40 protein-coding genes are annotated in these 46,571 nt (G+C 72.0%); 24 read left to right on the forward strand and 16 right to left on the reverse strand.

What is annotated here, in order from left to right:
- The first annotated feature begins 139 nt into the window (after positions 1 to 139).
- The 4 genes from AB0K60_RS35770 (at position 140) to AB0K60_RS35785 (ending at position 4,781) form a co-directional block, all read left to right on the forward strand.
- Positions 140 to 1,090 carry an ABC transporter substrate-binding protein gene (locus tag AB0K60_RS35770; protein WP_364065672.1) on the forward strand — a complete coding sequence of 317 codons (951 nt, stop codon included), beginning with the start codon at positions 140 to 142 and terminating at the stop codon, positions 1,088 to 1,090.
- Between the two features lie 98 nt (positions 1,091 to 1,188).
- A complete protein-coding gene (locus AB0K60_RS35775; RefSeq protein ID WP_364065675.1) occupies positions 1,189 to 2,196 on the forward strand; it encodes a pirin family protein in 1,008 nt (335 codons plus the stop codon).
- A gap of 187 nt (positions 2,197 to 2,383) precedes the next feature.
- Entirely contained in the window at positions 2,384 to 3,433 is a 1,050-nt protein-coding gene (locus tag AB0K60_RS35780; RefSeq protein ID WP_364065678.1) for an aldo/keto reductase, read from the forward strand.
- Between the two features lie 82 nt (positions 3,434 to 3,515).
- Positions 3,516 to 4,781: an acetate kinase gene (locus AB0K60_RS35785; protein WP_364065681.1), complete on the forward strand. Its 1,266-nt coding sequence runs from the start codon at positions 3,516 to 3,518 to the stop codon at positions 4,779 to 4,781.
- 326 nt (positions 4,782 to 5,107) lie between these two features.
- On the opposite strand, the gene AB0K60_RS35790 is transcribed toward AB0K60_RS35785, so the two are convergent.
- The 5 genes from AB0K60_RS35790 to AB0K60_RS35810 all read right to left on the reverse strand — a co-directional run bounded on the left by AB0K60_RS35790 (position 5,108) and on the right by AB0K60_RS35810 (position 13,260).
- Positions 5,108 to 5,380 carry a DUF6343 family protein gene (locus AB0K60_RS35790; RefSeq protein ID WP_364065684.1) on the reverse strand — a complete coding sequence of 91 codons (273 nt, stop codon included), beginning with the start codon at positions 5,378 to 5,380 and terminating at the stop codon, positions 5,108 to 5,110.
- Between the two features lie 104 nt (positions 5,381 to 5,484).
- Positions 5,485 to 8,040 (reverse strand): protein kinase, encoded by a 2,556-nt coding sequence (locus AB0K60_RS35795; RefSeq protein WP_364065687.1) that lies wholly within the window; start codon positions 8,038 to 8,040, stop codon positions 5,485 to 5,487.
- A 94-nt stretch (positions 8,041 to 8,134) separates the two neighbouring features.
- Positions 8,135 to 8,629 carry an NUDIX hydrolase gene (locus AB0K60_RS35800; RefSeq protein WP_364065690.1) on the reverse strand — a complete coding sequence of 165 codons (495 nt, stop codon included), beginning with the start codon at positions 8,627 to 8,629 and terminating at the stop codon, positions 8,135 to 8,137.
- A 437-nt stretch (positions 8,630 to 9,066) separates the two neighbouring features.
- Positions 9,067 to 11,616, reverse strand: a complete 2,550-nt coding sequence (locus AB0K60_RS35805; protein WP_364065693.1) for a UvrD-helicase domain-containing protein — start codon at positions 11,614 to 11,616, stop codon at positions 9,067 to 9,069.
- Between the two features lie 594 nt (positions 11,617 to 12,210).
- On the reverse strand, positions 12,211 to 13,260 hold the full coding sequence (locus AB0K60_RS35810) for a hypothetical protein (RefSeq protein ID WP_364065696.1): 1,050 nt from the start codon (positions 13,258 to 13,260) through the stop codon (positions 12,211 to 12,213).
- Between the two features lie 540 nt (positions 13,261 to 13,800).
- Here AB0K60_RS35810 and pabB point away from each other — a divergent pair.
- Positions 13,801 to 16,146: an aminodeoxychorismate synthase component I gene (gene pabB, locus AB0K60_RS35815; RefSeq protein WP_364065699.1), complete on the forward strand. Its 2,346-nt coding sequence runs from the start codon at positions 13,801 to 13,803 to the stop codon at positions 16,144 to 16,146.
- Between the two features lie 152 nt (positions 16,147 to 16,298).
- Here pabB and AB0K60_RS35820 read toward each other — a convergent pair whose 3' ends face one another.
- The 3 genes from AB0K60_RS35820 to AB0K60_RS35830 form a co-directional block, all read right to left on the reverse strand.
- Complete coding sequence (locus tag AB0K60_RS35820) at positions 16,299 to 17,195, reverse strand: sulfotransferase (protein WP_364065702.1); 897 nt, start codon at positions 17,193 to 17,195, stop codon at positions 16,299 to 16,301.
- A 190-nt stretch (positions 17,196 to 17,385) separates the two neighbouring features.
- A complete protein-coding gene (locus AB0K60_RS35825) occupies positions 17,386 to 18,045 on the reverse strand; it encodes a response regulator transcription factor (protein WP_364065705.1) in 660 nt (219 codons plus the stop codon).
- Positions 18,042 to 19,184, reverse strand: a complete 1,143-nt coding sequence (locus tag AB0K60_RS35830) for a sensor histidine kinase (RefSeq protein ID WP_364065708.1) — start codon at positions 19,182 to 19,184, stop codon at positions 18,042 to 18,044. Before AB0K60_RS35830 ends, AB0K60_RS35825 begins: the two co-directional genes overlap by 4 nt.
- 126 nt (positions 19,185 to 19,310) lie before the next feature.
- Here AB0K60_RS35830 and AB0K60_RS35835 point away from each other — a divergent pair, with 126 nt between their 5' ends.
- The 4 genes from AB0K60_RS35835 to AB0K60_RS35850 all read left to right on the forward strand — a co-directional run bounded on the left by AB0K60_RS35835 (position 19,311) and on the right by AB0K60_RS35850 (position 22,334).
- On the forward strand, positions 19,311 to 19,484 hold the full coding sequence (locus AB0K60_RS35835) for a hypothetical protein (protein ID WP_364065711.1): 174 nt from the start codon (positions 19,311 to 19,313) through the stop codon (positions 19,482 to 19,484).
- Positions 19,481 to 20,977 carry an MFS transporter gene (locus AB0K60_RS35840; RefSeq protein ID WP_364065714.1) on the forward strand — a complete coding sequence of 499 codons (1,497 nt, stop codon included), beginning with the start codon at positions 19,481 to 19,483 and terminating at the stop codon, positions 20,975 to 20,977. Before AB0K60_RS35835 ends, AB0K60_RS35840 begins: the two co-directional genes overlap by 4 nt.
- Before the next feature lie 91 nt (positions 20,978 to 21,068).
- Positions 21,069 to 21,296, forward strand: coding sequence for a hypothetical protein (locus tag AB0K60_RS35845; RefSeq protein ID WP_364065717.1), 228 nt, complete (start codon positions 21,069 to 21,071; stop codon positions 21,294 to 21,296).
- 36 nt (positions 21,297 to 21,332) lie between these two features.
- Entirely contained in the window at positions 21,333 to 22,334 is a 1,002-nt protein-coding gene (locus AB0K60_RS35850; RefSeq protein WP_364065720.1) for a pyridoxamine 5'-phosphate oxidase family protein, read from the forward strand.
- 112 nt (positions 22,335 to 22,446) lie between these two features.
- On the opposite strand, the gene AB0K60_RS35855 is transcribed toward AB0K60_RS35850, so the two are convergent.
- Positions 22,447 to 23,406, reverse strand: a complete 960-nt coding sequence (locus tag AB0K60_RS35855; RefSeq protein WP_364065723.1) for a serine/threonine-protein kinase — start codon at positions 23,404 to 23,406, stop codon at positions 22,447 to 22,449.
- 242 nt (positions 23,407 to 23,648) lie between these two features.
- Between AB0K60_RS35855 and AB0K60_RS35860 the strand changes: the two genes are divergently transcribed.
- Positions 23,649 to 24,332 carry a DUF4352 domain-containing protein gene (locus tag AB0K60_RS35860; protein ID WP_364065726.1) on the forward strand — a complete coding sequence of 228 codons (684 nt, stop codon included), beginning with the start codon at positions 23,649 to 23,651 and terminating at the stop codon, positions 24,330 to 24,332.
- Between the two features lie 73 nt (positions 24,333 to 24,405).
- On the opposite strand, the gene AB0K60_RS35865 is transcribed toward AB0K60_RS35860, so the two are convergent.
- Positions 24,406 to 24,921, reverse strand: a complete 516-nt coding sequence (locus tag AB0K60_RS35865; RefSeq protein ID WP_364065729.1) for a DUF1992 domain-containing protein — start codon at positions 24,919 to 24,921, stop codon at positions 24,406 to 24,408.
- A gap of 147 nt (positions 24,922 to 25,068) precedes the next feature.
- Here AB0K60_RS35865 and AB0K60_RS35870 point away from each other — a divergent pair, with 147 nt between their 5' ends.
- The gene (locus AB0K60_RS35870) at positions 25,069 to 26,061 is read left to right on the forward strand and encodes an aldo/keto reductase (RefSeq protein ID WP_364065732.1); all 993 of its coding nucleotides are present in this window, start codon (positions 25,069 to 25,071) and stop codon (positions 26,059 to 26,061) included.
- A 111-nt stretch (positions 26,062 to 26,172) separates the two neighbouring features.
- The gene (locus AB0K60_RS35875; protein ID WP_364065735.1) at positions 26,173 to 27,114 is read left to right on the forward strand and encodes a DUF5996 family protein; all 942 of its coding nucleotides are present in this window, start codon (positions 26,173 to 26,175) and stop codon (positions 27,112 to 27,114) included.
- A 123-nt stretch (positions 27,115 to 27,237) separates the two neighbouring features.
- Here the strand turns inward: AB0K60_RS35875 and AB0K60_RS35880 are convergent, their stop codons facing one another.
- The gene (locus AB0K60_RS35880; protein ID WP_364065738.1) at positions 27,238 to 28,527 is read right to left on the reverse strand and encodes a helix-turn-helix transcriptional regulator; all 1,290 of its coding nucleotides are present in this window, start codon (positions 28,525 to 28,527) and stop codon (positions 27,238 to 27,240) included.
- An 815-nt stretch (positions 28,528 to 29,342) separates the two neighbouring features.
- Here AB0K60_RS35880 and AB0K60_RS35885 point away from each other — a divergent pair.
- Together AB0K60_RS35885 and AB0K60_RS35890 are read left to right on the forward strand one after the other, a co-directional pair.
- Positions 29,343 to 29,852 (forward strand): hypothetical protein, encoded by a 510-nt coding sequence (locus AB0K60_RS35885; protein ID WP_364065741.1) that lies wholly within the window; start codon positions 29,343 to 29,345, stop codon positions 29,850 to 29,852.
- The gene (locus tag AB0K60_RS35890; protein ID WP_364065744.1) at positions 29,842 to 30,708 is read left to right on the forward strand and encodes a hypothetical protein; all 867 of its coding nucleotides are present in this window, start codon (positions 29,842 to 29,844) and stop codon (positions 30,706 to 30,708) included. Before AB0K60_RS35885 ends, AB0K60_RS35890 begins: the two co-directional genes overlap by 11 nt.
- A gap of 103 nt (positions 30,709 to 30,811) precedes the next feature.
- Here AB0K60_RS35890 and AB0K60_RS35895 read toward each other — a convergent pair whose 3' ends face one another.
- Positions 30,812 to 31,546, reverse strand: coding sequence for a hypothetical protein (locus AB0K60_RS35895; protein ID WP_364065747.1), 735 nt, complete (start codon positions 31,544 to 31,546; stop codon positions 30,812 to 30,814).
- Between the two features lie 484 nt (positions 31,547 to 32,030).
- Here AB0K60_RS35895 and AB0K60_RS35900 point away from each other — a divergent pair, with 484 nt between their 5' ends.
- Positions 32,031 to 32,825 (forward strand): SAM-dependent methyltransferase, encoded by a 795-nt coding sequence (locus AB0K60_RS35900; protein WP_364065749.1) that lies wholly within the window; start codon positions 32,031 to 32,033, stop codon positions 32,823 to 32,825.
- Positions 32,826 to 32,894: 69 nt separating this feature from the next.
- Here AB0K60_RS35900 and mftF read toward each other — a convergent pair whose 3' ends face one another.
- A complete protein-coding gene (gene mftF / locus AB0K60_RS35905; RefSeq protein WP_364065752.1) occupies positions 32,895 to 34,304 on the reverse strand; it encodes a mycofactocin biosynthesis glycosyltransferase MftF in 1,410 nt (469 codons plus the stop codon).
- Positions 34,305 to 35,003: 699 nt separating this feature from the next.
- Here mftF and AB0K60_RS35910 point away from each other — a divergent pair.
- Positions 35,004 to 35,792: an SDR family oxidoreductase gene (locus tag AB0K60_RS35910; protein ID WP_364065755.1), complete on the forward strand. Its 789-nt coding sequence runs from the start codon at positions 35,004 to 35,006 to the stop codon at positions 35,790 to 35,792.
- Positions 35,793 to 36,073: 281 nt separating this feature from the next.
- On the opposite strand, the gene AB0K60_RS35915 is transcribed toward AB0K60_RS35910, so the two are convergent.
- From AB0K60_RS35915 to mftR, 3 genes are read right to left on the reverse strand one after another with little or no spacing between them, the layout of a single operon-like run.
- The gene (locus AB0K60_RS35915) at positions 36,074 to 36,268 is read right to left on the reverse strand and encodes a hypothetical protein (protein ID WP_364065758.1); all 195 of its coding nucleotides are present in this window, start codon (positions 36,266 to 36,268) and stop codon (positions 36,074 to 36,076) included.
- Positions 36,265 to 36,459 carry a hypothetical protein gene (locus AB0K60_RS35920; RefSeq protein WP_364065761.1) on the reverse strand — a complete coding sequence of 65 codons (195 nt, stop codon included), beginning with the start codon at positions 36,457 to 36,459 and terminating at the stop codon, positions 36,265 to 36,267. The genes AB0K60_RS35915 and AB0K60_RS35920 overlap by 4 nt, the downstream gene beginning before the upstream one ends.
- Positions 36,456 to 37,085: a mycofactocin system transcriptional regulator gene (gene mftR, locus AB0K60_RS35925; protein ID WP_364065764.1), complete on the reverse strand. Its 630-nt coding sequence runs from the start codon at positions 37,083 to 37,085 to the stop codon at positions 36,456 to 36,458. The genes AB0K60_RS35920 and mftR overlap by 4 nt, the downstream gene beginning before the upstream one ends.
- A 105-nt stretch (positions 37,086 to 37,190) precedes the next feature.
- Here mftR and mftA point away from each other — a divergent pair, with 105 nt between their 5' ends.
- From mftA to AB0K60_RS35965, 8 genes are all read left to right on the forward strand, one after another.
- The gene (gene mftA, locus AB0K60_RS35930) at positions 37,191 to 37,301 is read left to right on the forward strand and encodes a mycofactocin precursor MftA (RefSeq protein WP_364065767.1); all 111 of its coding nucleotides are present in this window, start codon (positions 37,191 to 37,193) and stop codon (positions 37,299 to 37,301) included.
- Positions 37,302 to 37,327: 26 nt separating this feature from the next.
- Positions 37,328 to 37,627 (forward strand): mycofactocin biosynthesis chaperone MftB, encoded by a 300-nt coding sequence (gene mftB, locus AB0K60_RS35935; RefSeq protein WP_364065771.1) that lies wholly within the window; start codon positions 37,328 to 37,330, stop codon positions 37,625 to 37,627.
- Positions 37,624 to 38,871, forward strand: coding sequence for a mycofactocin radical SAM maturase (gene mftC, locus AB0K60_RS35940; protein ID WP_364065774.1), 1,248 nt, complete (start codon positions 37,624 to 37,626; stop codon positions 38,869 to 38,871). Before mftB ends, mftC begins: the two co-directional genes overlap by 4 nt.
- A gap of 214 nt (positions 38,872 to 39,085) precedes the next feature.
- Positions 39,086 to 41,140 carry an FAD-dependent oxidoreductase gene (locus tag AB0K60_RS35945; protein WP_364065777.1) on the forward strand — a complete coding sequence of 685 codons (2,055 nt, stop codon included), beginning with the start codon at positions 39,086 to 39,088 and terminating at the stop codon, positions 41,138 to 41,140.
- Entirely contained in the window at positions 41,137 to 43,101 is a 1,965-nt protein-coding gene (locus AB0K60_RS35950; protein ID WP_364065780.1) for a mycofactocin system FadH/OYE family oxidoreductase 2, read from the forward strand. The genes AB0K60_RS35945 and AB0K60_RS35950 overlap by 4 nt, the downstream gene beginning before the upstream one ends.
- A 34-nt stretch (positions 43,102 to 43,135) precedes the next feature.
- Positions 43,136 to 44,191 carry a mycofactocin-associated electron transfer flavoprotein alpha subunit gene (locus AB0K60_RS35955; RefSeq protein WP_364065782.1) on the forward strand — a complete coding sequence of 352 codons (1,056 nt, stop codon included), beginning with the start codon at positions 43,136 to 43,138 and terminating at the stop codon, positions 44,189 to 44,191.
- A gap of 177 nt (positions 44,192 to 44,368) precedes the next feature.
- Entirely contained in the window at positions 44,369 to 45,700 is a 1,332-nt protein-coding gene (locus AB0K60_RS35960; RefSeq protein ID WP_364065784.1) for an FAD-dependent oxidoreductase, read from the forward strand.
- Positions 45,697 to 46,053 (forward strand): 4Fe-4S dicluster domain-containing protein, encoded by a 357-nt coding sequence (locus tag AB0K60_RS35965; protein ID WP_364065787.1) that lies wholly within the window; start codon positions 45,697 to 45,699, stop codon positions 46,051 to 46,053. Before AB0K60_RS35960 ends, AB0K60_RS35965 begins: the two co-directional genes overlap by 4 nt.
- Positions 46,054 to 46,571 lie beyond the last annotated feature (518 nt).

The raw sequence follows: 46,571 nt of genomic DNA on the forward strand, positions 1-46,571 counted from the left end.
ACGCGGTGGCCAACGACATCACCAACAACGGGATGTCGGCGGAGGACGCGGCGAAGAAGTGGGTTGAGGCCAACCCCGACAAGTGGAAGGCGTGGATTCCGGCATGATTCTCGGCGCTGGCCGACGTACCGGCCGCAAAATGCTCTCCCTGATCGCGGCGATCGCGGTCGTCCTGCCCCTGAGCGCCTGCAGCGGCGGCGAGACGGCGGACTCCGATGCGACCAGCGCCGCCGCCGAGTCCAACGCCCGCCCGGTGCGGATCGCGATCAATCCGTGGGTGGGGTACGAGGCCAGCGCCGCCGTCGTGTCGTACCTGCTCAAGACCCAGCTCGGCCGCAAGGTCGAGACCAAGAAGATGACGGAGGAGGAGGCCTGGAAGGGCTTCGAGGAGGGCACCGTCGACGTCATCATCGAGAACTGGGGCCGTGAGGCGGAGAAGAAGGAGTACATCGACCAAAAGAAGGTGGCCGTCAGCGCCGGCACCAACGGCAACGTGGGTGTCATCGGCTGGTACGTGCCCCAGTGGATGGTCGAGAAGTACCCCGACATCACCGACTACCGGAACCTGAACAAGTACGCGAACCTCTTCAAGACCTCCAAGTCCGGCGATCAGGGCCAGGTCCTCGACGGCGACCCGTCCTTCGTCACCAACGACCAGGCGCTGGTGAAGAACCTGAACCTGAACTACAAGGTGGTCTACTCCGGCAGCGAGGACGCCCTCATCGCGGCGGCCAAGCGCGCCACCCGGAACAAGACGCCGCTGCTGATGTACTTCTACGAGCCGCAGTGGCTGTTCACCCAGCTCAAGCTGGTGAAGGTCAACCTGCCGCCGTACGCGATCGGCTGCGACGCCAGCCCCCAGAAGGTCAAGTGCGACTACCCGCCGTACCTGCTGGACAAGATCGTCTCAGCCGACTTCGCGAAGAACGGCGGGGCCGCGTACGAGTTCATCCGCAACTTCTCCTGGTCGAACGACAACCAGAACGCCGTCGCCAACGACATGGTCAACAACCGGCTCACCGGCGAGCAGGCGGCCAAGAAGTGGGTCGAGGCGAACAAGATCGTCTGGCAGGACTGGATCCCCAGGTGACATGAATTTCGGACCGGCCGGTTCCCTGTGGGCCGGCCGGTTCGTCTTTTCCATACCTGTATGTGTCGGTCTGCACGCCGGAGCATACATTCGTCAGGGTGAGCAACCTTGAGAGCGAGCCGCGTGAGGCGGTGTGCGGCGGCCGGGCGGAGGCCGCCGTGGAGCCGGTGCTGGAGTTGATGCCCGGCCGCGAGGTGGTCCTCGGCGGGACCCGCGGCATGAAGGTCACCCGTACGCTGCCGACCCGGGGGCGGCGCATGGTCGGGGCGTGGTGCTTCGCCGACCACTACGGGCCCGAGCGGGTCGAGATGCGGGTGCCGCCGCATCCGCACACCGGGCTGCAGACGGTGAGCTGGCTGGTGGAGGGCGCGGTGCTGCACCGCGACAGCCTCGGCAGCGAGCAGCTCATCCGCCCCGGCCGGCTCAATTTGATGACCGCCGGACGGGGCATCGCGCACTCGGAGGAGTCACCGCGGGCGACGGCGGACGGCGCGACGGGGGCAGGCGGGACGGGGGACGCCGGAGGGACGCTCGGCGTCCTGCACGGGGTGCAGCTCTGGGTGGCGCTGCCGGGACCCGATCGGGACGTGGCCCCGCACTTCGAGCACCACGGCGACCTGCCGGTCCTCGCCGAGCCCGGCGCGACCGTGAAGGTGATCATGGGTGAGCTGGGCGGGGCCGTCTCCCCCGCGCGCGTCTACACCCCGATCGTCGGCGCGGAGGCGGCGCTCGACGCGGGCGCCCGGCTCCGGCTCCCGGCGCGGCCCGACTTCGAGTACGCCCTGCTCGGCCTGTCCGGGGAGGTCGAGGCCGAGGGGGCCGACCTGGCTCCGGGCCCGCTGCTCTATCTCGGCGCCGGACGTACCTCGATCTCGCTGACCGCGCGTTACGCGTCCCGGGTGCTGCTGCTCGGCGGGGAGCCGTTCGACGAGCAGATCGTGATGTGGTGGAACTTCGTCGGGCGCAGCCACGACGATATCGTCCGCTATCGAAAGGAATGGGCGTCTGGAGAGGGGTTCGGCACCGTCCACGGCTTCGACGGCGACCCCCTGCCCGCGCCCGACCTTCCCTCGACCCCGCTGAAAGCCCGCGGACGCGTGCGCTGAAAGCCTCCGGACGCGTGCGTTGAACGGTCGGATCCGTGCGGCGAACGGTTTCGGCCGCGCACCGAACGGTGAAATCGCCGCACCGAATGACGCCGTTTTCACGCGAGCCGCAGCGGGACCGACGCGGGGGACGCGCCGCCAACGCCGTCGGCTGGGGATCTCAGGAAGATCGAGATAGGGTGGGATCGTGGAATATCGGACGTTGGGACGGTCAGGGCTGCGCGTCTCCGTGCTCACCATGGGGACGATGACCTTCGGCGGCAGAGGACACTTCGCACGGGTCGGCGCCACCGGCGTCGACGAGGCGCGGCGGCAGGTGGACATGTGCCTGGACGCCGGGGTGAACCTCATCGACACCGCCGACGTGTACTCCGAGGGCATGTCCGAGGAGATCGTCGGCGAGGTCCTGAAGGGGCGCCGCGACCAGATGCTGGTCGCCACCAAGGTGCGCATGGCGATGGACTCCGGGCCCAACGACGCGGGCCTGTCGCGCCATCACATCATCTCCGGGTGCGAGGCGAGCCTGCGGCGGCTCGGCATGGACCACATCGACCTCTACCAGGTGCACGAGTGGGACGGCGTCACCCCGCTCGAGGAGACCCTGGAGGCGCTGGACATCCTCGTCCGCTCCGGCAAGGTGCGGTACGTGGGCTGCTCGAACTACGCCGGATGGCAGCTTCTCAAGGCCCTCGGCATCGCCGAGCGCGACCGCCTGCCCCGGTTCGTCAGCCAGCAGATCTACTACTCCCTGCAGGCGCGCGACGCCGAGTACGAGCTGATCCCGGCGGGCCTCGACCAGGGGCTCGGCGTGCTGGTGTGGAGCCCGCTCGCGGGCGGCCTGCTGACCGGCAAGTTCCGCCGGGGGCACGAGGCCCCCGCCGGGTCGCGGCAGCTCACCGACTGGAACGAGCCACCGATCCACGACCAGGAGAACCTGTACGACATCGTGGAGCTGCTCATCGAGATCGGCGAGGCGCACGGCGTCTCGGCGGCGCAGGTGGCGCTGGCGTACCTGCTGGGCAAGCCCGGCGTGACCAGCCTGGTGATCGGCGCGAAGACGAGCGAGCAACTCGCCGACAACCTCGCCGCCGCCGACCTGGTGCTCGACGACGCCGAGCGCGAGCGGCTGGACCGGGCGAGCCAGCCCCGGCTGCTGTATCCGCACTGGCACCAAGCCAAGACCGCCAAGGATCGGCTGTCGGAGGCCGATCTGGCCCTCCTCGCGCCGTACCTTTAGCCGTGCCTTTAGCCGTACCCGTAGCCGTATGCGTAGACGGTATGTGTAGGCGGTATCCGTAGGAGCCGTGGGGACGCCCCCGATGGGAGACCAGGTGGAGGACGAGGACGCGCACGTCCTGGTGCTGAACATCGGCTCATCGTCGATCAAGTACGAGCTGTTCGACATGGCCGGCGGTCATCGACCGGCCGTCGGCCTGGTCGAGCGCATCGGCGAGGACGAGGGCATGCTCACCCACCGGCCCGCCGATGCGGAGCCGTACGAGCGGCGGGAGCCGTACCCGGACCACGAGGCCGGGATGAAGGCGGTGGCGCGGGCCTTCGCCGAGACCGGGCGGGCGCTGGAGGACCTCAGCCTCAAGGCGGTCGGGCATCGGGTGGTGCACGGCGGCGCGCGCTTCCGCGACCCGGTGCTCATCGACGACGACGTGCTGCGCACCATCGAGGAACTGGCCGTCCTCGCGCCGCTGCACAATCCCGGCAACCTGGTCGGGATCCGCGCCGCGCGCCGCCTGTTCCCCGACATCCCACAGGTGGCGGTGTTCGACACCGCCTTCCATCAGACGCTCGCGCCCGCCGCCTACACCTACGCGGTGCCCCCGGAATGGGCCGAGCGGTACGGCGTGCGCCGCTACGGCTTCCACGGCACCTCCTTCGCCTACGTCTCCCGGCGCGCCGCCGAGCTGCTCGGCCGGGACCCGTCGGAGGTGAACCTGATCGTCCTGCACCTGGGCAACGGCGCGAGCGCGGCGGCGATCGAGGGCGGGCGCAGCGTGGACACCTCCATGGGGCTGACGCCGCTGGAGGGCCTGGTGATGGGCACCCGCTCAGGCGACGTGGACCCCTCCCTCCCCGCCCACCTCGCCCGCACGGCCGGCCTCACCCTCGAGGAGGTCACCGACGCCCTGACACGCCGCAGCGGCCTGCTCGCCCTCGCGGGCGCGGGCGACATGCGCCGGGTCCGCGCCAAGGCGGACTCCGGCGACGCCGCCGCCCGCCTCGCCCTGGATGTCTACTGCCGCCGCATCCGCAAGTACGTCGGCGCCTACTACGCGGTCCTCGGCCGCGTCGACGCCCTCGTCTTCACCGCCGGAGTGGGCGAGCACGATCCCCGTACCCGCGCCGAATCCCTCTCCGGCCTCGACCGCCTCGGCATCGTCGTCGATCCCGCCCGCAACGAGGCGTCCTCCCCCGCCGAACGCCTGATCTCCCCGCCGGACGCCGAGGTGGCCGTCCTGGTCGTCCCCACCGACGAGGAGTTGGAGATCGCCACCCAGTCCCTGGCCGTCGCGACCGGCCGCGGCACCGCGACGCGAACGGATCCGGTGTCGCAGGCGGGCGGCCCCTGAGCACGCGCGCCGCTCCCCGGCGGACGACCGGTCATCACCGCCGGCCCCGATCGGGGTTCACCGAGGCGGCACGCCGCATGCCCAACTCACCGGCATCGGGCGCATCAGGTCCCCTACCCGCGCGGCCCTCACCTGCGAACGCCTGGCACCGCCCTTGGCTCATGGTGTGCAGGGGGACGTCCTCATCGCCCCTACGAGGGGTCGCAACGCAGCAGGCTCTACGCGCCCGCGATCGGGCGGAGGCCGACAGCGGGATCCACCGAGGCGGCACGCCGCATACCCGACTCACCGCATGGGACGCATCAGGTTCCGAACGCGTGCCGCCCTCATCTGCGGACGGTTTCACGTTTCCGGCGCGCCCGTACGCGCTTGCGGATCACGGCCAGGTCGACCGCCGCGATGACCGCCACCACGGCCGCGATCGCCGCCTCGGCCCACCAGACGGCCTCGCCGGTGCGTACCGCCGTCACGACGAGGAGAACGGTGGCGATCAGGGCGAGCGGCAACGCCACTCCTGACAGGATCGCCCGCACTCCGAGCGCGCTCCGCGCCGTGACCGGCTCGCTTCCGCTCGGCTCCCGCCTCATCCACATCGCCATCGTCTCCTCGCTCCCGGGGCCCGCCGCCGTTCGACGTCCCCTTCCCCCATCGCCGGGGGACATCCGTACGAAAGCGGCCAGACGCCCGCGAGGGGCGGCCCGGGTCAGGAGCCGTTGATGGTCCAGAGTTGGATGTCGTTGCCGGAGGCGACGACCAAGGTGCGGCCGTCGGGGGTGAACAGGATCTGTTTGATCTGGCCGGAGGTGTTGAGGGGCTCGCCGAGGCGACGGCGGGTCGTGGCGTTCCACATCCAGACGAGGCCGTTGTCCTCGCCGCAGGCGAGGATGCCGCCCTGCGGGGTGTGGGCGACGGTGTTGATCAGGGTGGTGGGGCCTTTGAGCGGGGACCCGACGGCCTTCCTCGTGGTGACGTCCCAGATGCGGACGACCTTGTCGTAGCCGGCGCTGGCGAGCAGGCGGGGGCCGAGGAAGGTCACCACGTTCACCTCGTCCTTGTGGCCGGTCAGGCGGCCGAGGGAGGAGGCGTTCGCGGCGTTCCACAGGCGGACGGTGTTGTCCCAGGAGGCGACGGCCAGGACGCGGCCGTCGGGGCTGAAGGCCGCTCCCTTGGCGAGGATGCCGTGGCGCATGGCGGCGCCGATCTGACCGCGGTCGGACGTGCGCCACAGGCGGGCCCATTCGTAGCCGCTGCCGGTCACGAACTCGGCGCCGTCGGGGCTGAACTCGGCGAAGACCGAGCCGATCACCGTCTTCCCGGTGGTTTTGCGCTGCGCCAGGTTCCACACCTTGCCCTTGGTGTCGCGCACGCCGCCGACGCTGATCAGCAGGCGGCCGTCGGGGCTGACGGACAGCCCTTCGATGTAATCCTTGCGGTCGTTGAACTGGGCGGTCAGCTTGCCGGTGGCGACGTCCCACACCCTGATCTTGCCGTCCCACGCGCCGCTGACCACCTGGCGGCCGTCGGGCGTGACCGCCACGCACATCACCGAGGTGCCGTGCGGCATCACGGTGGGGCCGGTGAGGACGAGCGCCCCCGTCGGGCCGCCCGAGGAGGACGGCGCGGGCGAACCGGTTGGTCCGGTGGTGGTGACGGGGGCGCCGGTTCCGCTGACGCCCGTTGCGGTCGGGCCGGGCGTGCCGCCCGCCGACGCGGTCGTGGAGACGCCCGGCGTGGGCGACGGGGGCAGGCTGCCCGGGAGCGCCGCCGGTGAGGAGCCGCCCGTCGGCGTGGTCGTGGTGCCCGAGTTCAGCAGGCGCGTGCCGAGGGCGGTCGCTCCCACGCCCGCCGCCGGGACGAGCACGAGTCCGGCGGCGATGAGGAGGCTCCGGCGCGACGGGGTGGAACGCGGCGCGGAGGGAGCGGTGGCCGGACCCGAGTAGCCGGGCGGCGTGGTATCCGGCGAGGCGGCGTTCGGGAGGGCCGCGTTCGGTGGCGTAGTGGTCGGTGGCGCGGGGTTCGGAAGTACAGCGTTCGGCGGCGCGGTGGTCGGTGGCGCGGGGTTCGGAAGTGCCGCGTTCGGCGGACCGCCGTACGGCCCCGGCTGCCCCGGCTGCGGCGCGACACCGCCCGCGTACGGCGACGCCCCCGCCGCGAAGCCGGGAGCCCCATACGGCTGTGGGGCCTGACCGGGCACAGGTCCCTGGGGAAACGGCGGCGCCTCCGCCGATGACGCGGCGGACCGCTCGCCGGGAAACGTCTCCGGCCGACCCGCGTCCGCGGGCGCGCCGGCCGGCGCGAAGCCGGGAGCGCCCGAGGCGGCCACCGGCCGGACCTCGGGCGGAGTGTGCGGCCCCCACCCTGATTCGCCGCCGGACGGCTGCGAGGGCACCTCGCGCACGCGGGCGGTGGCGTTCTGCAGAAGCTCTCCCTCGGAGACCGGCCCGGGACTCTCGGGCGCCTGCCCGGTGACCAGGTAAAGCAGGGTGTCCCGGGCGGAGGGACGCTGCCCGGGGTCCTTGGCCATGCAGCGCCCGACGATGGGCCGCAGGCTCTCCGGCAGGCCGGACAGGTCGGGCTCGTGGTGCAGGACCCGGTTGACGACGGCCGCGATGGCGTCCTGTCCGAAGGGCGTCTCCCCGGTCGCCGCGAAGATCATGGTCCCGGCCCAGCTGAACATGTCCGACGCCGTGCCGACCCTGTCCCCGGAGAACTGCTCGGGCGACATGTACGGCGGCGTGCCCATGACCGAGATCGACGAGGTGATCAGGTCGAGCGCGCGGGCGATGCCGAAGTCGACCACGCGCGGCCCGTCCGAGGCGAGCAGCACGTTGGCGGGCTTGAAGTCGCGATGCACGATCCCGGCGTTGTGGATCGCGACGAGCGCGGTTGCCGTGCCGATGGCGAGCCGTTCCAGCGCGCGCGGGTCGAGCGGCCCGCGGTTCTTGACGCGATGTTCCAGCGACTCGCCGTCGATGAACTCGCTGACGACGTACGGCCGCTCCCCCATGAGGCCGACGTCGAGCACCTTTGCCGTGCAGAACGGCGGCACCTGGCGCGTGGCCTCCACCTCGCGCAGCAGCCGCTCCCGGGCCTTGGCGTCGGCGTCGTGCCTGTCGTGCAGGATTTTGATCGCGACCTGCTCGGATCCCGACTCGCCCAGATAGACGACGCCCTGGCCGCCCTCCCCCAGCCGCCCGGTCAGACGGTAGTCACCGACTGCTACGGGATCCCCCGGCCGCAGCGGCCGAACTTCTGGCACGATCGTCCCCCTCCGGTCGCCGGACCCGGCCACGTCGCCGACCGGCAATGCCAAACAAGCCCCACACCACCGTACAGAAAGTACGGCAACCTTCTCAGCCCACAACCAGGCGGGAACGGCCGTCCGCGGGACGCGTCCGATGAAGATCCAGGGCGACGTCCACCAGGTCGACGTGATCGAGCTCGGCCACCCGGTCGAGCGCCACCCAGGCGGCCATGTCCGTGGATCCGCCCACCTCGTCGCGCAACTCTCCCCCGACCACCCGGCCCTCGTACACGACCCGCACGCCGTGAAAGGTGTCCCGGCTCCCGTCGCGGACGGGCACGACGATGGTGTGGATGCCGAGCAGCCGCTCGATCTCCACCTGGTAGCCGGTCTCCTCGGCCACCTCGCGGATCGCCGCGTCGTACGGGTCCTCCCCGTGATCGACGCCCCCGCCGGGCAGCGTCCACCTCGGGCCTTCGGCGCCGACCCAGCGCGCGAGCAGCATCTCGTCCTCCCGCACGCACACGGCGTACGCCGCGAGCCTGAGCGGCCTGCCCGCCCCGCGCCACAACCGCATTCCCGCACCGCCCTTCCCGATCGTCACAGTCTGCCGCGCTCCCCGCGAAGCCGGGAAGGGCCCCCTCGGGCCCCGATCGGGGCCACGGCCCGGCTACCAAGCGGGGTCGGCGGCAGTGCGCCGGCCCCATCCGGGGGCCGCGTGTGTAGAACGTGATCGGCCGGATGTCTGCAGACACCGCGTCGGACGACGGCCGGAACCCGTCCGGAAAAGCCGGTCAGATCCCGGCAACGGCCCACCCGGGGACCGCGACGGCCGGAACCCGTCCGGGAAGACCGGTCAGGTCCCGGCAACGGCCCGCCCAGGGACCACGACGGCCGGAACCCGTCCGGGAAGGCCAGTCAAATCCCTGCTACGGCCTGATCGAAACCGCGACGGCCGGAACCTGTCTGGAAAAGCCGGTCAGATCCCGGCAACGGCCCGCCCGAGGACCGCGACGGCTGGTACCCGTCGGGGCAGGCCGGTCAGGTCGTCGTGGCAGCCCGTTCGGGGATGGCGATGGCGATCGCCGCGGGCGGCGGGCCGGGGTGGATGATGCCGAGGCGCTGGGTGGCGCGGGTCATGGCGACGTACAGGTCGTTGCGGCCTCGGGGGGAGGCGTCGAGGATGGCGGCGGGGTCGGCGATGAGCACCGCGTCGAACTCCAGGCCCTTGGCCTGGCGTACGCCCAGGACCACGGCGCCGCTCTCCAGATCCGGGTCGGGGCCGTACGCGGCGCCGGGGATCGCGGCGGCGACGGCCTCGCCCAGTTCGGCGAGCCGCGCGTCCGGCACGATCACCGCGAGCCGTCCCTCGTCCAGGGCCGTCAGTTCGCGGGCGGCGTGCTCGGCCAGCGTCGTCGGCAGGTCCTCGGGCGTGGTGGCCAGCCGCCACGGGGGCACGCCCGTCTCGCGTACGGATCGGGGGGCCTGCGCGGCGTCCGGCTCTTCGGCGGGGCCGTCGGCGAGCAGGGCGAGCACGCCGGTGGCCGCGTCCATGATCTCCGCCGGGGTGCGGTAGTTGACGGTGAGGCGGGCCAGCCGCCAGCGGTCGCCGACGTGCGGGCGCAGCACGCGGGCCCAGGAGGAGGTACCGGCCGCGTCCCCGGTCTGCGCCACGTCGCCGACGATCGTCATCGAGCGGGTGGGGCAGCGCCGCATCAGCACCCGCCAGGCCATCTGCGACAGCTCCTGCGCCTCGTCCACGATGATGTGCCCGAAGGTCCAGGAGCGGTCGGCGGCGGCGCGTTCGGCGAGCGTGCGGGCGTCGCCGGTCTCGTGCCGCTCGGCCAGCTCCCGGGCGTCGATCACGTCGGCGGCGGTGAGGATCTCGCCCTCCTCGCCCTCCTCCAAGTCGCTCGACCGCGAGCCGATGGTGATGTCGAGCACGCCCTGCGCGTACGCGATCTGCTCGGCCCGCTCGGCCTCCTCCCGGGTGAGGCCGGGGCGGCGGACCTCGCCGAGCAGTTCGGCGGCCTCGTCGAGCAGCGGCACGTCGGCCGTGCTCCAGCCGTCTCCGGGGGCGCGCAGCAGCAGGGCCCGCTCGTCCTCGCCGAGCATGGGCGCGGCGACGGCGAGGCGGTCGGGGTCGGCGAACAGGTCCCGCAGCAGCCGTTGCGGCGTCAGCGCGGGCCACAGCTCGTTCAGCGCGGCCCGCACGGCGGGGTCGGCGATCAGCTCCTTGCGCAGCTCGGCGAGGTCGGCCTCGTCCAGCAGGGGGGCGCCGTCCTGCCCGTCGCCGAGGCCGTCGTCGATGAGCTCGCGGGGGAACCCGGCGGCGATGAGCGCGCGTTTGTCGGCGTCGCTCAGCGCCCCGGTCGGGTCGCCGCCGTCGAGCGGCTCACCGTTCTCGTCGAGCACGATCGACTCCATGCGCTCGGCGACCTGCCGGGTGAGCACGTCGACGATCTCCCGCAGGAAGACCCTTCTGGCCTGGTTGTGCGTGGTCCGCGGGCCGCGCGCCCGCTCGGCCGCCCGCACGTACTCCTTCTCCTCCAGCCGCAGCGTCTCCCGGCCGTACTGGATCTCGATCGTCCCCCTCGGCACGGCCTGGCGGTCCCGTACGGCGGCGGCCAGCACCTCGGCCATCACCGCCCGGCCCTTGATCTCGGCCGTCTCGGGCGGCTCGGGGCGGCCGGCCACGACGCCGGGGAACAGTTCGCCGACCGTGGACAGCAGCACGCTGGTCTCGCCGAGGCCGGGCAGCACCTGGCCGATGTAGCGCAGGAAGGTGGCGTTGGGGCCGACGACGAGGACGCCGCGGGCGGCGAGGTGCCGGTGGGTGTAGAGCAGGTAGGCGGCGCGGTGCAGCGCGACGGCCGTCTTGCCGGTGCCGGGGCCGCCCTGCACGACGAGCACGCCCCGGTGGTCGGAGCGGATGATCTCGTCCTGCTCGGCCTGCAGGGTCTCGACGATGTCGCGCATGCGCCCGGTACGGCCGGCGTTCACGGCGGCGAGGAGCGCGGCCTCCCCGGTGAGGCCCTCCTCCGCGCCGACGGCGTCCCGGTCGAGGATCTCGTCGTCGAGGGCGACGACCCGGCGGCCGCGCAGCGTGATGTGGCGTCGCCGCCGGACGCCCTCGGGGGCCGCGGCGGTGGCGACGTAGAAGGGGCGGGCGGCCGGGGCGCGCCAGTCGATCAGCAGCGGGTCCCTGTCTTCGGCGTCCTCGGCGTCCTTAGCGTCCTCAGTGTCCTTAGCGTCTTGGGCGTCCTTAGCGTTCTTAGCGTGCTCGCCGGCCCTCGGGTGCGCCGGGTCGCCGGAATCGTCGAGGATGCCGATGCGGCCGATGTAGTGGCGTCGTCCGTCACTCAGGTCGAGGCGCCCGAAGCACAGGCCGTTTTCGGCCGCGTCGAATTTGGCCACCCGGTCGGCGTACCGTCGGTAGGCGGACTCCCGCTCGACCAGGGCCTGCCGGGTGCCGCCGTGCTCGCGCAGCACCGTGGCCAGCCGCTGTGACGCCTGTTCCCGCAGCTCATCGACGCGCCGATAGAGCATCTGGACGTATTCCTGCTCGCGCTCGATCTCGCTGTTGGACAATTGCGCCCCCTCCTGCTACAATAAATTGTGAGTATCTGTGTGCTGATTGATATTTTTGGCCGACGTCAATCATAAGCCGTTTTGCGTGCGCTCGCGCACATCCATGTCCGCCCCGGTAGTCAGGGCGTGACGTCGTCGCGTATCGGATCCGGGCTTTCAGCCTGCCGGTGAATCCGCAGAAGAAACAGTCTTGTTCTTGCCGGTGTTCCTGAGTCCACCGGAGAAACCGCAGTTCATCAGGCTGTCGGAGGATGGCGATTTCGATGCCGACCGGACCGGGGTGGCCGAAGGCGGCGGCTCCCGTCCGCCCCGCCGCCGCTTCCGGTCGGAAGGTCGGGGAGGCGTCCAGGGCCCGGCGAGCCGGGTCGGATCGCCGGGCCCGGTTCCCGCCGGAGGCGCGGCACGTACGGCCCGCACGCGTCGTCGGCGCCACGACCCGCGCCACGACCCGCGTCACGGCCGGCCGGAGAGGGGGACGCTCGCCGCCGCCCGTGGGGATGGTGAACGGCGGCGAGCGCGGTTTGTCACGCTACTCCTAGATCAGCCTCTGCCTGGGCTTTCATGCATTGACGGAATGTTGGTAACCGTTTCGCGCTAGTTGGGCGTCCGGCTCTTGTTGAGCAGATCGTTGACCCCTTCAATCAGCCGGGACACCACCAGGCCTAGCACGACCAGGCCCCCGGCGAGCATCTGCACCGTCCACGACGGCCAGTCGCTCAGGATGAACAGCGTCTGCGCGCTCACCACGACCACCACGCCGAGCAGGGTGCCGAACACCCCGGCACGCCGTCCGAAGACGCTCACGCCGCCGATCAGGACGGCGGCCAGCGCCGTCATCGGCACCATCTGGACGGCGGGGGACGTGGCGGCCTGCAGCCGCATCAGGTCGGCGAGCCCCGCGATCCCGGCGAGCAGGCTCGATCCGGCGAACCCGACGAGCGCCCCCAGGCCCGTCCGCAGTCCGGCGTACCGTCCGGGCTCCCCGTCCCGCCGGACGCCGCCGAGCGCCCGCCGTACGCCCGGGATCAGCCAGACCGCACCACCGATCATCGACAGCGCCGCGAAGGCGACGAACGCCGGGACGGCGGGGAACTCGCCGAGCCGTACCGCGATCGTGGCCGGGCCGATCAACTCGACGTAGGCCGCCGACAGCACCGCGGCGGCGCCGAGGCTGAGCGCCCAGCCGGGCACCGACAGCAGCATCGTCAGCAACCCGAGCAGCACCCCGGCGACGAGGGCCGCGCCGACGGCGGCGGCGATCGCCACGCCGTCCGGCCACCCTTCCCGCATCAGGTACGCCGTGAGCCCGCCGGTGAGGCCCGCGATCACGCCGACCGCCAGGTTGGGCGTCGCGGTGCGCAGCGACAGCGACAGCCCCATCGCGAGCAGACCCGCCGCTGCCGCCGAGCCGAACATGTTCGTCAGATGCTGAGGCGGGGCGGCGGCGAGATTGGCCAGCACCAGGCCCGCGGCGGCCAGCGCCAGCAGCGCCTCCCACACCAGGTTCGGCAGCAGGCGGTCACGTGCCTCGCGCGCGGCCGTCGGCCCCTCCTCCAGCGGCGCTGGGCGCGGCGGCGGTGTCGACAGCACCTCTTTCCACGACGGAAGTGTCACGTCGGTCTGCTCTGATCGTGCTTCGCTCACCTGCTCCTCCCCCGTCACGCTTGTTTGTGCTCATACTGGCGTAAAGGACAGGGCGAACATGTTCGATTGACGGATCGGGGTTCGCCCTCGGTCAACGGTCACAGTCACAAAGCATGCATGGTTTCCCGTGACCCGGCCGATTGACACATGTTTATGGCTGATCGTGAGCAGCGAGTCACAGCCGGCCATCTCAAGGAGCGTTCCGCCTCGGGTGGTCCAACGACCGTCCCGTCAGAGCCCCCATCGCGGCCGATGCAGGCCGAGCCGGGCCGCCGGCACAAGCGTCAAATGACGGTCGGCGCTCGCGTCCAGGTTCCGATATGCAGCAAGACGCTCATCCGTGAGCGTTATGCTCCGACTCGCTTAGGATGAGGTGCTTAGCGGGGATTCCCGGATGCCGGGCCGGCAGGCCCTCGTCCGCCTCCGCGATCACAGCCGGGTCTGATGGCGGTCATCTGCTCGGGCGGGTACAGCGCGGCGCGCCGTTCGGCGAGGAGTGCCGGGCGGGCTGCCCTGGTCCGATGGCGGCGGGCGGGAAACATGCGGACGCTGCTGATAGACAACTACGACTCGTTCACCTACAACCTCTGGCACTACCTGGCGGAGCTCAACGGCACCGCCCCGGTCGTCATCCGCAACGACGACGCGCACTGGCGGCTGAGCGACCTGGCCGGATTCGACAACGTCGTGATCTCCCCTGGACCGGGCACCCCGCGCCGCGCCACCGATCTCGGCATCGGGCGCGAGGTGATCGAGCACGCCGACATCCCGCTGCTCGGCGTCTGCCTGGGGCACCAGGCCGTGGCATACGCGCACGGCGCCACGGTGGACCTCGCGCCGGAGCCCCGCCACGGCCGCCTCTCCCCCGTCGAGCATCGCCGCGACGGGCTCTTCACCGGGATTCCCTCGCCCTTCCAGGTCGTGCGCTACCACTCCCTAGCCGTGACGGACCTGCCCGAGGATCTGGAGGCGACGGCCTGGACCCCTGACGGCGTCCTCATGGCGCTGCGTCACCGCAGGCGGCCCCTGTGGGGTCTGCAGTTCCATCCCGAGTCCATTTGCACCCAGTACGGCCGACAAATCCTGGCCAACTTCCGCGATTTGACGCGCGAGTTCTTTCGCGCCCGCCAGGCCGCCGAGGGTTCGGCGGCGCGGCCGTACCACCTGATCCGGGACGGCTTCCGGCCGCCGGTGGCCGCTTCCGCGCCCGCCACGCCCGCTTCCATACCCGCCCCGCCCGCTCCCGCGCACGCGGCGGCGACGCCTGGCCCGTCGCCCGCCCCGCCCGCTCCCGCGCACGCGGCGGCGATGCCTGATGCGTCGCCCGCCCCGCCCTCCGGCCCCGCCCGGCCGACCCTCCCGGCCGCCACGGCACCCGTGTCCGGCGCATCCGACGACCCGTTCGTCGAGGCGGAGGTGCTGGTGCGGCCGCTGCCCACACGGTGGGACGACGAGGTGGTGTTCGACGCGCTGTTCCGCTCCGCCGAGCACGCGTTCTGGCTGGACAGCAGCCTCGTCCATGAGAAGGCGGGGCGGTTCTCCGTCATGGGCGACGCCTCCGGGCCGCTCGCGCGCCGCGTGAGCGCCGACGTACGGCGAGGCACCGTGACGATCACCTCCGAGGGCCGGACCCGGACCGTCGAGCGCAGGTTCTTCGACTGGCTCGACGACGACCTGCGGCGGCGGCGGACCCGCCTGCCCGACCTGCCGTTCGACTTCACGCTCGGCTGGGTGGGCCACCTCGGCTACGAGCTGAAGGCCGAGTGCGGCGCCGAGGACGCCCACGCGTCGCCCACCCCCGACGCGAACCTGATCTTCGCCGACCGCGCCGTCGTGTTCGACCACGCCACCGCGACCACGTACCTGCTGGCCCTGGCCGTCGGCGGCGACCAGGCCGCGGCGCTGGACTGGTTCGAGGAGACGACCGCACGCCTGCGCGCCCTCGCCGGGCGGCGGCCCGGCCCCGCCGGCTCGCCGGGGCGCGCGGGACGGGTGCGGCTGCGGCACGACCGGGACCGCTATCTGGAGCTCATCGCCGCCTGCCAGGAGGCGATCGTGCAGGGCGAGACGTACGAGGTGTGCCTCACCAACATGCTGCACGTCTCCGGCGAGTTCGACCCCTGGGAGTGCTATCGGGCGATGCGCGCGATCAGCCCGGCCACGTTCGGCGCGTACCTGCGGCTCGGGCCGGTGTCGGTGCTGAGCGCGTCCCCCGAGCGCTTCCTGCGCGTGTCCGCCGACGGCGCGGTCGAGTCCAAGCCGATCAAGGGCACCCGGCCGCGCGGCCGAACTCCGGCGGAGGACACGCTCATCGCCAAGGAGCTGGCCACCAGCGAGAAGGACCTCTCCGAGAACCTGATGATCGTCGATTTGGTCCGCAACGACCTGGGCCGGGTCGCCGAGGTCGGCTCCGTGCACGTTGCGAAGATCTTCGACGTCGAGACGTACGCGACCGTGCACCAACTCGTCAGCACCGTGCGGGCTCGGCTGCGCCCGGACGCCTCGGCCGTCGAGTGCGTCCGGGCCGCCTTCCCCGGCGGGTCCATGACCGGCGCGCCCAAGATCCGCACCATGCGGATCATCGACGAGCTGGAGGCGGGCCCGCGCGGTGTCTACTCGGGCGCGATCGGCTTCTTCTCCCTGTCGGGCGCGGCCGACCTGGCCATGGTCATCCGCACCGCCGTGATCACCCCGGAGGGTCTCGCGTACGGCGTGGGCGGGGCGATCGTCGCGCTGTCCGATCCGGCCGCCGAGTACGAGGAGACCGCCGTCAAGGCGATTCCGCTGCTGCGCGCCCTCGGCATCGCCTTCCCCGGCGCCGAGTCCGCCGACGGTCGCCCGAACCGGCCCGCCGCTCAGCCGATCGTCTCCGGTTCCTCCGCGTAACCGCCCCTCCGGGACGGACGCCGGGCTGATCGCCGGGAGCCGTGCGGGCGTCGAGATCCGGTCGGCGACCGCCCCGAACGCGGGGCCTGGAGAGGGCGGCGGCGCCGTCCTCTACGCGCCGGGCAGGGCACCGCGTCGGGAGGAGGGACCGCTCAGTACCCCCACAGACGGCACATCTCGCGGAGTTCCTCCGCCACCTCGTCCGGCTGGGGCAGGGGACGCCCCGGCTGGACGGTGCCCGTCTTGATCTTGTCGCGCCAGTCGCCGATGCCTTTGACGAACTCGCCGTGGTCGTGGCGGCCGTAGTCGAGCATCTCCGGCTCCCACGCAACGCCCAGATGGTCGCAGATCTGCCGGGTCACGGCGGCGGGGTCGGTGGTCAGGTCCTCGTAGCGCACGGTGACGCCGTCCAGGGCGGTCCTGGCCTCCTGGAGGTACTTCATGTACTGGTACGTGTGCGGGACGGCCTCGCTCATCGGGCGTTTCTCCGGGTCGGCGTCGTGCCACGAGACGGCGATCGACATCGGATGCCGGATGAGGAAGATGAACCGGGCGTCCGGCCAGCACGTGGCGATCCGCTTCCACGCGAAGACGTTGCTGGGCGTCTTGTCGACGAGGATCCTCTTCCCGCTTTTGACAAGCTCGCGGTGGAGCATCCGGTCCCACAGGATGTGCTCGATGTCGCTGTTCGTGTGACCCAGCGCCTCCATGGCCTGCACCACCGGGTCGGTGGTCAGGGTTACGGTGAGCCGCCGTACGTGCATCTCGATCGGGGCGTGAATCTGGGAGTGGCTGTTGAGCATGACCCGCAGCAGCGTCGATCCGGAGCGTACCGGGGACATGACGAACACCGGCGCCTCCAGCAGCCGGTCGATCTTCGGGTCGGCCGGGGGACGCACCTGGTCGCCCGGGGCGCGGGCGGGAGGCGGCGGGGTCGGAGCGGGGGGTGGGGCGGGTGGCGCGGGTCGTTCGATCATGCGGCGGGCTCGTGTGAGGTTGTACCCGGTGACCCCTTCGAGCGTCGCGTTGACCTTTCTCCTCCAGTTCATAGCGTGCAGACGCTAGGGCACCGCGGTTACGCACGGTTGAACGCGAGGCGACCCGCACCTCTCTTCCGGCTCCGAATCCGCTGTGGGCTTCCCGTCTTCCGCGCAGAGCGTCCGCTCGGCGTACTTCACGACGACCGCCGTCGCCAAGCGGGCAGCGGCCGGGAGCCCGACCGGCCCGGCGGGTACGCGATCAGCCGCGCCGCGGGGTGACGAGGCCGGACTCGTAGGCGAACACCACGAGCTGGGCGCGGTCCCGGGCGCCGAGCTTCGTCATCGCCCTGCTGACGTGGGTCTTCGCGGTGGTCGGGCTGATCACCATGTGGGCGGCGATCTCGTCGTTGGACATGCCGCGCGCCACCAGCGCGAGGACCTCGCGCTCGCGGTTGGTCAGCACGTCGAGCCCCTTGGGAGCGGGCTCGGGGCGGCGGGCGACGTACTCGTCGATGAGACGGCGGGTGATCGCGGGGGACAGCAGCGCGTCGCCGCGGGCCGCGACCCTGATGCCCTGCAGCAGGTCGGCGGGCTCGGTGTCCTTGACCAGGAAGCCGCAGGCCCCGGCGCGCAGCGCGTTGAAGACGTACTCGTCCAGGCCGTAGTTGGTGAGGATCACCACGTGCAGGCCGCTCAGCCCATCGTCGGCGGCGATCCGGCGGGTCGCCTCGATGCCGTCCATCACCGGCATCTGGATGTCGATGAGGGCGACGTCGGGCCGGTGTTCCCGGGCGAGCGCGACGGCCTGCTCGCCGTTCTCGGCCTCGGCCACCACCTCAAGGTCGTCCTCGGTCTCCAGCAGGGCGCGGAACCCGGCGCGGATGAGCGACTGGTCGTCGGCGAGCAGCACGCGGATCACGATGGTCCTCCAAGGGGAAGCTCGGCGCGCACCGTGAAGCCGCCCGCGGGGCGGGGCTCGGCCCGCAGCCGGCCGCCGAGCCCCGTGACGCGCTCGCGCATGCCGAGCAGGCCGGTGCCGGGCACGGGCGGGGCGTCCGGGTCGGCCTCGCCGTCGTCGTCGACCTGGACGATCAGCTCCTCGTCGGCGTAGTCGATGCGCACCTCCGCGGTCGCCTTGCCGGCGTGCCGGGAGACGTTGGTGAGCGCCTCTTGGACGATCCGGTAGGCGGCCCGGTCCACCTCGGCAGGGAGTTCCCGCCGCCTGCCGGAGATCGTCAGCGTGGCCGGCAGGCCCGTCGAGCGGGCCCGCTCCATCAGATCGCCGAGCCGGTCGAGGCCGCTTGCCTGGGCCTCGCCCTCGCCGCCGCCGGGGTCGCGCAGCACCTCCAGGGTGGCGCGCAACTCGCGCATGGCGTCGCGGCTGGCCTCCTGGATGGCCAGCAGCGCGGGGGGCACGTCCTCGCCGCGCTTGCGCGCCAGGTGGACGGCCACCCCGGCCTGCACCTTGATGATCGAGATGCTGTGGGTGAGCGAGTCGTGCAGTTCCCTGGCGATGCGCAGCCGCTCCTCGCCCGCGCGGCGGCGGGCCACCTCCTCGCGGGTGCGTTCGGCCTCGGCGGCCCGGCGCTCGGCCTCCTCCAGGTACGCCTGCCGGTGCCGGGTCACCGTACCGGCGATGCCGGAGGCCACGAACCAGCCGACCAGCAGGGAGACATAGTCGAAGCTCCGCGCGAATCCGTCGTCGCCGGACAGGCTCACCGCGAGGCCGGCGGCGACGAAGATCGTCCCCGCCAGCCCGGCGGCCAGCCGATGACCGGCCCTGACCGCGGCGAACACCGACAGCAGCACGGGGAAGGCGGCCAGCGGGCCCGGGTGGATGCGCACCGCGATCACGAGCATGCAGGCCGTGCCGACGAGCAGCGACACCAGGGGTGCCCGTCGCCAGACGACGAGCACGAGCGAACCCACCAGGGCGGCCACGATGTCCGGCGCGCCCCAGCCCGGCGTGCGGAACACGACGACCGCCAGCAGGAGGGCCACCGTCGCGGCGAGCAGGCCGTCCGGGGCGAGGGGACGCCACCGCCTTACGAACCTCATCTTGTGTAGGTTAAAGACTGTTTCGGCGCGGGTCCTCCGCAGGAGGGCGTATTTCGGCGCTACTCCCGGCGAAGTAGCGGGACCGGCCCTGCTTCCCGGGTGCCAGGGCGAGATGTCTTCCCGGACATGACGATCGCCGGACGGCCGAAGTCCACGATGTCCGGCATGAACACGATGCGAATCAGGTGCTGGTTCCGCTACGCGAACGTGGACGGCCGCGGTCCCGCGCCCCTCACCCGGGAACGCCCAGCCGAGCTGCTCCCGGCCGAGGGGTCGGCGCGAAGGGGTGATCCGCGTTGAGCGGCGGGGAGTCGAAGTTCGGGCGGGCGGTCGCCGCGTCGGGTGCCGGAGCCGAGGGCAGGCCCGGGATCGTCCTCGCGGCCGTGGCCGTCGCGCAGTTCATGGTGTCGCTGGACCTGTCGGTGGTGAACGTCGGGCTGCCGCGGATCGCCGTCGGTCTCGGCTTCGGCGCGGTGGACCTGACCTGGGTGATCCACGCCTACGCGCTCGCCTTCGGCGGGCTGCTGTTGCTGGGCGGCAAGGCCGCCGACCGGTACGGCCGGGGGCGGGTCCTGCTGTTCGGCCTCGCCCTGTTCGGGCTCGCCTCGCTCGTCGGCGGCTTCGCCCAGGAGCCCTGGCATCTGGTGGCCGCCCGTGCCGTACAGGGGGTGGGGGCCGCCGCGCTGGCCCCGGCCGCGCTGGCGCTGCTGACGGCGACGTTCCCCTCGGGCAGGGCCCGCGTCCGGGCCTTCGGCGTGTGGAGCGCCATGAACGCCGCAGGGGGCGCCCTCGGCGTGCTGCTGGGCGGCGTGCTCACCGAGTACGCCGGCTGGCGCTGGGTGATGTTCGTCAACGTGCCGATGGCCGTCTGCGCGCTCGCGCTCGCCTGGCGGGCCGTGGACGCGGGCCCGCCTCCGGCTCGGGACGCACGCCCGGACGTCCTCGGCGCGGTGCTGGCCACGGCGGGCATGACGCTGCTGGTGTTCGGCCTGGTCCGCACCGACCGGTACGCATGGACGTCGCCGGTGACCCTGACGACCCTGGCCGTCGCCGCCGCGCTGCTGGCCGCGTTCCTGTTTGTCGAGCGGACCACGGCCCGCGACCCGCTGGTCCGGCTCGGCCTGTTCGCGAACCGCTCGGTCGCGGGGGCGAACGCGTACAACCTGATGGTCGGCGGCGCCATGGCCTCGGCCTTCTACTTCGGATCCCTCTATCTGCAACGGGTGCTCGGGATCGGGCCCTCCCTGACCGGGCTCGGGTTCCTGCCGTTCGCCCTCGGCGTCGTGGTCGGCTCGGTGGCCGCCGTCAAACTCGGCTACCGTTTCGCGCCACGGGCCCTGCTGATCGTCGGCGGGCTGCTGACCGCCGCCGGGCTGGCCTGGTTCGGGCTGATCAGCGCGGACGGCGCGTATGTGACCCACGTTCTGGGGCCGTCGATCGTCACCAGCATCGGCTTCGGGCTCTGCCTCGGCCCGGTGGTCTCCACCGCCACGGCCGGCGTCGCCTCCCACGAGGCCGGCACCGCCTCGGGCCTGCTCAACAGCTCGCGGCAGATCGGGGCCTCGCTCGGGCTGGCCGTTCTCGGCGGCGCGGCGCACGCCCGTACCGGCCCCGCCGTCACGCCCGAGGCGCTGAGCGACGGGTACGCCCTCGGGCTGACGCTCGGCGCGGCGCTCCTGGTCGCCGCCGTCCTCATCGCCCTCGTCGTCCTGCCCCGGACCGGTGCGCCGAGGCCGTCCGAGCGGGATGTTGATGGCGAATCGTCCACGGCACGGCCCGCCTCGGCGGCATGATCGGCCGCTCGGCGGTCGGCGTCGGATCGCCACCGGCCCCGCTCAGGCGGCGGGCGGCGGTCACGCGCCCACCGATGCCGCGTCCCCGCGGGTGGGACGCGGCATCGGCGCGGCGGAGGTGCTGACGATCCCGGTGCTCGCCACCGGAGGGGTGGCGGCTCCTCAAGGGCACGACCAGGAGAGCCTGCGCCTCGGCCGTCGCCGCGCCGTCGGCGTGCCAAGGCCGCTCAAGCGGCCGCCATTCGGCTTCAAGACAAGTTGGAGAGGGATCCAAGTGACCTGCCACAGCCTGGAGGAGCGCAACGAACGCACTACCTGACGCGCTAGATGACGCGATCGCCACAGGAGAATGCACATGTCCGACATTTCGACCATGCTGTCCACGTCCCAGGCCCCCGTCGTCGACGCCTACTTCACCTGCGAACTGGCGACGATCAGCAAGAGCGGTGTCCCGATCGCCTGGCCGGTGGTCGCCCTCCGCCACGGCGACGGCACCTTTCTGATCACCACCTCGATCGCCCTGCCGCAGAAGGCGTTCAACATCCGCCGCGAGCCCAAGGTGGCCATGCTGTTCTCCGACCCGACCGGCACCGGCTTCGACACCCTTCCCGAGATCCTCGTCCAGGGCACCGCCGACTGCCCCGACAAGGTGGTGACCTCACCGCAGGGGCTGGAGCCGTACTGGACCAAGCTCTGGCACCGCCAGCCGCCCATGCCCCTCTCCGGCGCCCGTTCGCCCGTCCGCCGGTTCTTCGACTGGTACTACATGCGGCTGCTGATCACCGTCACTCCCGTACGCGTCACCGAACGCCCGTCGCTCGATGCCGGCGTCCCGGCGCGGACCGCCCCCACCAGCCCCACCGACGGCCCCGCCGTCGTCCAGGTCTCCGACCTCACCGACCCCTTCGGGCGAGCGAACGCCTCCTTCTCGGGCTATCGCAGCGCGGTCCTTTCCACCATCGACCCCGAGGGCTTCACCAGCCTCCGCCGGGTCCGCCTCGTCGCCGACCCGTCCAGCGGCTCCTTCCTCATCGACCTGCCCGGCACCGCCACCCCGCACCCCGGCCCCGCCTCGATCCTGTGCCACAGCCACGACGACACGCTGCAGAAACTCCGCACCTCCGGCTGCCTCGGCCACGTCGGCGTCCGCGACGGCGCCTGGACCTTCACCCCCACTCGCTTCGTCCCGGGGACCGGCGACGAGGGCCCGGTCGCGATGTACCGCGCCATGAAGGGCGTCCGCCGTACCGCCGCCCGCTACCTCGCCGCCCGCAACCTGCCCCGCCCCAGCATCTCTTGGAACGAGTTCGAGGTCATCAAGCGCCAGGCCGCCTCCACCACGCGGGCGGCCGGCTGACCGCGCGATGAGCGCGCAAGGTGCGCGCGATGTGTGCGCCGGTCCCGCCCGGAGCCGCCGCCGCTCGTGCAGGGGGCGGCGGCGCGGCCCGCTGAGCCGCCTCGCCGGTGGCTCAGCCGTCCGGCCGCTGCCGCGAACCCCCCGAAGCCGCATGTTCCGCATCGCGGCACATGCCCACGGCGGCGATGGCGGCCGCGTACATGTGGACCGGGTCGGCGGGCAGGTCGCCGTCGGTCAGGCCGAGCAGCGGCGGCAGGCCGCGGGACAGGGGCAGCAGGTCGGCGAACACCTCCTCCGCGCTGCCCGGCCGGTCCGTCGGCGTCTTGGCCAGCAGGGCCCGGGTGAGGGTGGCCAGTTCGTCCGGCACGTCCGTACGGCCGAGCGGCGGTGGCTCGCCGTACCGGTGGCCTTCGATCTCGGCCAGCAGGTCCTCGGAGGCGAACGGACGGGAGCCGGTGAGGAGTTCGTGCAGCAGGCAGCCGACACCGTACAGGTCGCTGAGCCGCCCGGCGGGCTCGCCGTCGATCAGTTCGGGGGCCATGTAGTGGGCGCTGCCGGGCGCCTGCCCGGTCTCGGTGATCCGGGAGTACTCGCCGCCGCCGAGCGCGCCCGCCACACCGAAGTCGATCACCTTCACGGTCGCGTTCGGGGTCAGCACGAGGTTGGGCGGCTTGATGTCCCGATGGATGAGGCCCGCCCGGTGGGCGGCGGACAGGACCGCGCACACCTGGGCCCCGATCAGCGCCGCCCAGGCGACCGGCAGCGGTGAATGCTCCACGATCACATCCGCGACGGTCTGTCCCTCGACGTACTCCATGATCATGTACAGGTCGTCGCCGTCGCCGCCGAAGTCGTACACCACCGGTACGCCGGGGTGGCGCAGCCGGGCGGTGATCCGGGCCTCGCGGTTGAAGCGGCGCACGGCCTCGTTCACCGGCGCGAGGGCGCTTTTGTAGATCAGCTTGACCGCGATGGGACGGTTGAGCCGCAGGTCGCAGCCCTCCCAGACGGCGCCCATGCCGCCCCGGCCGATGGGCCGCGTCAGGCGGTAGCGGTCGGCGATCAGTCTCATGGCAGGAACCTGCTTGTGGGGCCGGGGGCGGACGATCTTCGGCGGATGGTGCGCGGGACGGGAGTCTAGAACACAATGGGTCGTCATGTCGATACGTAGTGCCATTTGGTGGCCGCGCGTCCACGACATGCCCCTGATTCACTCCAGCGGATTCACGTGTATAACTTGTGTCTGCGGTTCACAGGTGCTCTAATCGTGGAGCCAGGATCACAGCTTCGACCGCATCGTCCCCTGGAGTCTCCGTGCACAGCGATTCCCCGCCCCCTCCCGGCCCGTACGGCTACGCCCCCCAGCCGCGCTACCAGCAGACGGTCGTCGTCCAGCAACAGCGCGGCGGCTGTCTGAAGGCCGTGCTCATCGGCGTCGGCGTACTCATGGCGCTGGGCCTGCTCGGGGTGATGTTCGGCGGCGGTTCCGATACCGACACCGACACCGGCGGCACGGCCTCCTCCGCCCGCTCCGAGCGTGACGCGACCGAACCCGCGGACGACGCGGGCGGCAAGAGCGAGAAACCGCGCAAGCCCGCTCCCCCGGGCATCGGCGACGTGGTCCGCGACGGCAAGTTCGCCTTCAAGGTCACCAGGGTGCGCAAAGGGCTGACCGAGGTGGGCGAGGGCTTCACCACCTCGACCGCCCAGGGCCAGTACGTGCTGATCTACCTGACCGTCAAGAACATCGGCGACGAGGCGCAGCTCTTCGACGGCACGTCACAGAAGCTCATCGACGCCAAGGGCCGCCAGTTCGACACCGCCACGGGCACGGCCGCCGTCAGCCTGCCGGGCTCCAACGCCTTCCTCAACAACATCAATCCCGGCAACACCGTCAAAGGGATCCTGCTGTTCGACGTGCCGAAGAACATCACCCTCCGGTCCCTCGAACTCCACGACTCTTTCCTGTCCGGCGGCGTCACCGTCCTCCTCCGCTGAACGACAGCGCCCGCGCCGAGCCGGTCGTCCGGCCGCCTCGCCCACGGATCGGCGCCCCGGCGGGGCGTCGGGCTCAGGCCCGCACCCGCCCGATGATGCGCCGCCACCAGCCGGTACGCGTTCGCCCGCGGTCGTCCGCCGGCGCGTCGGCCGCCGGGCCCGGGGCGACGGCGGCGTCGCGGGCCGGTCGCGCCGCGCGCCAGCGCTCCAGCGCCTCGTCGAGGTCCATGAGCGCGACCGGCACCGACGGGCCGGACGGCGCGCGCCAGTGTTCCTTGATCTGCGCGTTGAGATCCTCCACGGCCTCCCGCACCGCCTTCTCGGAGGGCAGGTCGGCGATGGTGTCGTGGAGCCGCTGCTTCTCCTTGCGCAGCCGCAGGGACGGGGGCAGCATCGCCGAGGTGTCCAGCCCCTCGGCCCGCGCCTTCTCCCTGGCCCACCACAGCGGATCGCCGGCCTTGTGCAGGTTGCGGAGCGGCTTGCCGGCGCCAGGCAGATTGTCGAACTTGCCCTCCTCCATCGCCCGGCGGATCTGCACCTCGACCCATGTCTCCTGGCTCATGCCGGGCGGCTTGCGTTCAGTGATCACGTCCTCCTCGGCCGCAGGTCCTTCGCCTACCAGTTAAGCCGAAGCCCGCGAGCTCGCCGCCTCGGCGTAGGCGGGGCTTGACCTGGAGCGCACTCCAGGTCGCAGACTGCGCGTGATTCGCTCATCACCGAGAGAAGGAGCGCGCTCATGCGATACCGCGTGATCGGTACGAACCCGCGGACACAGCGGGAGGTCAGCGTGCTGAGCCTCGGCGCGATGCTGTTCGGCACGCGCACCGACGAGGCGACGTCCTTCGCCATCCTGGATCGGTACGTCGAGGCCGGCGGCACGTTCATCGACACCTCCGACAACTACGCCTTCTGGGTCAACGGCGGCCAGGGCGGGGAAAGCGAGGAACTGCTCGGCCGGTGGCGGCGCAGCCGGGGCGTCGGGAACGAGATCGTCATCGCGACCAAGGTCGGGGCGCGACCGCTCGCCCCGGGAACGAGCTACATCGACAACCCCGAAGGGCTGTCGGCGAAGGTGATCCGGGAGTCGGCCGAGCGCAGCCGCGAGCGGCTCGGCATGGACCGGCTGGACCTGCTGTACGCCCACATCGAGGACCCCCGCGTGCCGCTGCGCGAGACCGTGGAGGGCTTCGCCGAGCTGGTCGCCGAGGGCACGGTGGGCCTGCTGGGCGTGAGCAACCACTGGACCTGGCGGGTGGAGCGGGCCCGCGCGATCGCCGCCGCGGCCGGGCTGCCCGGCTACGAGGTCCTGCAGTACCAGCACACCTACCTGCGCGAGCGCTGTGACCTGCCGACCGACCTGTCGCCGCACGGCTCGCCGGGCGCGGCCTCGCCGGACCTGCTCGCCTATGTGCACGAGCAGCCCGAGCTCACCCTGGTCGCGTACTCGCCGCTGCTCAAGGGGGCCTACGTACGGTCGGACTCGGACCGGCCGTTCGGTCCCCAACTCGACCATGCGGGCACCCCGGCACGCCTGGCCGCCCTGCGGGAGGTGGCCGCGGAGACCGGGGCCACGGTCAACCAGGTGGTCCTGTCCTGGCTCATCGGCGGCGAGATCCCGGTCATCCCGCTGGTGGGGACCTCGTCGCTCGCCCAGTTGGAGGAAGCGCTGGAGGCGGTCGACCTCGAACTCACCGCCGAGCAGCGCGCCAAGCTCGACGCGGCCCACTGACGGACGGTCCTCCCCCGGCCCAGGGGAGGACCGTGTTTTTTCGACGTTCTCGTTGACCTGGTTCCCGTTGACCTGGTTCCCGTTGACCCGTACGCGGGGACAGTGGGCGGCATGGAACTGTTTCCCGCGCTCCCGCTGGCCGAATGGCGGGAGACCAAGGCCACGCTCCACCGTTTCGCCCAGATCGTCGGCAAGATCCGGCTGGCGGCGGGGATACGGCGCAACCACTGGTGGAATGTGCCGTTCCATCTCACCGGGCGCGGCCTCACCACCCGCCCGATCGGACGGGCGGACGGCAACCCGATCTTCACGATCGACTTCGACTTCGTCGCCCATCGACTGGTCGTCACGACGCTCGACGGGAAGGCCGCCTCATTCCCCCTGTACGGTCAATCGGTCGCGTCCTTCTACCGCGAGACCATGCGCGCGCTGGCGGCCCTGGACATCCCGGTGGAGATCGACATACCCCGCCCGTACGACATGCCGGACTCCGACCGGCCCTTCGCCGACGACACCGAACACGCGGCCTACGACCAGGCCAAGGTCACGCGATACTGGCAGATTCTCAGCCAGGTGAACCTCGTGCTTGAGGAGTTCGCCTCCGGCTTCTCCGGCAAGATCAGCCCGGTGCACCACTTCTGGCACACCTTCGACATCGCCTGCACCCGCTTCTCCGACCGCCCGGTCCCCCAGCCGCCCGACGTCGACCCGGTGACCCGCGAGGCGTACTCCCGCGAGGTGATCAGCTTCGGCTTCTGGTTCGGCGACGACGCCTTTCCCGAACCGGCCTTCTACTCCTATACGGCCCCAGAGCCAGACAAACTAACCGACGAGCCCTTGCTGCCCGAGGCCGCACGATGGGTCGCCCGCCCCACCGGCCACCTGGCCGTCCTACGCTACGCCGACGCCCGGGCCGAGCCCTCTCCACGCGCCGCCGTACTGGCCTTCTACGAGAGCGCCTACAAGGCCGGCGCTCGCCTCGCCGACTGGGACACCGACTCCCTCGATTGCCCGGGCGGAATCACCGACCCACAACTGAGCTCCCACAAGTGAACACGACCGCGGAACGGCCGTCATCGGCGAACCGGGCGCTTCCAGCGATGTCCGGGAAAGGGCGCGGCCTCGGGCGGCGGCGGGCGGTGATCGCTTTCCTCACCGCCCGTGTCAGCTCAGGGCTCACAGGTCCTTCGCCGGCGCGATGGCGAGCACCTGACGGAAGTCGGCGACCGCGGGACGGTCCTGACGGTCCGCGGGTACGGCGTGCAGCACTCGTCTGGCGGTTTCCAGGATCATGACGTTGAGGTAGGGCCTCGGCACGGTGCCGATCAAATCCATGGCCTGCCGTACGCCCTCGTCGATGCCGCCGCGGACCACGGTGCAGAGGGCTGCGTGCAGGGACACACGAACCGGGATCGAGTAGCAGGTGCGGGGGCCTGAAAGGATGTGTTCCTGCGCCCGGCCCGCCTCGGTCTCGTCGCCGAGGGCGGAATAGGCCTGGCTCTGGCTGAAGTACAGGCGGTAGTCCGACGGCTCCCAGAAGCCGGGGACAACCGGCAGGTCGGTGCTCGCGATGTCGGTGAAGAGCCGTACCGCCCGCCTGGCCTCGTCCTCGCGACCGAGAAGCGCCAGGGCGTGCGCCTGAGCGCCGATGAGCGAGGCCAGCCCAACGGACGGACGCGGTGCCGTTCCCGCGAGGTGCAGGGCGTTGTCGACCAGACGCAGGACGGTGGCCGGATCGCGCAGGCCGTAGAGGCTGTGCGCCGCCTCGTGCGCGCGGATTCTCAGGCGCAGATCCAGATCGTCCGCCGAGTCGGCGGCCCTGCGCGCCGTGCGGTACCAGCGGAGGGCGGCGGCGTGCTCGCCGAGGCGGGTCAGGACGCTGGCGTGGAAGGCGGACAGTTCGGCGGCGACGCGTCGCAGCTCGGTCACGTCGATCTCGTCGGCCGCGTCCAGTTGGCGCTGAAGCGCGAGCAGGTCGAGGAGCAGATCGTCGTGCACCTGGGCGGCAGGGCGAGTGCGGATCGCGTGGAGATGGTCGGCGACGGCCAACTGCCAGTCCTCGATCGTGCGGCCTTCGCCGTACATCATGTCGAAAAGCTGGCGGATGGGTTCGCCCGACATGTTGGCCGCCCCGATTCCCATGGTGGCGGCGAACTGCAGGAGGCGGCGACGTTCCGTGGCGACCTCCTCGGTGGAGGGGTGGTTTTTTACGAGCGTACGCAACCGGTCGAGTTCTGTCATTGCCCGGTGAAGGGCGAAAAGGTGGCCCTGCGCGCCGTACACGTCGTCGAGGCGGCGGGTGGTGTCGGCCTGGGGACGGGTCAGACCGCGTTCCCACTTGGACAGATCGGCGTCGTCGCAGAAGGCCAGCGAGGCCACCTGGCGAAGGGTGAGCCCGCACACCTTCTCACGCCAGTGGCGAAGGTGTGCGCCGAGCAGGTGCGAGGGGGACAGGGCAGGATTCACGGGATCTGAACGGCGAGGCATCCATTCCTCCCAAATATCGGACATATCTGGAGAGCATTCCCTCCAGGTGAAGTCCCTTCGGGTTTCTCCGGGGCACCTCCATGATGACATCGACGCAAAGGAAAACCCTGCGAACGGTCAAATTCGCAGGTCCTTCATACGGAGAATGAGGCATTCGCCCAATAAATGACATGCTCTCCCTCGCAGGTTCGGCCGGATCGCGCGCAAGCCGACGGCACGTAAACCGGTAATCGTGCCGCAGAGCGGGCGCGGCGGCTCCGGCGACGGCCGTGCACCCGCACACCGCCGACATCACACGGTCGGCCCGCCCCGCGCGCTCGCGATCCCGCGAACCCGGTGACGGCGGGCAAGGTCGGCGCGGGGAAGATGCGGTCCAATCCATGAATCGCAATTCCCGTGGGTGTTGAGCTAGGGCCGAAGCGTCCTCATCTGGTGAAACCGAGTGGCTGAAGGCCGTGGTCGGGATGGGCGCGGTAGTGGTCGATGGCGGCGGCGATGTTGTCCCAGCTCCAAGCGCCCGCCATCTCGTGATCCAGAACGCTCCGCCCCTGGGTGTTGAGCCGACGCCCTGGATCCCTCGTACGGCATTGGGGGACGGCCGGAAATAGACATCACGCCAGAAATCATCGGGGCCTCGGAAAACACTGATCCGCCTTGACGATCCCATTAATTTGCGATCGGTAATGTGTACCCCCGCCGGGGCCGTCACGGTCGGTTATCGGGCGACCGCCCCGGCGGTTGTGGTCCACGGGCAAGGTCCGGTGCGACGGCGAACGTTACCGGGGGAGGGGCAAATGCAGGAGAAAGGCCGCGATCACGTATGGCGCGGCATCAAGGTGATCGCGGGGCTGGCCCTTTTATCGGTTTTATCGGTGTCGGTCTGCGCGGCCGTACTGTATCTGACGCGGTCCCCTGAACGGCCCGACGTACAGGAGGTGCCCACGCCGCCGATACGGATGACCGTTTCGCCCTCGGCGACGCATCCACGGGTCACGAACCTGCAGGTCACGGCTCCGCAGATGACGGACCCGCCGGCAACGGAACCGCTCGTGCGCATCCCGGCCAAGCACACCCGCACACCGCATCCTGCGGACACCCAGCGCGGGCCGGACCCCACGCCCGAGCCGACCTCGACCCCATCGCGCCGGCCGCGTGCCACGCCCCGTGCCGACGTGAAGGCCACGCCGTCCGCTCCCGCGCCGGTCTCCTCTCCGCCGAAACCCAGCGCGCCGATCGGGCTCCCGTCCGAGACCGGCAATCCCGGGTGGCCCGAGCTCAAGCACAGGGAACCCAATGTCAAATAGCCCCGACCACCTGGTCGGCATCATGTCGAGGGCCGCCCGCTGGCTGCTGCCGTATTTCTCCGCGCCGATCCTGGTCGCCCTCTCCGCCTTCCTCGGGGTGCAGCGCATCCAGGGCCAGCTCGAATACTTCCGCATGAGCAGCGGCCTGCTCGACCCGTCGATTCCCGACAACATCGAGCGGGGCGTCGGCGTCACCGCCCGGTCGGTGTTCATCGTCGCGCTGATCGGCCTGGGGATTTTCATCGTGCACGCCCAGGTCATGAAGGCGTCGCCTGCTCTTCGCAGGCGCATCGGGGCCGTATGCGTCCTCGCCGGTGTTCCCGCTCTCGTCCTCGGCCTGCTCGGCTGGTTCGGCGTGTTCTTTTACAGCAGCAGGTATCCGGTGGTGCCCATGCTCACCGCGATGGGCGGCAACCTGTCCGTTTACGGCCTGCACCTGCGCAGGCACGCCGGTGCCGGGACCACCGGGGCCACTGGGGGCACCGGGGCCACCGCGACCGGCCGCGCGATCGCGGCGACCCTCATCCTGATCAACTCGTATCTGGCCATCTGGATCATGGGGGTCTTCGCCCACCTCACCGGCTTCTCCCTGGCGGCGGACATCGACCGCAATCCCGCGATCACGTTGTGTGCCGCCAGGCCCCTCGGTCTTCCCGGCGGTTCGGTGGAGGGCGGGGTCGAGGGGTGCGAGCACCGCTATCCCGGTCTCCTGCTGGTGGCCTGCGGCGACACCCGCTGCGTGTTCGCCCGGAAGGGCGACGATGGCGGCTATTCGGCCTTTCTCGTCCATGTCGCCGAGGACGTCGTCATCACGGGCCCGGCCGACGCCCAAGTGGCGGCGTTCCCACCATCGTGATCATGACGGCGGCGGCCGTACGGGGGATGCGGGCTGCGAGGTGACCGTGGTGGCGCGGCACGATGCCCCGCCGCTCACTGGTAGCCCGCTTACCGGTAGCCGCTCACTGGTAGCCGCTGACCCAACCGGTCAGCATGCGGTCGCCGGTGGTCTCCTCGTCGCCGTCCAGGTCGATTTCGAGCATCCGCCCGCTGCTGCCGAGGTCGCCGCGCTGCGTGAGTTGCTTGAAGTCGGTCACTTCGAGGCGTCGGTCCGGGCCGGGGAACGAGGCCCGCTCCCAGGCGCCCTTCTCATAGTTGCCGACGTCGTTGAAGACTCCCCCGGTTTGCCGGAGCCAGCGGTACAGGGGCTCTTTCGCGTCGGGCCCGGCGGTGATCGTTCCCTTGTAGACCAGGGTCACGGGGAAGGATTTCGGGTAGGCGAGGTGCGGTTGGAGTTCTACGGTGGCGAGCACCTGCGACGACTCGTCGGGACACGAGTGCGCCCAGCCGAAGGCGTTGTGGTAAAGCGGGCCGTCCGAATCGTCGAGGCGTCCCTCGGACCATACCCGGCCCTGGTCCTCGGCGTCGCCTGACTGGAGAGAGTGGTCCCCTTCCATCACATACCCGTAGGAATGGGTGGTGAGGCTGCGGGCGGTGGGCTCTTTCAAGTACGACTCGCCCGCCCAGTACACGGCATGGCGTCCGTCGACGTGAATCCACCACTGCAGCTTCAAGCGGCAACCGGACGGCTCGATGGTGTAGTAGAAACGAGGATTCACCTCATCGGCGGAATCCGTTTGGACCTGGGCCGATGGGACGGCCGCAGCCGGCGGGGCCATCAGGCCCATCACCAGCACGGCCGTGCTGGCGGCGATCGACGCGAATGCCGTATGAAATTTCATGGCATCCTTTCAAGAAGAACCGGTTGTCACCTGATGCGGTGAAGAGCACTAAGCAACGAACACGGCGGTACTGAAGCTTTCTGACATATCAAGCCGCGAAAGGTCAAGAGCCAGGCGATTTCCGATGGGTCCGCCGAGAACGCCCCTGAAAGCTTCAGAAAAATTTAAGCGCCGGACACCTTCCGTTGTGATGTCTCACCGTCTGCGACGGCGACGATGGCCGCGCGGAGTACGGCTTTCGCCCGCCAGCGGATCCGTCTCACCGTGCGTATCGGATCCACACAAATCAGGTATAAGGTCACCCTTTACCATCTTTCACAATAAAGGGTAAGAACCCTATTCATTCAGATCATCAGCTGTATTCTGGTCTCGCCATCGCGATGGTTAAGGATGCGCGGTGACGGCGGATTCGGTCAGCGATGACAGGAGAGGTGCCCCCGTGACAGACGACCCCTCCGGCAGGATCGACACCAGCGTCCCCCAGTCGGCCCGGATCTGGAACTACTGGCTGGGCGGCAAGGACAACTACCCCGTCGACCGCGAGGCCGGCGACCGGTACGTCGCGGTCTTCCCGGGAATCATCGACCTGGCCCGGCACTCGCGGGCGTTCCTCACCCGCTGCGTGCGCTACCTGGCCGGCGAGGCGGGCATCCGGCAATTCCTGGACATCGGCACGGGTTTGCCCACCGTGGACAACACCCACGAGGTCGCCCAGCGCGTCGCGCCCGAGTCCCGCATCGTCTACGTCGACAACGACCCATTGGTCCTCTCCCACGCACGCGCCCTGCTCACCAGCACCCCGCAAGGCGCCTGCGCCTACATCGACGCCGACCTGCGCGAACCGGAAAAGATCATCCAGGCGGCCGCCGACACCCTGGACTTCACCCATCCCGTCGCCCTGATCCTCATGGGCATCCTCGGCCACATCGACGACTACGACGAGGCCCGCTCCATCGTCACCCGCCTGCTCGACCACCTCCCTCCGGGCAGCCATCTGGCCCTCAACGACGGCACCAGCGCCGGCAACAAGGACTTCGAGAAGGCCCAGCAGGACTACGACGACACCGGCGCCATCCCCTACCGCCTCCGCACCCCCGATCAGGTCGCCGCCTTCTTCACCGGCCTCGACCTGGTTCCTCCCGGCATCGTGTCGGTCGCCCACTGGCGCCCCGAGACCACCGCCTGGAGCATCCCGCATATCGACGCCTACGGCGGCATCGGCCGCAAGCCGTAAGCCCGCCGTGCCCGGCCATCGGCCCCGCCGGGGCAGGGCGACGTTCCGGCGTCCGCGGGCCGCAGCGCCTCACAAATCCGGGGACAGGCCGTCCCTGGACGTCCACCACAGGTGGGGGCGCAGCGGCGCGATGGTGCGGTGGCGGACACAGCCGCGCCAGGCGCCGAGGCCGTAGGCGAGGTCGTCGAGCAGGCGCAGGCCGATCCAGGACAGCGGGTCGAGGGCTGTGCCGCTACGCCGGTAGGCCAGGGCGGCCGGGACCAACGCGGCGGCGGCCAGGGGGAGGCGCAGTTTCGGTACGGTCAGCCCTGCCGGAACGGCGAGCGGCCACCAGACGCGGATGACGGTCCTGCCGAGCGACTCGCCTGCGGTGACGGTCCCTCCGGCGGCCATGCGCAGTGCCAGCTGCCGGGGTCGGGGGTGCCATGCGGCGAGCTTACGGGCCAGCAGGGCGGTGGCCGCCGCGGTCAGGGCGGCGCCGGCGACCGGAAAGCCGGACACGACCAGGCCCCAGGCGACCACGCTCCAGCCCGACATCGTCACCGCGGGCAGTTCCCCCGGGTGCCGTAGCGCGAGCGGGGCGGCGGTGCAGCCGTAGTCGACGCGGCGGGCCAGCCAGTCGCGCAGCCGGGCGGGGGGCTCGTGCTCGACGGTCGCGGCGGGAACGAAACGCACATGCAGGCCGCGCGCCGTCAGCCTCCACACCAGGTCCACGTCCTCGCCGTCACGCAGGCCCTCGTCGAAGCCGTCGCCGACGGCGGATCGCCGTACGAGCAGGGCCGCGCCCGCCACGAACGGCACCGCGCCGCGCGGGCGCACCAGGTTGCCGCCCTCCCCCATGTCCAGCGTGGCCAGCCCGCCCTCGTACGCGGCCAGGCGACCCGGCCTGCCCGCCCCGGTGACGACGCGGGGTGCGACGGCGACGACGAGCGGGTCGGCGAAGTGCGGCAGCAACGCCTCCAGCCAGCCCGGACGGGGTACGCAGTCGGCATCGAGGAAGGCGACCAGCGGGGTACGGACCGCCGCCAGGCCCGTGTTGCGCGCGGCTCCCGGACCGCCGTTCACCGCACGCCGGATCAATCTGGCCCCGTACGCCCCGGCGATCTCGGCTATGGGACCCGGGTCGGGCGAGGCGTCGTCCACGACCACCACCGGATGCGTACGCCCCAGCGCCTCCAGACAGCGGGCCAGCAGTTGCGGCCTGCCGTACACGGGGATCACGACGGTAAGCGCAAGCGGCTCCGCGTCGCCAGGCGGCACCGGATGCATCAGGCCGCTCTCGACGAGCCGCCGGGCCAGCAGCCCCGCGCCGGGATCGCCGCCCACCGGCTCCCCCTCCGACCAGCGCCGCACCGACGCCGCCTCGTCCGCCGACAGGTGGGTCAGCCGCGCCGGAACGCCGCCCAGCAGCACCCGCCCATCCAGGAACGCGGTCAGACCGGGATCGGGCCGCAACCGGAAACGGGCGGGAAGCGGCACGGGCTCCGGCGGGAGCGGCGGGCGTCCGGTACCCGGCCGAGAGACTCGCGAGGCCGCGAATCGCCAGGCGGAAAGCCGCGGTGCCCCCATTCCCGCCGACACGAACAGCGCCGTGAAACCCGGCGCCGTGAAGAACCGCGCCGACGAGATCCATCGTGGGCGGGGCCGCGAAGACCGCATCTTCACTCCCTGGAGGTCGGCACGCGTGCTCGGCACCGCCAAGCCCTACCCCCATGGCACTAGCGGGAAGCGAACCCTCGTACGGCCGCGAGGACCACACCCCCTGGAACCGACACGAGACGCTCGGCACGCCACGTGGCACCAGCGGAAAGCGGACCCCCATACGGCCGCAAGGACCACACCCCCTGGGACCCACACGAGACGCTCGGCACCGCCAAGCCTCGCCCGTGCGCCGCCTGCGGGAATCGAACCCCTCGAACGATCGCGGGATGACCGGGCCGGGGCTGACCAGGGCCGCCCCGCGTGCACGCGTTCAGATCCCGAGGTGCATTATGGTCGGCGGCGCGCCTCAGGCCCGGCGGGCCGGACCGCCCGCGCGACCCTCCGCCTCGCCCGCCACGTCCGAGCGGCCGAGGCCCGCGGCCCATCCGGGTAAGTCCGTTGGCTGAATCGGCCTGCACAGCACCCCGGGCGAGACGACGCCGCGACCAGACCGGCCCCGTGGGAAGGAAGAACCTGATGTCCGATGAGGACACGCCCATCGCGGTCATCACCGGCGCGGCCCGCGGCATCGGCGCGGCGACCGCGTTCCGGCTGGCCCGGGACGGTTGGTCGCTGCTGCTGGTGGACGCCTGCCGCCCGCAGCCGCCGATCCCGTACGGCATGCCGGCCCCGGCCGACCTGGAGGCGGTCGCCGACGAATGCCTGCGCCAGGGTGCCGCGGGAGTGCGCACACGACTGGCCGACGTGGCGGACCCCCGCCTGCCCGATCTGATACGGGGCACCCTGGCCGGCCGTACCCCAACGGCCGCGATCGCGGTCGCGGGACTGATCCACGGCGCGGACGCCTGGGCCACCTCCGACGACGCCTGGGACGTGCTGCTGAACGTCAACCTGCACGGCACCCGCCGCCTCGCCGAGGCGGTCGTTCCTTCCATGATCGCCGCAGGCGCGGGCCGGTTCGTCGCCGTCGCCTCCGCCGCGGGTCTGCGCGGCATGCAGAAGCTTGGCGCGTACTCGGCGGCGAAGGCGGCGGTCATCGGCTACGTACGCGCCCTCGCCGCCGACCTGGCAGGCACCGGCGTGACCGCCAACGCCGTCTGCCCCGGCTCGACCAGGGGCTCCATGCTCCAGGCCAGCGCAGCCGTCTACGGCCTTCCCGACCAGGAACGGTTCGCCGAACAGCAACTGGCCCGCCGCCTCCTGGAGCCCGCCGAGATCGCCGAGGCGATCAACTGGCTCTGCTCCCCCGCCGGCTCCGGCTGCACCGGCGCGATCCTGCCCGTCGACGGCGGCCTGACCACCTGAAACGCGCCCGCCAAAAAACCGGCCCGACCCACCCGGCCACGGATGGCAACCCTGCCCGGCTCACGGCGCGCGATGTCGCCGAGTATCGGGAGCCGTCGGCAGACCCGGCCGAGCGGCGAACAAGGTCGAGTCACGACCGTCTGACCACGTCATGGCCACGCCTGCGCGTCATGGCCACCCCTTTGCCTGAGCGGCTCGGGCCGCCCCCGGCCTACCCGGTCCCGACGCCGGGTACCCCGCTCCCTCGATGCCGCTCGGCCCCGCCACCACCGAGTCGTCGATCATGCCCCCAGTGGGAGCACCTCGTCGGTGAAGCCGGTGGTCAGCAGGGACATCGCCCGGGCGATCAGAGCGGTCAGATCGCCGGACTCGCCATCGAGCCACTGCCGGCAGGCGGTGATGGCCGCGCCCAGCGCGGTCTGGCCGACGAGCCGGGGCACCAGGCCGGTGACGGGCTCCGCGGGGTCGTCGATCACGCGCGCGACGAGAGCGCCTCGTCGGTGAAGCCGGTGGTCAGCAGGGACATCGCCCGGGCGATCAGAGCGGTCAGATCGCCGGACTCGCCGTCGAGCCACTGCCGGTAGGCGGTGATGGCCGCGCCCAGCGCGGTCTGGCCGACGAGCCGGGGCACCAGGCCGGTGACGGGCTCCGCGGGGTCGTCGATCACGCGCGCAGCGAGAGCGCCTCGTCGGTGAAGCCGGTGGTCAGCAGGGACATCGCCTGGGCGATCAGGGCGGTCAGATCGCCGGACTCGCCGTCGAGCCACTGCCGGTAGGCGGTGATGGCCGCGCCCAGCGCGGTCTGGCCGACGAGTCGGGGCACCAGGCCGGTGACGGGGTGCCCGGTGCGGGCGGCGACGAACTCGGCGACGGCCGTGGCCCACTGGGCGTAGCGGAGGGTGGAGTCGGCCTGCAGGGCGGGGACGCCGAGGATGAGGCGCATCCGGGTGCGGTGCTCGGGCAGGATCGCCTCGTCGTACCGGTTGAACTCGACGACGGCCTCGCGCAGGGCGTCCATCAGCGAGATCTCGGGCGGGGCGGCGGCGAGCAGGCGGCGCAGGCGGGCCACGTCGTGGTCGAAGCGCCCCCAGACCAGGTCGTTCTTGGAGGCGTAGTAGTTGAAGAACGTGCGGCGCCCGATCCCCGCCGCCTCGGCGATGTCGTCGATCGTCGTCTGGTCGAAGCCCTTGGCGGCGAACAGGGCGAAGGCGACGCGTTCCAACTCGGCGTGCGACGTGCGCTGCCTGCGGCCCCGCGCCGGCCGGTCCGCGCTGACCGGCGACGATGTCTCCATGAAGCCCCTTCCCTTTTCTGCACTCAGTGCGTTAAATATTCATCACGCGGATTCGGGCAAACCGTACGCCCGGCTTTCCACCTGCCCTCAGCAAAGGAGCCTGCCATGTCGGACACCCCTGCGCAGAACATGCCGGTCACCGAGTCGGCTGACATGATCGAAGAGGAGCTTCTCGTCGAGGACGTGTCCATCGACGGCATGTGCGGCGTCTACTGATCCGCCTACCCCGAAGGGCCGCCGAGATGACCGGTTTCGACCTTGACCGGGCCTGGGACCTGCACCCGCAGGTGTCCGTGCGCCCCGAGCCCTTCGGGGCGCTGCTCTACCACTTCGGCACCAGGCGCCTGTCGTTCCTGAAGGACCGGGTGCTGCTGGACGTGGTGCGGGCGCTGGGATCCCATCCCGACGCCCGCACCGCGTGCGCCGCCGCCGGCGTCACCGACGCCGCCACCGCCCGCTACGCCAAGGCCCTGGACGTGCTCGCCCGCACCGACATGATCGTCGAGCGTCGCCGTGGGCCCGCCGAGACGGAGGACTCGTGACCGCGCTGGTCGATCACTTCAAGAACGGTCTGGACGCACCGATCTGCCTCACCTGGGAGCTCACCTACGCCTGCAACCTCGCCTGCGTGCACTGCCTGTCCAGCTCCGGCCGCCGCGACCCGCGCGAGCTGAGCACCGACGAGTGCAAGGCCGTCATCGACGAACTGGAGCGCATGCAGGTCTTCTACGTCAACATCGGCGGCGGCGAGCCGACGGTGCGGCCCGACTTCTGGGAGCTGGTCGACTACGCCACCGCCCACCACGTCGGGGTCAAGTTCTCCACCAACGGCGTACGGATCACCCCGGAGGTCGCCGCCCGGCTCGCCGCGAGCGACTACGTCGACGTGCAGATCTCGCTCGACGGCGCCACCGCCGAGGTCAACGACGCGGTGCGCGGCCCCGGCTCGTACGCCACCGCGATCCGCGCCATGGAGAACCTCGCCGCCGCCGGTTTCCGCGGCTTCAAGCTGTCGGTGGTCGCCACCCGGCACAACATCGGCCAGCTCGACGAGTTCAAGGCCATCGCCGACCGGTACGGCGCGCAGCTCCGGCTGACCCGGCTGCGCCCCTCCGGCCGCGGCGCCGACACCTGGGACGAGCTGCACCCGCTGCCCGAGCAGCAGCGCGAGCTCTACGACTGGCTGGTCGCGCACGGCGAGAACGTGCTCACCGGCGACTCGTTCTTCCACCTGTCCGCGTACGGTGGGTCCCTGCCGGGGCTGAACCTGTGCGGGGCCGGGCGGGTGGTGTGCCTGATCGACCCGATCGGGGACGTGTACGCGTGCCCGTTCGCCATCCACGACGCCTTCCTCGCCGGGAACGTGCGTGACGAGGGCGGCTTCGCCCGGGTCTGGCGGGAATCCGACCTGTTCACCGAGCTGCGACGGCCGCAGTCGGCCGGGACGTGCTCCTCGTGCGGCCACTACGACGCCTGCCAGGGCGGCTGCATGGCGGCCAAGTTCTTCACCGGCCTGCCGCTCGACGGCCCGGACCCCGAGTGCGTGCGGGGCGAGGGCGAGGCCGCGCTCGCCGCCGTCGCCGCCGGGGCCGCGCCCCGCCCGTCGCAGGACCACTCCCGTACGGCCAGGCGAGCCCCCCGCCGCGGCGGCCCGGTGCCGGTGACGATCGGCATGCGCCGCCCGGCCGCCCCCGTGGCGACGCCCGTCACGGTGCCGAGCAAGCCGTGCGACGAGAACCCGTTGTCGGGCATGGCGGCGGAGCGCTTCGAGCCCTCCCGCGCCTGACCCATCGGCACCACCGGCCGAAGGCGACAGGCCCGGCTGAGAGTCTTGAGGAGAAACACGACATGTGTGCTTGGCCCCCGCGTACGGCCGTGGCGTCGCCGGGAGGCCGGGAGCGGTGGACCGCCTCGACGGCGACCCGCCGATTCCCGTCCTGGTCGGCGGGAGATCCGGCTCCTGACGGACATCGGGGACCGGACGTGTTCGGGGGAACCCGGTGACGGGGGATTCCCCGCGGCTGACCGATCCGATCCGGCTGGCCGGGCGGACCGCGCCCGCCCGGGTGATCTTCGGGCCGCATGAGACGAACCTGGGCCGCCGCCGCGAGCTGACCGAGCGGCACGTCGCCTACTACCGGCGGCGGGCGGCCGGGGGCTCGGGGGTCGTGGTCGTGGAGACGGCGTCGGTGACGGCGGACGACCACCCCTACGAGCGGGCCCCGCTCGCCGAGCTGTGCGAGCCCGGATGGGCGGCGATCGCCGAGGCGTGCGCGCCGTACGGCACGCTGGTGCTGGCCGGGCTGGGCCACGCGGGCGGGCAGGGGTCGAGCGCGTTCTCGCAGTCGGTGCTGTGGGCGCCCTCCCCCGTGCCGGACGCGGTCACCCGCGAGATGCCCGCCGAGATGGAGCAGGAGCAGATCGACGCCGTCATGGCCGCCTTCGCCGACGCGGCGCGGCGGGCGGCGCGGGCCGGGCTCGACGGCGTGGAGATCGACGCGGGGGCGGTGTCGCTGCTGCGGCAGTTCCACTCGGGGCTGACGAACCTGCGCGGCGACGCGTACGGCGAGGACCGGCTGCGGCTGACGCGACAGGTGCTCGCCGCCGTGCGGGAGGCGATCGGCGAGGACCGGGTGCTGTCGCTGCGGCTGTCGTGCGACGAGCTCGCGCCGTGGGCCGGGGTGACGCCCGAGCAGGCGGCCGCCCAGGTGGACGCGCTCGCCGACGCCGTGGACCTGCTGGTGGTGGTGCGGGGCGGGCCGTTCTCGGCCTCGGCGTACCGGCCGGACGGGCATACGCCGCCGGGGTTCAACCTGGACCTGTGCCATGCGATGCGCAAGGCCGCAGGGGGCCGGGTTCCGGTGGCGCTGCAGGGCAGCGTCGTCGAGCTCGGCGCGGCGCAGGCGGCGCTTGACGACGGGGCGGCCGACCTGGTGGAGATGACGCGGGCGCAGATCGCCGAGCCCAGGCTGGTGGCGCTGGCGCGGGCCGGGATGGCCGAGCGGGCCCGGCCGTGCGTGCTGTGCAACCAGACCTGCCTGGTCCGCGACAACCGCAACCCGATCGTCACCTGCGTCGGCGAGCCGGGCAGCGGCTACGAGACCGAGGAGTCGTTCCTCGACGAGATGCCGGTGGCCGAGGCAGGCGGCCCGGCCGCGGCGGAGCGCGAAGTGCTGGTGGTCGGCGGCGGCCCGGCCGCGGCGGAGCGCGAGGTGCTGGTGGTCGGCGGCGGCCCGGCCGCGGCGGAGCGCGAGGTGCTGGTGGTCGGCGGCGGCCCGGCCGGGCTGGAGTGCGCGCGGGTGCTGGCCACGCTGGGACGTACCGTGCGGGTGGCCGAGAAGCGGGAGCGCGCCGGCGGCGCGCTGCGGTTGTCGGCCGTCGGGGGCGGGGCGCGCGAGCGCATGGGGCTGCTCGCCGACTGGCTGGAGGCCGAGTGCCGCAGGCTCGGCGTACGCATCGACGTGGGCGCCGAGGTGACGGCCGACGATCTCGCCTCGGCCGGGCAGGTGGTGCTGGCCACCGGCGCCAGGCCCGGCCCGCAGCCGGTGTGCGCGGACGGCTCGATCACCGTCGTCGGCGTACGGGAGCTGTGCGAACGCGGCCCGGCCGCGCTCCCCGAGGGTCCCGTCGTGCTCGACGACCCGGTCGGCGGCCCGATCGCCGTCGCCGCCGCCGAGTGGCTCGCCGCCGAGGGCCGCCAGGTGGCCCTGATCACCCGGGACGGCACGGCCGGCACCATGCTCGCCCTCACCGGCGACCTCGCCGACGCCAACTCCCGCCTCCAGCGGGCCGGCGTCGAACGCGTGCTGCGCTCCCGGCTGCGCGCCCTCGCCGAGGGCCACGCCACCGTGGAGCACGTGTGGACGAGCGAACCCCGCCGCCTCCCCTGCGCCGTCCTGATCGACTGCGGCTTCGAGCTCCCCGAGGAGTCCCTCTACCAGGCCCGGCCCGGCACCCCCAGGGCCGGTGACTGCGTCGCTCCGCGCACGGTCCTGGAGGCCGTGCTCGAAGGCCGCCGCCGCGCCGTGGAACTCGCGACCGGAGGAGCCCGATGACCGCCACCGGCCGGTACCGGTACCTGTTCAGCCCGCTGCGGCTGGGCCCGCTGACGCTGCGGAACAGGATCGTGTTCTCCGCTCACCTGACGAACTACGCCCAGGACGGGCTGCCGAGCGAGCAGCACGCCGCCTACTACGCGGCGCGGGCGGCCGGCGGCGCGGGCATGATCATCACCGAGGAGCATTCGACCCACCCGACGGACTGGCCGTACGAGAAGCTCATCCACGGCTTCCACCCCGAGGTGATCCCCGGCTACCGGCGCATCACCGAGGCGGTGCACGCGCACGGCGTGCCGATCCTCGCGCAGATCAACCACAACGGCGGGCAGGCGTCCGGCATGTACTCGCGGCTGCCGGTATGGGCGCCGAGCCCGGTCGCCGACCCGCTGTTCCGCGAGGTGCCCAAGGCGGTCGAGGAGCACGAGATCCGGGAGATCGTCGCCGGGTACGCCAAGGTGGCGGGCCACTGCGCACAGGGCGGCTTCGACGGGGTCGAGCTGCAGTGCTCGCACTCCTCGATCGTGCGCGGCTTCCTGTCGCCCGCGACGAACCGGCGCATCGACCGGTGGGGCGGGTCGCTGGAGAACCGGGCCCGGCTGCTGCTGGAGATCGTCGCGGCGGTGCGGGAGGCGATCGGGCCCGGCCGGGTCCTCGGCGTACGGCTCTGCGGCGACGAGCTGATCGAGGGCGGCACCACCATCGACGAGGCCGTGGCCGTCGCCCGGATGGTCGAGGCCGACGGCAAGGTGGACTACATCAACACCTCGATCGGCGTGGCCACCTCCACGCTGTACATGATCGAGGCGAGCATGCGCATCCCGGCGGGCTACGCCATGTACATCCCGAGCGCGATCCGCGCCGCCGTACGGCTGCCGGTGATCGGGGTGGGCCGGTTCAAGGACCCGCTGCAGGCCGACCGGGCGCTGCGCGACGGCCAGGCCGACCTGATCGGCGTCGTCCGCGGCCAGATCGCCGACGCCGACTTCGCCGCCAAGGCCCGCTCCGGCAACGCCGACCGCATCCGCACCTGCCTGTCGTGCAACCAGGAGTGCGTCGGCCGCATGGGCCTCAACCGCTGGCTCGGCTGCATCGAGAACCCGCGTACCGGCCGCGAGTCGATCCCGCTGCCGGAGCCGCGCCGCCGGGGACGGCGGGTGCTGGTCGTCGGCGGCGGCCCCGGCGGGCTGCAGGCCGCCGTCACCGCCGCCGAACGCGGTCACCGCGTCACCCTGTACGAGCGCGGCCCGGCTCTCGGCGGCCAGGTCGCCGTGGCGGCGACGGTGCCGTCCCGGGCCGAGTTCCTCGACCTCACCCGCAACCTGGCGGCCCGCGTCCGCGACCTCGGCGTGGACGTACGCACCGGCACCGAGGCCGACGCCGCGCTGCTGCGCGCCGAGAACCCCGACGCGGTGATCCTCGCCACCGGCGCCCGCCCGGCCGCCCCCTGGTGGGCGGGCGGCCTGGACCGCGTCGTGGACGTACGCGACGTGCTGGAGGGCCGCGCCCGGCCCGCCGGCCGGGTCGTGGTCGTCGACGAACTCGGCTTCCACCAGGCCACCTCGGTCGCCGAACTGCTCGCCGACCGCGGCTGCGACGTCGAGATCGTCACCCCCGGCATGGTGGTCGGCCAGGACCTCGGCATCACCCTCGACCTGGAGACGTGGAACGTGAAGGCCCACGAGCGCGGCATCCGCCAAACCACCGACGTGGTCCCCATGGCCGCCGCCGCCACCGACGACGGCCGGGTGGACCTCACCCTGCAACACCACCCCACCGGCACGGGCCTGACCCGCACCGCCGACTGGGTGGTCTGCGCCGTCCACCAGCGGCCGGAGGACGACCTGTGGCACGCCCTGCGCGACGCACCGTTCCCGGTGCACCGGGTGGGCGACTGCCTCGCACCCCGCCGCGCCCACGCCGCCGTCGTCGAAGGCCACCGTGTGGCGGTGGCCCTGTGAGCCGGGCGACGATTCGATGGCGTGGGGTGAGCGCATGACCGGGCAGGAGGCCACGGCCGCGGCGTTGCCCGGCCGGGAGGCGGGGCAGGCGGTCGCCGTGGTGGTGGCGCGGGATGGGAGGCCGCCCGCCGGGGCGGACGAGGCCGTGGCCGAGGCCGGTGGGGCGGTGTTGGTGGTGGGCTCGGGGAGCGAGCGGGCCGCCAAGGCGCTGGTCGCCGCCGAGCGCGCCTGGTGGTGCGACACCGGTACGGCTCCGCGGTTCGGGGCGCTGGCCGAGGTGCTCGCCCCCGTGCTCGCCGGGGTGCCGCTGGTGGTGCTGCCCGCCTCCCCCGACGGGCGTGACCTCGCGCCCCGGCTCGCCGCCGAGCTGGGATGCCCGCTGCTCGCCCAGGCCGTCGCGGCCGAGTGGGTGGACGGAGGCGTGCGCGCCGAGCTGTCCCGGCTGGACGACCGGCTCCTCGTGCCCGTCACCGTCGGCGGCCCGGCCGTGGTCACCCTGGCGCCGGGGACGCGTACCGTCGCACCGGCGGTCGGCGGGCAGGTGAGCGGCATCGAGCTGGGGCCGCTGCCGGAGCGGGCCGACGTCGAACTGCTCGACGTGGTCGAACCCGATCCGGAGACGATGGACCTGGCCGAGGCGCGGCGCGTGCTCGGGGCGGGGGCCGGGCTGGTCCCGCCCGCCGCCGACGAGACGACCGCCCGCGCGACCCTCGACCTGCTCACCCGGGTCGGGGCACGGCTGGGGGCCTCGACGGGCGCCACGCGGGTCGTCACCGACGCGGGCTGGATCGGCCACGACCGGCAGATCGGCACCACCGGGGTCGCCATCGACCCCGACCTGTACATCGCCTTCGGCGTCTCGGGGGCGGGACAGCACACCGGCGGCCTGGGCTCGCCCCGGCACATCGTCAGCGTCAACACCGACCCGCATTGCCCGATGACCGCGATGGCCGACCTCGGCCTGGTCACCGACGCCCGCGAACTGCTCGCCGAGCTGGCCCGCAGGCTCGGCGTCGCCGTACCGGGGGAGATCGCCGAGCCGGCCCGCGGACCTGGCGGCGCATCCGGGGAAGAGGCCGCCGATGGGTGACGCCGGTGCCCGCGACCCGTTCGGCTGCAAAAGGCGGCGGGAGGCCATCAATGAGTGACGATCGTCGGCCGGCGGTGACCGTATCCGGACGGGCCGTCGTCGCCCGCGTCCGTGCGGCGCGGCGGATTCGCCGGGCCGGTGTGGCATCGGCCGGTTTTGGGACTGAGGAGGCGGCCCATGGCTGATCCGCGGGTGAACGGTCAGGGGGCCGCGCAGGTGGACGCGGTCGTCGTCGGGGCCGGGCCCGCCGGGGCCGCGGCGGCGTGGGAGCTGGCGCGGGCCGGGCGGTCGGTGGTGCTGCTCGAACGCGGCCCGTTCCCCGGGAGCAAGAACCTGTACGGCGGCGTCGTGTACGGGCGGATCCTCGACCAGATGGTGCCCCGATGGTGGGAGGAGGTCCCCGTCCAGCGGTGGGTGGTGCGCCGCTCGACCATGGTCGCCACGCCGACCCAGGCGCTGACGGTGGACTATCGCACGCAGGCCTGGGGGCGTCCGCCGTACAACGGGATGACCGCCTTCCGGTCGGAGTTCGACAGGTGGCTGGCGGGCAAGGCCGTGGCGGCGGGCGCGACGCTGGTCACCTCGACCGTGGCGACCGGCCTGCTGCGGGACGAGACCGGACGAATCGCCGGGGTGCGCACGGACCGGCCGGACGGGGACCTGCGGGCCAAGGTCGTGATCGCCTGCGACGGGGTGAACTCGTTCCTGGCGAAGGAGGCCCGGCTGCTGCCCCGCGTGGACGCCGCGCACCACACGCTCGGCGTCAAGGAGGTGCTCGCGCTGCCGCGCGAGGTGATCGACCAGCGGTTCGGGCTGCGCGGCGACGAGGGCGCGGACTTCGAGATCCTCGGCTGCACCGGCGGCATCCCCGGCGGCGGGTTCCTCTACACCAACGCCGACACGGTCGCGGTCGGCGTGGTGCTGTCGCTGCCGCACCTGGCCGCGTCCAAGAAGCGGCCGGAGGAGGTCATCGCCGGGCTGAAGGCCCACCCGGCGATCGCGCCGTACCTGGAAGGGGCGACCCTCAAGGAGTACGGCGCGCACCTGATCCCCGAAGGGGGATACGACCACATTCCGCAGCTGCACACCGACGGCATGCTCGTCGCCGGGGACGCCGCCGGAATGTGCCTGGCGGCCGGGATCTGGCTGGAGGGCGTCAACTTCGCCATCGGATCCGGGCTGGCCGCCGGGCGTACCGCCGCCCGCGCCGTCGCCTCCGGGGACACCTCCGCCGCCGGGCTCGCCGCGTACCGGCGGGAACTGGAGGAGGGGTTCGTGCTCGCCAACCACAAGCGGCTGCGCGCCGCCCCCGGGCTCGTGCTGTCCGATCGCGTCCAGCACCGCTACCCGGGACTCATCGCCGACCTCGCCGAGGGGATGTTCACCGTGACCGACCCCACGCCCAAGCCGGGCCTGCTCAAGCTGCTGCGACGGGCCGCCCGCCGCAACGACGTACGGCTGCGCCACCTGCTGATGGACGGGCTGCGCGGCGGGCGGGCGTTCCGATGAGGCTCCGCGGGCGGCGCGCCGCCGCGACTCCCGCCGGATCCGTCCAGGTACGCCCCACGGACCACCGCTGGGCCGAGGTGTCCTTCGAGGACCGCATGGCCACGGTCGACTTCCGCGTGGGCGAGCGCGCCCACATCACCGTCGACTCGGACGTATGCCGTTCCTGCACCACCCGCGCCTGCGTGACGGCCTGCCCCGCCAACCTGTTCGCCCCCACCGCCGACGGCGGCATCCTGTTCAACTACGAGCAGTGCTTCGAGTGCGGCACCTGCTACCAGGTCTGCGACGGCGAGGGCGCGATCACCTGGACCTACCCCGACGGCGGCCACGGCGTCGTCTTCCGCAACGGCTGACCGGCACACCCGATGACCACCGCTCACCTCCCGTCCGAGCGAGGCTTTCGTCGGCCTCGCAAGCGCATGCTCGGCCCCACGCGCCCCGCCCGCCGACCGCTCGTGACGGCAGGGCGACCTTCGCGTGATCGCACAAACGGCCGAGACGTTCGAGGCATGAGACCGCGCACCGCGTTCTCCTCCGCGCGCGTCCGGTGGGATTCGCCGACCTGGCCACGAGCCCATCGGCGAAAGCCCGGCGAACGTCACGCGGACAGGCTGGACACAACCCGCGGAGCCCGTACCGCGCTGCACGAACCAACAGGTGGCCGAGACGTTCGAGGCATGAGACCGCGCACCGCGTTCTCCTCCGCGCGCGGCCGGTGGGATTCGCCGACGTGGCCGCCAACCCATCGGCGAAAGCCCGGCGAACGTCACGCAGGCAGGCTGGACACAACCCGCGGAGCCCGTACCGCGCTGCACGAACCAACAGGTGGCCGAGACGTTCGAGGCATGAGACCGCGCACCGCGTTCTCCTC

The organism is Thermopolyspora sp. NPDC052614, from assembly GCF_040678635.1.
GTDB lineage: Bacteria > Actinomycetota > Actinomycetes > Streptosporangiales > Streptosporangiaceae > Thermopolyspora.

Bases quoted from the DNA above. Each gene is read 5' to 3' on its own strand.
- AB0K60_RS35950 (WP_364065780.1), top strand. From the start codon at position 41,137: ATGACCGCCACCGGCCGGTACCGGTACCTGTTCAGCCCGCTGCGGCTG.
- AB0K60_RS35875 (WP_364065735.1), top strand. From the start codon at position 26,173: ATGGAACTGTTTCCCGCGCTCCCGCTGGCCGAATGGCGGGAGACCAAG.
- mftR (WP_364065764.1), bottom strand. From the start codon at position 37,085: ATGGAGACATCGTCGCCGGTCAGCGCGGACCGGCCGGCGCGGGGCCGC.
- AB0K60_RS35870 (WP_364065732.1), top strand. From the start codon at position 25,069: ATGCGATACCGCGTGATCGGTACGAACCCGCGGACACAGCGGGAGGTC.
- AB0K60_RS35770 (WP_364065672.1), top strand. From the start codon at position 140: ATGCTCTCCCTGATCGCGGCGATCGCGGTCGTCCTGCCCCTGAGCGCC.
- AB0K60_RS35955 (WP_364065782.1), top strand. From the start codon at position 43,136: ATGACCGGGCAGGAGGCCACGGCCGCGGCGTTGCCCGGCCGGGAGGCG.
- mftA (WP_364065767.1), top strand. From the start codon at position 37,191: ATGTCGGACACCCCTGCGCAGAACATGCCGGTCACCGAGTCGGCTGAC.
- AB0K60_RS35855 (WP_364065723.1), bottom strand. From the start codon at position 23,406: ATGAGACTGATCGCCGACCGCTACCGCCTGACGCGGCCCATCGGCCGG.
- mftB (WP_364065771.1), top strand. From the start codon at position 37,328: ATGACCGGTTTCGACCTTGACCGGGCCTGGGACCTGCACCCGCAGGTG.
- AB0K60_RS35960 (WP_364065784.1), top strand. From the start codon at position 44,369: ATGGCTGATCCGCGGGTGAACGGTCAGGGGGCCGCGCAGGTGGACGCG.
- AB0K60_RS35830 (WP_364065708.1), bottom strand. From the start codon at position 19,184: ATGAGGTTCGTAAGGCGGTGGCGTCCCCTCGCCCCGGACGGCCTGCTC.
- AB0K60_RS35835 (WP_364065711.1), top strand. From the start codon at position 19,311: ATGACGATCGCCGGACGGCCGAAGTCCACGATGTCCGGCATGAACACG.
- AB0K60_RS35850 (WP_364065720.1), top strand. From the start codon at position 21,333: ATGTCCGACATTTCGACCATGCTGTCCACGTCCCAGGCCCCCGTCGTC.
- AB0K60_RS35885 (WP_364065741.1), top strand. From the start codon at position 29,343: ATGCAGGAGAAAGGCCGCGATCACGTATGGCGCGGCATCAAGGTGATC.
- AB0K60_RS35790 (WP_364065684.1), bottom strand. From the start codon at position 5,380: ATGGCGATGTGGATGAGGCGGGAGCCGAGCGGAAGCGAGCCGGTCACG.
- AB0K60_RS35890 (WP_364065744.1), top strand. From the start codon at position 29,842: ATGTCAAATAGCCCCGACCACCTGGTCGGCATCATGTCGAGGGCCGCC.
- AB0K60_RS35910 (WP_364065755.1), top strand. From the start codon at position 35,004: ATGTCCGATGAGGACACGCCCATCGCGGTCATCACCGGCGCGGCCCGC.
- pabB (WP_364065699.1), top strand. From the start codon at position 13,801: ATGCGGACGCTGCTGATAGACAACTACGACTCGTTCACCTACAACCTC.
- AB0K60_RS35785 (WP_364065681.1), top strand. From the start codon at position 3,516: ATGGGAGACCAGGTGGAGGACGAGGACGCGCACGTCCTGGTGCTGAAC.
- AB0K60_RS35820 (WP_364065702.1), bottom strand. From the start codon at position 17,195: ATGAACTGGAGGAGAAAGGTCAACGCGACGCTCGAAGGGGTCACCGGG.
- AB0K60_RS35965 (WP_364065787.1), top strand. From the start codon at position 45,697: ATGAGGCTCCGCGGGCGGCGCGCCGCCGCGACTCCCGCCGGATCCGTC.